This window comes from Providencia sp. PROV236 (assembly GCF_033676985.1).
Taxonomy (GTDB): domain Bacteria; phylum Pseudomonadota; class Gammaproteobacteria; order Enterobacterales; family Enterobacteriaceae; genus Providencia; species Providencia manganoxydans.
Genome location: NZ_CP096297.1, coordinates 2,821,860 through 2,879,530, shown reverse-complemented (window position 1 = coordinate 2,879,530; position 57,671 = coordinate 2,821,860). Strand labels below are relative to the sequence as shown.

At 40.9% G+C, this 57,671-nt stretch carries 56 protein-coding genes and 1 CRISPR repeat array (2 of these 57 cut by a window edge); of the genes, 26 read left to right on the top strand and 30 right to left on the bottom strand.

The features are described from left to right. A protein-coding gene (gene cas6f / locus M1E96_RS13170; protein ID WP_319068568.1) for a type I-F CRISPR-associated endoribonuclease Cas6/Csy4 crosses the window boundary here: on the top strand, positions 1-491 show its 3' portion. Its footprint begins 151 nt before the window's first position; only the last 491 of its 642 coding nucleotides appear in the window; its start codon lies beyond the left edge, outside the window; its stop codon occupies positions 489-491. Between the two features lie 130 nt (positions 492-621). Further along, positions 622-1,541: a CRISPR direct-repeat array (repeat unit 28 nt; unit sequence GTTCACTGCCGCACAGGCAGCTTAGAAA). A 252-nt stretch (positions 1,542-1,793) separates the two neighbouring features. Here cas6f and fliR read toward each other — a convergent pair. The 13 genes from fliR to fliF form a co-directional block, all read right to left on the bottom strand. After that, positions 1,794-2,576, bottom strand: coding sequence for a flagellar biosynthetic protein FliR (gene fliR / locus M1E96_RS13165; RefSeq protein WP_140181649.1), 783 nt, complete (start codon positions 2,574-2,576; stop codon positions 1,794-1,796). 2 nt (positions 2,577-2,578) lie between these two features. Beyond that, entirely contained in the window at positions 2,579-2,848 is a 270-nt protein-coding gene (gene fliQ / locus M1E96_RS13160; RefSeq protein WP_140181651.1) for a flagellar biosynthesis protein FliQ, read from the bottom strand. Between the two features lie 161 nt (positions 2,849-3,009). Further along, complete coding sequence (fliP, locus tag M1E96_RS13155) at positions 3,010-3,747, bottom strand: flagellar type III secretion system pore protein FliP (RefSeq protein WP_272579594.1); 738 nt, start codon at positions 3,745-3,747, stop codon at positions 3,010-3,012. A 12-nt stretch (positions 3,748-3,759) separates the two neighbouring features. Beyond that, positions 3,760-4,188, bottom strand: a complete 429-nt coding sequence (gene fliO, locus M1E96_RS13150) for a flagellar biosynthetic protein FliO (RefSeq protein ID WP_272579595.1) — start codon at positions 4,186-4,188, stop codon at positions 3,760-3,762. A gap of 16 nt (positions 4,189-4,204) precedes the next feature. Beyond that, a complete protein-coding gene (gene fliN / locus M1E96_RS13145) occupies positions 4,205-4,621 on the bottom strand; it encodes a flagellar motor switch protein FliN (RefSeq protein ID WP_369427103.1) in 417 nt (138 codons plus the stop codon). Beyond that, on the bottom strand, positions 4,614-5,621 hold the full coding sequence (gene fliM, locus M1E96_RS13140) for a flagellar motor switch protein FliM (RefSeq protein ID WP_369427102.1): 1,008 nt from the start codon (positions 5,619-5,621) through the stop codon (positions 4,614-4,616). Before fliM ends, fliN begins: the two co-directional genes overlap by 8 nt. Positions 5,622-5,626: 5 nt before the next feature. Continuing rightward, a complete protein-coding gene (gene fliL / locus M1E96_RS13135; RefSeq protein ID WP_070926089.1) occupies positions 5,627-6,109 on the bottom strand; it encodes a flagellar basal body-associated protein FliL in 483 nt (160 codons plus the stop codon). A 162-nt stretch (positions 6,110-6,271) separates the two neighbouring features. Then, a complete protein-coding gene (locus tag M1E96_RS13130; RefSeq protein ID WP_319068559.1) occupies positions 6,272-7,624 on the bottom strand; it encodes a flagellar hook-length control protein FliK in 1,353 nt (450 codons plus the stop codon). Next, positions 7,625-8,068: a flagellar export protein FliJ gene (gene fliJ / locus M1E96_RS13125; RefSeq protein ID WP_070926093.1), complete on the bottom strand. Its 444-nt coding sequence runs from the start codon at positions 8,066-8,068 to the stop codon at positions 7,625-7,627. It abuts the gene before it with no gap. Between the two features lie 11 nt (positions 8,069-8,079). After that, positions 8,080-9,444, bottom strand: a complete 1,365-nt coding sequence (gene fliI / locus M1E96_RS13120; protein WP_070926095.1) for a flagellar protein export ATPase FliI — start codon at positions 9,442-9,444, stop codon at positions 8,080-8,082. Continuing rightward, positions 9,441-10,172 (bottom strand): flagellar assembly protein FliH, encoded by a 732-nt coding sequence (gene fliH / locus M1E96_RS13115; protein ID WP_272579597.1) that lies wholly within the window; start codon positions 10,170-10,172, stop codon positions 9,441-9,443. Before fliH ends, fliI begins: the two co-directional genes overlap by 4 nt. Continuing rightward, a complete protein-coding gene (gene fliG, locus M1E96_RS13110; protein WP_070926099.1) occupies positions 10,165-11,157 on the bottom strand; it encodes a flagellar motor switch protein FliG in 993 nt (330 codons plus the stop codon). Before fliG ends, fliH begins: the two co-directional genes overlap by 8 nt. Continuing rightward, positions 11,154-12,839, bottom strand: coding sequence for a flagellar basal-body MS-ring/collar protein FliF (fliF, locus tag M1E96_RS13105; protein ID WP_319068555.1), 1,686 nt, complete (start codon positions 12,837-12,839; stop codon positions 11,154-11,156). Before fliF ends, fliG begins: the two co-directional genes overlap by 4 nt. Positions 12,840-13,079: 240 nt before the next feature. Between fliF and fliE the strand changes: the two genes are divergently transcribed. The 10 genes from fliE (at position 13,080) to M1E96_RS13055 (ending at position 22,455) form a co-directional block, all read left to right on the top strand. Further along, positions 13,080-13,391, top strand: coding sequence for a flagellar hook-basal body complex protein FliE (fliE, locus tag M1E96_RS13100; RefSeq protein WP_070926102.1), 312 nt, complete (start codon positions 13,080-13,082; stop codon positions 13,389-13,391). 1,206 nt (positions 13,392-14,597) lie between these two features. Next, positions 14,598-14,882 (top strand): helix-turn-helix domain-containing protein, encoded by a 285-nt coding sequence (locus M1E96_RS13095; protein WP_070926103.1) that lies wholly within the window; start codon positions 14,598-14,600, stop codon positions 14,880-14,882. Positions 14,883-15,107: 225 nt separating this feature from the next. Next, positions 15,108-15,659, top strand: coding sequence for a fimbrial protein (locus M1E96_RS13090; RefSeq protein ID WP_070926105.1), 552 nt, complete (start codon positions 15,108-15,110; stop codon positions 15,657-15,659). Positions 15,660-15,871: 212 nt separating this feature from the next. Beyond that, positions 15,872-16,450, top strand: a complete 579-nt coding sequence (locus M1E96_RS13085; RefSeq protein WP_140183160.1) for a fimbrial protein — start codon at positions 15,872-15,874, stop codon at positions 16,448-16,450. Between the two features lie 58 nt (positions 16,451-16,508). Beyond that, positions 16,509-19,046: a fimbria/pilus outer membrane usher protein gene (locus tag M1E96_RS13080; protein ID WP_272579600.1), complete on the top strand. Its 2,538-nt coding sequence runs from the start codon at positions 16,509-16,511 to the stop codon at positions 19,044-19,046. Positions 19,047-19,074: 28 nt separating this feature from the next. Then, the gene (locus M1E96_RS13075; RefSeq protein WP_070926109.1) at positions 19,075-19,806 is read left to right on the top strand and encodes a molecular chaperone; all 732 of its coding nucleotides are present in this window, start codon (positions 19,075-19,077) and stop codon (positions 19,804-19,806) included. A 27-nt stretch (positions 19,807-19,833) separates the two neighbouring features. Continuing rightward, complete coding sequence (locus M1E96_RS13070; protein WP_233445711.1) at positions 19,834-20,265, top strand: fimbrial protein; 432 nt, start codon at positions 19,834-19,836, stop codon at positions 20,263-20,265. After that, positions 20,258-20,791, top strand: a complete 534-nt coding sequence (locus M1E96_RS13065) for a fimbrial protein (RefSeq protein WP_140183162.1) — start codon at positions 20,258-20,260, stop codon at positions 20,789-20,791. The genes M1E96_RS13070 and M1E96_RS13065 overlap by 8 nt, the downstream gene beginning before the upstream one ends. Further along, the gene (locus M1E96_RS13060; protein ID WP_272579601.1) at positions 20,791-21,324 is read left to right on the top strand and encodes a fimbrial protein; all 534 of its coding nucleotides are present in this window, start codon (positions 20,791-20,793) and stop codon (positions 21,322-21,324) included. The genes M1E96_RS13065 and M1E96_RS13060 overlap by 1 nt, the downstream gene beginning before the upstream one ends. Positions 21,325-21,339: 15 nt before the next feature. Beyond that, a complete protein-coding gene (locus M1E96_RS13055; RefSeq protein WP_272579602.1) occupies positions 21,340-22,455 on the top strand; it encodes an adhesin in 1,116 nt (371 codons plus the stop codon). Positions 22,456-22,525: 70 nt separating this feature from the next. On the opposite strand, the gene M1E96_RS13050 is transcribed toward M1E96_RS13055, so the two are convergent. Beyond that, positions 22,526-23,284 carry a YadA C-terminal domain-containing protein gene (locus tag M1E96_RS13050; RefSeq protein ID WP_272579603.1) on the bottom strand — a complete coding sequence of 253 codons (759 nt, stop codon included), beginning with the start codon at positions 23,282-23,284 and terminating at the stop codon, positions 22,526-22,528. A 522-nt stretch (positions 23,285-23,806) separates the two neighbouring features. Here M1E96_RS13050 and def point away from each other — a divergent pair. After that, a complete protein-coding gene (gene def / locus M1E96_RS13045) occupies positions 23,807-24,310 on the top strand; it encodes a peptide deformylase (protein ID WP_070926119.1) in 504 nt (167 codons plus the stop codon). Between the two features lie 161 nt (positions 24,311-24,471). Here the strand turns inward: def and fliT are convergent, their stop codons facing one another. Genes fliT through fliD form a run of 3 tightly spaced genes read right to left on the bottom strand, consistent with a single transcriptional unit; the run spans position 24,472 to position 26,676 of the window. Further along, positions 24,472-24,861: a flagellar protein FliT gene (gene fliT / locus M1E96_RS13040; RefSeq protein ID WP_272579604.1), complete on the bottom strand. Its 390-nt coding sequence runs from the start codon at positions 24,859-24,861 to the stop codon at positions 24,472-24,474. After that, on the bottom strand, positions 24,851-25,249 hold the full coding sequence (gene fliS, locus M1E96_RS13035; RefSeq protein WP_070926123.1) for a flagellar export chaperone FliS: 399 nt from the start codon (positions 25,247-25,249) through the stop codon (positions 24,851-24,853). The genes fliT and fliS overlap by 11 nt, the downstream gene beginning before the upstream one ends. Positions 25,250-25,254: 5 nt before the next feature. Continuing rightward, positions 25,255-26,676: a flagellar filament capping protein FliD gene (fliD, locus tag M1E96_RS13030; protein ID WP_272579605.1), complete on the bottom strand. Its 1,422-nt coding sequence runs from the start codon at positions 26,674-26,676 to the stop codon at positions 25,255-25,257. A 325-nt stretch (positions 26,677-27,001) separates the two neighbouring features. On the opposite strand from fliD, the gene M1E96_RS13025 reads away from it, so the two are divergent. From M1E96_RS13025 to M1E96_RS13015, 3 genes are all read left to right on the top strand, one after another. Next, complete coding sequence (locus tag M1E96_RS13025) at positions 27,002-28,333, top strand: FliC/FljB family flagellin (protein WP_319068550.1); 1,332 nt, start codon at positions 27,002-27,004, stop codon at positions 28,331-28,333. 349 nt (positions 28,334-28,682) lie between these two features. Beyond that, positions 28,683-29,849 carry a FliC/FljB family flagellin gene (locus tag M1E96_RS13020; protein ID WP_272579607.1) on the top strand — a complete coding sequence of 389 codons (1,167 nt, stop codon included), beginning with the start codon at positions 28,683-28,685 and terminating at the stop codon, positions 29,847-29,849. Between the two features lie 214 nt (positions 29,850-30,063). Continuing rightward, entirely contained in the window at positions 30,064-30,789 is a 726-nt protein-coding gene (locus M1E96_RS13015; RefSeq protein WP_081335884.1) for an RNA polymerase sigma factor FliA, read from the top strand. Positions 30,790-31,053: 264 nt separating this feature from the next. Here the strand turns inward: M1E96_RS13015 and M1E96_RS13010 are convergent, their stop codons facing one another. Together M1E96_RS13010 and M1E96_RS13005 are read right to left on the bottom strand one after the other, a co-directional pair. Next, on the bottom strand, positions 31,054-31,671 hold the full coding sequence (locus M1E96_RS13010) for a bifunctional 4-hydroxy-2-oxoglutarate aldolase/2-dehydro-3-deoxy-phosphogluconate aldolase (protein WP_140182393.1): 618 nt from the start codon (positions 31,669-31,671) through the stop codon (positions 31,054-31,056). 2 nt (positions 31,672-31,673) lie between these two features. Further along, positions 31,674-32,627 (bottom strand): sugar kinase, encoded by a 954-nt coding sequence (locus M1E96_RS13005; RefSeq protein WP_369427101.1) that lies wholly within the window; start codon positions 32,625-32,627, stop codon positions 31,674-31,676. Between the two features lie 281 nt (positions 32,628-32,908). Here M1E96_RS13005 and kdgR point away from each other — a divergent pair, with 281 nt between their 5' ends. Continuing rightward, on the top strand, positions 32,909-33,694 hold the full coding sequence (kdgR, locus tag M1E96_RS13000; protein WP_319068549.1) for a DNA-binding transcriptional regulator KdgR: 786 nt from the start codon (positions 32,909-32,911) through the stop codon (positions 33,692-33,694). A 262-nt stretch (positions 33,695-33,956) separates the two neighbouring features. Beyond that, positions 33,957-34,313 (top strand): hypothetical protein, encoded by a 357-nt coding sequence (locus M1E96_RS12995; protein WP_369427100.1) that lies wholly within the window; start codon positions 33,957-33,959, stop codon positions 34,311-34,313. 55 nt (positions 34,314-34,368) lie between these two features. On the opposite strand, the gene M1E96_RS12990 is transcribed toward M1E96_RS12995, so the two are convergent. Together M1E96_RS12990 and M1E96_RS12985 are read right to left on the bottom strand one after the other, a co-directional pair. Continuing rightward, on the bottom strand, positions 34,369-35,286 hold the full coding sequence (locus M1E96_RS12990; protein WP_369427099.1) for a chitinase: 918 nt from the start codon (positions 35,284-35,286) through the stop codon (positions 34,369-34,371). 182 nt (positions 35,287-35,468) lie between these two features. Beyond that, complete coding sequence (locus M1E96_RS12985; protein WP_070926157.1) at positions 35,469-37,511, bottom strand: choline transporter; 2,043 nt, start codon at positions 37,509-37,511, stop codon at positions 35,469-35,471. Positions 37,512-37,720: 209 nt separating this feature from the next. On the opposite strand from M1E96_RS12985, the gene betI reads away from it, so the two are divergent. From betI to betA, 3 genes are read left to right on the top strand one after another with little or no spacing between them, the layout of a single operon-like run. Further along, complete coding sequence (betI, locus tag M1E96_RS12980; protein WP_272579614.1) at positions 37,721-38,317, top strand: transcriptional regulator BetI; 597 nt, start codon at positions 37,721-37,723, stop codon at positions 38,315-38,317. 27 nt (positions 38,318-38,344) lie between these two features. After that, entirely contained in the window at positions 38,345-39,820 is a 1,476-nt protein-coding gene (gene betB / locus M1E96_RS12975; protein WP_272579615.1) for a betaine-aldehyde dehydrogenase, read from the top strand. 39 nt (positions 39,821-39,859) lie between these two features. Further along, complete coding sequence (betA, locus tag M1E96_RS12970) at positions 39,860-41,527, top strand: choline dehydrogenase (RefSeq protein WP_272579616.1); 1,668 nt, start codon at positions 39,860-39,862, stop codon at positions 41,525-41,527. 150 nt (positions 41,528-41,677) lie between these two features. Here betA and cutA read toward each other — a convergent pair whose 3' ends face one another. Then, on the bottom strand, positions 41,678-42,025 hold the full coding sequence (gene cutA, locus M1E96_RS12965; RefSeq protein ID WP_070926163.1) for a divalent-cation tolerance protein CutA: 348 nt from the start codon (positions 42,023-42,025) through the stop codon (positions 41,678-41,680). 769 nt (positions 42,026-42,794) lie between these two features. Between cutA and M1E96_RS12960 the strand changes: the two genes are divergently transcribed. After that, positions 42,795-44,267 carry a DASS family sodium-coupled anion symporter gene (locus tag M1E96_RS12960; protein WP_318705825.1) on the top strand — a complete coding sequence of 491 codons (1,473 nt, stop codon included), beginning with the start codon at positions 42,795-42,797 and terminating at the stop codon, positions 44,265-44,267. Between the two features lie 59 nt (positions 44,268-44,326). Here M1E96_RS12960 and M1E96_RS12955 read toward each other — a convergent pair whose 3' ends face one another. Next, positions 44,327-44,521, bottom strand: coding sequence for a 3-oxoacyl-ACP synthase (locus M1E96_RS12955; RefSeq protein WP_337979409.1), 195 nt, complete (start codon positions 44,519-44,521; stop codon positions 44,327-44,329). A gap of 291 nt (positions 44,522-44,812) precedes the next feature. Here M1E96_RS12955 and M1E96_RS12950 point away from each other — a divergent pair, with 291 nt between their 5' ends. Next, positions 44,813-45,685 (top strand): DMT family transporter, encoded by an 873-nt coding sequence (locus M1E96_RS12950; protein ID WP_070926167.1) that lies wholly within the window; start codon positions 44,813-44,815, stop codon positions 45,683-45,685. A 136-nt stretch (positions 45,686-45,821) separates the two neighbouring features. After that, positions 45,822-46,142, top strand: coding sequence for a hypothetical protein (locus M1E96_RS12945; protein ID WP_070926170.1), 321 nt, complete (start codon positions 45,822-45,824; stop codon positions 46,140-46,142). 164 nt (positions 46,143-46,306) lie between these two features. On the opposite strand, the gene M1E96_RS12940 is transcribed toward M1E96_RS12945, so the two are convergent. After that, the gene (locus M1E96_RS12940; protein WP_319068544.1) at positions 46,307-47,401 is read right to left on the bottom strand and encodes an NADH:flavin oxidoreductase/NADH oxidase; all 1,095 of its coding nucleotides are present in this window, start codon (positions 47,399-47,401) and stop codon (positions 46,307-46,309) included. A 565-nt stretch (positions 47,402-47,966) separates the two neighbouring features. Between M1E96_RS12940 and M1E96_RS12935 the strand changes: the two genes are divergently transcribed. The 3 genes from M1E96_RS12935 (at position 47,967) to M1E96_RS12925 (ending at position 51,502) form a co-directional block, all read left to right on the top strand. After that, positions 47,967-49,283, top strand: a complete 1,317-nt coding sequence (locus M1E96_RS12935) for a CitMHS family transporter (protein WP_140182371.1) — start codon at positions 47,967-47,969, stop codon at positions 49,281-49,283. A gap of 390 nt (positions 49,284-49,673) precedes the next feature. Then, positions 49,674-50,384, top strand: a complete 711-nt coding sequence (locus M1E96_RS12930) for an RNA ligase family protein (RefSeq protein WP_319068615.1) — start codon at positions 49,674-49,676, stop codon at positions 50,382-50,384. Next, positions 50,381-51,502: an AAA family ATPase gene (locus M1E96_RS12925; protein ID WP_272579620.1), complete on the top strand. Its 1,122-nt coding sequence runs from the start codon at positions 50,381-50,383 to the stop codon at positions 51,500-51,502. The genes M1E96_RS12930 and M1E96_RS12925 overlap by 4 nt, the downstream gene beginning before the upstream one ends. A 100-nt stretch (positions 51,503-51,602) precedes the next feature. Here the strand turns inward: M1E96_RS12925 and M1E96_RS12920 are convergent, their stop codons facing one another. The 6 genes from M1E96_RS12920 to citE all read right to left on the bottom strand — a co-directional run. Beyond that, a complete protein-coding gene (locus M1E96_RS12920; RefSeq protein WP_272579622.1) occupies positions 51,603-52,658 on the bottom strand; it encodes a 4-oxalomesaconate tautomerase in 1,056 nt (351 codons plus the stop codon). A gap of 92 nt (positions 52,659-52,750) precedes the next feature. Then, positions 52,751-54,184, bottom strand: coding sequence for an anion permease (locus M1E96_RS12915; RefSeq protein ID WP_140182369.1), 1,434 nt, complete (start codon positions 54,182-54,184; stop codon positions 52,751-52,753). 205 nt (positions 54,185-54,389) lie between these two features. Next, on the bottom strand, positions 54,390-55,304 hold the full coding sequence (gene citG / locus M1E96_RS12910; protein WP_272579623.1) for a triphosphoribosyl-dephospho-CoA synthase CitG: 915 nt from the start codon (positions 55,302-55,304) through the stop codon (positions 54,390-54,392). Further along, positions 55,285-55,830 (bottom strand): citrate lyase holo-[acyl-carrier protein] synthase, encoded by a 546-nt coding sequence (gene citX, locus M1E96_RS12905; protein ID WP_070926186.1) that lies wholly within the window; start codon positions 55,828-55,830, stop codon positions 55,285-55,287. Before citX ends, citG begins: the two co-directional genes overlap by 20 nt. A 4-nt stretch (positions 55,831-55,834) precedes the next feature. Continuing rightward, a complete protein-coding gene (gene citF / locus M1E96_RS12900) occupies positions 55,835-57,361 on the bottom strand; it encodes a citrate lyase subunit alpha (protein ID WP_070926188.1) in 1,527 nt (508 codons plus the stop codon). 10 nt (positions 57,362-57,371) lie between these two features. Next, positions 57,372-57,671, bottom strand: partial view of a citrate (pro-3S)-lyase subunit beta gene (gene citE / locus M1E96_RS12895; protein ID WP_070926190.1) — the final stretch only. It continues 597 nt past the right edge of the window; only the last 300 of its 897 coding nucleotides appear in the window; the start codon falls outside the window, past its right edge; the stop codon is at positions 57,372-57,374.

Here is a 57,671-nt window from a genome sequence, read left to right as displayed (position 1 = left end):
ATGGTAGCGTTGGTTTTCGATTAGGTAAAAAAATGCGTTTATTGGCAAAAACTGAACAGGCACTGGTTCAGTTAAACATAAGCCGTTGGTTGGAGAGGTTATCTGATTATGTGCATATCAAATCAATTCAACTGGTGCCTGAATACGCTACAGCGGTTAGCTATGTACGCCAGCATGTAAAGGGTGAAAAACGGATCCAGTTGGATATGCAAAAAAAGGCGCGACTATATGCAACTAAATCCGGTTTGTCGGTTGAGGCTTGCTTGGCACAGCTGAAGGAGAAACAGCCGAAAGCACAGAGCCGTTTGCCGTTTTTATGGGTTGAAAGTCAGCAAACTAAATCACGGAATGAAGCAAGTGGGCACCGTCCGTTTCCACTGTTTATTAAATGCCTTTCAGCCGAAAAGCCCCAAACAGGTTTGTTTAATTGCTATGGATTAAGTCAAGCAGTTACTGGCGATATAAAATTAGCAACAGTTCCACATTTTTGACCTTGTTTTTTTGCTATTTTAAAATTTGATATTAAAACAATGGGTTACAATAAGTAGAGAAAAAGAAGGTATTTTTGTAGAAATACGCTTAACGACTTGTTGTAACTTATTTTTTATTTGATAAAGTCTAGTTCACTGCCGCACAGGCAGCTTAGAAATGCTCTTTTTTTGATAATTTTTTCGGGGCTACGTTCACTGCCGCACAGGCAGCTTAGAAATAAGAAACATTCATTCCCAAGCCATTTCCATAGTTCACTGCCGCACAGGCAGCTTAGAAAAAAACATTATTTTTGCCGTCGTGATCGAATGGGTTCACTGCCGCACAGGCAGCTTAGAAATAAAGTGGGCGTTGATACGCACTTAAAGCGAAGTTCACTGCCGCACAGGCAGCTTAGAAAGATAATAATAACCACCTTTGCACTCATTACCTGTTCACTGCCGCACAGGCAGCTTAGAAATCTAAATCCAGCCGAGATAAAGCCCGAATATTGTTCACTGCCGCACAGGCAGCTTAGAAAAAACTCACGCAATGGCTCGCGCTGATATGGCAGTTCACTGCCGCACAGGCAGCTTAGAAAATTTGTGCATCAGATAATTGCGGCTTGCCAATGTTCACTGCCGCACAGGCAGCTTAGAAATCTACAATTAATAGAGAATTAAATTTACTTATGTTCACTGCCGCACAGGCAGCTTAGAAAACAAAAAGCCCTGATCCAACTTTGGGATTAATGTTCACTGCCGCACAGGCAGCTTAGAAAAGTTCACGCACAAACAGACGTTGAAAACCATTGTTCACTGCCGCACAGGCAGCTTAGAAAAATGCCATTGACCAAGATTTAATACCAGAATCGTTCACTGCCGTACAGGCAGCTTAGAAATTTTTGGTGCATGGAAGGCAACCGCTCGGAGTGTTCACTGCCGTACAGGCAGCTTAGAAATACATATTGATACTGATACGGTCTTGTGGTGGATTCACTGCCGCACAGGCAGCTTAGAAAAGGTTATTTTATTGTTGATTAAGCATTTACTGCCATATAGGCAGCGTTTAAAACGTTATTTCTAATTAAAGTATTACAGATTTTCTGTGTTTTATCTCTATACATAATTTTTTGTGGATAATTGCCAGATTATTTTAGTGTTGTTTAAATGTGATTATATAAAGGAACAATTATATTGCTGATAATATTTTTACTCATCATTATAAGGATAGATATACAAATTGAATTTTTATTTGAACTACTGAAGTGATACTTAAAGATAAAATGAATGCATAGGTAGCTTTTGCTGTACTACCTAGTTTACCTAACCCACAAACAACCCAAACATCAGTGACAACTGCTCAAAGGCTTGATGAATCAAACGCTCACTATAACGTGGTAAGATCGAGATAATTAACCCTAACATACTGATACCAATGGTTAATGTCAGAGGGAAGCCAACGACAAACACCGAGAGTTGTGGAGTCATACGATTCAGAATACCAAGGGCTAAGTTAAGGATTAAAAACAAGGTAATAAAAGGTAGTGCTAACATTAACCCATTGATAAAAATACTATTGGCAAATTGGACTAATGACCAAAAACCGTCTCGATTAAGAGGAGAGACTTGAATTGGGATCAGTTCAAATGAATTGATCACGATGTAAATCAGCCACAAATGGCCATCGAAGGAAAGAAATAGTAGTAACATAATCAGATTTAGAATACGTCCTAAAATGGGCATATTCGGGCCGCCAGTTGGATCAAAAAAGGTGGCAAAAGAAAGTCCCATCTGTAATCCAATTACCTCACCTGCATGACGTACAGCGGCAAATGCCATCTGCATCGTGAGTCCGATAGCAATACCAATCACGATTTGCTGAACAATCACCCATAACCCCATTGCTGAAAATAAAGGAATATTGACGATAGGCAGTTGCGGCGAAACAATTAAAATCACAAAAAAAGCTAAGATGATACGTGCTTTGGTAATAGATTGTTTTTCATTGAAGAAGGGGGCGGTGCCAAATAGGGCTAATAGGCGAATAAAAGGATAGAAACCTTGGCTTAACCAAAGCGTTAGCGTTTCACTGGTAATGGTTAACATGGCTAGCCAATGATAAATGGCAGGTTACTAAATAACGCGCGCATGTAATCAAGCAGTAGATTGAGCATCCATGGACCGGCAATAATGATCACTGCAATCACGGAGAGGATTTTGGGAATAAATGACAGGGTCATTTCATTCACCTGTGTTGCGGCTTGCAATAGGCTAATAATTAGCCCCGCAGCAAGAGCCGCCAGCAATAATGGTGCGGCTAACATTAAAGCAATTTTCATGGCTTCTGTGCCCATTGCCATGATGGATTCAGGTGTCATCACTATTCCTCATTGATACTTGTCATACTTCAAGTCGCAGTGTTGTTGACTGCGTTCATTCGCTTCTCATCATCTACTTATGTATGCTCTTAGCGATTGGCTCACTTGTTGCCCATCAGCACTTCGAATGATTTTGAGCATAAACGACTCAATACTATTAGTTAAAAAAAACTCTGTGACAAAGAACCAAGTAGCAGCTGCCAGCCATCGACTAAAACAAATAGCATTAATTTAAAAGGCAAAGACACGGTTGCCGGCGGCACCATCATCATACCGAGCGCCATTAATACACTAGCGACCACGAGATCGATGATCAAAAACGGAATAAAAATGGTAAAGCCGATTTGAAAAGCGGTTTTAAGCTCACTTGTAATAAAAGCAGGGACTAAAATACGCATTGGCACGTCTTTGGCTTCTTGAATATCACCGACTTTGGCGATCCGTGCGAATAGCGCTAAATCTGATTCGCGAGTTTGTCCTAACATAAAAGTGCGAAATGGTGCCGTGCCTTTTTCTAAAGCAGTTTCTAAGCTAATTTTATCTTCACTAAATGGCTGATAGGCTTCGCGGTAAGCTTGATCGGCAACCGGTGACATCACAAAAAAGGTTAAAAATAGTGCCAGACCTAATAATACTTGGTTCGGTGGTGCAGAAGGGGTACCGAGTGCATTACGTAATAGACCTAATACAATGATAATGCGAGTAAAACTGGTCATCATTAACAGTAAGGCAGGGATAAAGCCCAATAAGGTTAAAAACAGTAATGTTTGTACTGGTAATGACCAACTTTGCCCACCATCAGGTAGTGTTTGGCTGATAATAGGCGGCAAGGAAGCGAAAGCTTGAGTGGGTAGTAATAATAATGAAGCGATCACCGTCGTCGTTTTCAAAGGGAACATGTGTGCTTCCAATTATTGGTAATTTGCTATTTTGGAGGCCACTTGTTCAACTGCATCTTGTTTTTTCTTGAACACAGATTGAAATGTCAGCGGCTCAGGGACCGATGTAAGTGGTTTTTTATTCACCGCTGGGCATTGATGCAGTAAATTCACAGATTGTGCAGTCACGCCTAGCACCAGCCATTCATTATTCATTTCTACCACAACTACACGTTCTTTGTTGCCAAGTGAACAGCTACTTTTCACTTTTAATAATTGGCTTTTACCTAATTGTTTAGGGGCGAGACCGAGTTTTTTCACTAACCATGAACCAGCCAGTATTAACAAGATGATCCCACCTAATGCCCCTGATATTTGCATTAAGCTATGACTATTACTGAGGGCGGGGATCGCCTGACCGCTTGGTTGTTCGGTTTGGCTAATAAATGGAGTCGTTTTCATATCAGTCTCTAACCTATTAACGGCTTAAACGGCGCATGCGTTCTGACGGTGTAATGATATCGGTAATACGGATACCATAGTTGTCAGAGACTACCACCACTTCACCTTGAGCAATCAAATAGCCATTAATCAAAATATCTAATGGCTCACCAGCAAGTCCATCAAGAGAAACCACTGAGCCTTGTGAAAGGCTTAATAGTTTTTTGATAGTCATTTTAGTGCGACCCAATTCGACAGATAGGCGAACTGGGATATCCATAATTAAATTAATATCAGAAAGCTGATCAAGCGTATTTTGCCCATCTAAACTTGCAAACGCCTGTGCACTGGCTGAGGAGGATCCCGCTTTCTTTTGTTGCTCCAATGCTTCAGCCCATAAATCTTCACCGTCGTGATTGGTTGATGCATCAGGAGAGTTATTCGCCTCACTCATTGGTACTTTCCTCATTTAGAGTGTTTAAAACAGGGTTAATCAAATGTTCTACACGCAATGCATATTGACCATTTTGAGTGCCATATTGGCTCGTCAATACGGGCACACCATCAACACTGACCATTAATCGGTCAGGTTTATCGATAGGGATCACATCCCCTTTTTGCAGTTGCAGTAAGCGAGATATCCGTAATGGGATATCGACAAAATTGGCGACAAGTTCTAACTCTGAGCGTTTAACTTGCGTGACTAAATTACTGACCCATGCTTCATTTTCTTGGTGGCCTTGTTCTACGGGGGGATTAATTAACCGCTCACGCAGTGGCTCAATCATAGCGATAGGGATACAAATACTGAATTCACCAATGGTATTGCCGATTTCCACTAAAAAAGGTGTGGTAACGACGATGTCATTTGGAGATGTGGTGATATTGGTGAATTTTACTTGCATTTCTGAGCGCACATATTCCACATCGATATCTGCTATTGGCTTCCAAGCTTCACGATAGGCACCCAAAGCGAGTTTCAACATCCTATTAATAATACGCTGTTCAGTATTGGTGAATTCTTTACCTTCAGAGCGAACAGGGAAGCGGCCATCGCCACCAAATAGGTTATCGACTGCGATATACACCAACGCGGGTTCAAATGTGAACAGCGCCGTGCCACGTAATGGTGGCATATGGATCAAGTTCAAGTTAGTTGGAACAGGTAAATTACGAGCAAATTCATGATAAGGCTCGATTTTAATGCCACCTACCGTAATGTCTGGGCTACGGCGCAGCATATTAAACAATCCCATACGAAACTGACGTGCAAATCGCTCATTGATGATTTCAAGTGATTGCATACGCTCGCGAATAACACGGCGCTGTGTATTCGGATCATAAGGACGAACGTGTTCTTTGTCTTTGGATGGTGTCGCTGATTGGTTCGATGATGGTGCATCATCATTGAGCAACGCATCGATTTCAGCCTGAGATAAAATATTATCGCTCATCTGAATTACCGCAAAATAAAGGTCGTGAATAATACGTCTGAAATATCTTGTCCTGACTCTCCCGGGATCAGCGTCGGTGAAAGAGTTTCTTTAATGGCTTGCATCAACTGTAGTTTCCCTTCATGGGTACTGAGTGTTTTCGGTTTTTGTTCAGACAACAGTAATAACAAGCGGCTGCGAACTTCAGGCAAGTATTCGTGAAGTTGCTTACGTGATTTTTCATTGGCGAGCCGTAAGGTCACATTGATATATAAAACGCGATCAGGTGATTCATTCAAGCCAGGTAGATTTACGGTGAAGGGCTCTAAATCCATAAAGATGGGTTGAGGCATATTGATGCGTTTTTCATCTTCATTGACTGGGTTTGCCGTCTGCTGTGTTGTCCACCATGTGTAACCGCCAAAACTTGCACCAGCGATGGCAAGAAGGGCAAAGAGTATCATTAGCCCTTTATTTGAATTTTTAGATGAATTGCTTGAAGACGGCATGTTAGCAAAATTCCTATTGATAAAAACCAAACCCAATTAGGGTTTTACTTTGTAATCTTTAGCATTATGGCTTGATTGAGCCAGTCTAAAGGGGGGAAAAACGAAACAAAAAGGGGGTAACTCGGCGCTTTAGTTACGAAATCACCACCTATTGTTTGAAAATTAAGCGAATGTATCAATGCCACCTCGTGCACGAGTCACTGGTTGAGCTGATGGAGTCAATGATGACTCACTGCTAGCGATACCGACTAAAGTTGCACTGGAGGAGGGTAAACTTTGTTGATGGTCGGTTTGCTTGTTTGAACCTGATTGGCCATTAGGGGTGTCTTGTCCTACAGAGCCCTGTGCTAGGTGAATGCCACTTTCTTGGAGTGCGTTACGCAATATTGGCATCATGCTTTCCATTGCTGCGCGAACATGGCTATGAGGTGAAACAAAATGCATTACCGCTTGGTTATCTTCTATGCGTAAATGGACATTTAGGGAACCAAGATCTTCAGGGTGTAAGCGAATTTGTGCCTGTGAAATACCTTGGCGTGAAAAAAATAGCATATGTTGATTAATTTGCTGCTGCCATGCTTCACTGCCGAGTGGTACTCCCGGTTGCATGGGTATCATCGGTGTATTGGTGCTGACAGTGTGTGTGGCGGTAGGTGTCGGCATCATACTGACTGTATGTGCAGAGGCCGATTGAGTTGACGTAGGTTGTAGTAGAGAGTTATCGACAGAAGAGGTGAAGGCACTCTTCAGATTGCCCGTATTTTCTCCATTGCTGATCGCTTGGGATACTGAGAATGTTTCCCTCTCTATGCTCTTTTTATTTAGTGGCATAAAGTCAGGAGATAAATCTTTCACGACAATTTTTTTGCTTTCATTCAACGGTAATAAAGGCTGATCTTTGCGCTCTTCTTTTTCATTTTTAATAAAAGCAGTTAAGTGTGCAGGTTGGTCTTTATTATCAAGATCGGTGAGTCGTATCGGTGCGCGCAGTTCACTATCTTCTTCAGATTGCACTGTAGCGGCAAATGAGGCATTAAGTTGTACTGATTTTTCAGCAAAAGGAATAAGGGCCATTTGTTTGCCATCAGCAAACTGCGTTGAAGCGGATATGAATGTTTTACTGTCGTCTGTCACTTTTAAATTATTTAGCCAAGTCTGCTCTAGGCTATCTGTTTGATTAAGTAGCTGTGTTTGTAATACGGGGTGTTCACCGTCATGACGTAAAGTTCGACTGTAATTCATCTGATCAATGGCATGCTCAGCTTGCTGCTTAGTTGTTGGTTGTGGCGAGTTTTCCGTTTGTACTGTGTCAGCAGCTGTATGGGATGTTTTGTTAGCAGTAAGATCATTGGTGTTTGTAGGTTTTTGAACCGGTTGCTGGTTATCAAGAACTGCTTGAAAGGGCAATACTGGCACTTGATCGGCATCTAAACGCGGATCATTTTGTTGATTATGACTGTTTTTTAGCCCCGTAGATGAAGAAATTGCGGGGGCGTTAGGCGTATTGACGTCCATTTATTGGTTTCTCCGTAACGTTGCACGTTGAGCAAATTCATCCATCTGTTTTTGCTCTAAACGGTTTAATCGCTGGTTTTTACTGTGTTCGGCACGTTGAATTAAGGTATCGAACGCATTCACTCTTTGTTGTTTTTCTTGCCAATGGCGATTAGCTTCACTCACGCGTTGTTCCCATAACGTTAGCTGTTGCTGTTGTTGCTCAATGGTGAGTTCTAATGTGACTAAAAATTGTTGATAGTTCTGCCATTTATCAGCATCGATTCCACTGTGTAATGTTTGATTGAGTTTTTGGCGATACTCAGTTTGATAATTTTCTAGCATGTTGAGTTGTTGAGACATTTGTACTTGCGTTTGTCTAACTTGAGCCAACACTTTTGCCGCTTCGTCGGAAGCTTCTACGGCTAAATTTAGTAATGTTGTTAACGCATTATTGTTACTCATCTCACCCCTCATTATTCATTGGGAATCGCATGAACTAATTGCTCACAAGCCGTTTGATAATCACAACGCTCATCAATGTCTTGCTGTAAAAATGTCGACATACGTGGGTAATATTGGATTGCCATATCTAACATGGGATCACTGCCTGCTGCATAAGCGCCGACATTAATCAAATCGCGGTTGCGTTGATAACTGGAGGTGAGTTGTTTAAACCGTTGGATCAAACGATAGTGTTGCTTATCAATGAGCTCAGTCATGGCACGGCTAATTGAAGCCTCAATATCGATAGCGGGGTAGTGGCCTGATTCGGCAAGCGCTCTCGATAACACAATATGACCATCTAAGATAGCGCGTGCAGAGTCGGCAATCGGATCTTGTTGGTCATCACCTTCTGTGAGTACGGTATAAAAAGCGGTGATCGAGCCTCCGTTTTTGCCATTACCGGCACGTTCAACCAATGCAGGCAATTTTGCAAATACAGAGGGGGGATAGCCTTTTGTTGCAGGTGGTTCGCCAATTGCGAGTGCGATTTCACGCTGTGCCATGCTGTAACGAGTGAGTGAGTCCATTATCAGCAGTACGTTTTTACCAAGATCGCGGAAGTATTCGGCGATACGTGTGGCATAAGAGGCCCCTTGCATACGTAGTAAGGGGGAAACGTCAGCAGGGGCGGCTACTACGACCGCACGTTGTAATCCTTCGGCACCTAAAATATTTTCAATAAAATCTTTAACTTCACGGCCTCGTTCACCAATTAGGCCAACCACAATGATGTCAGCTTGCGTGAAGCGAGCCATCATGCCAAGTAACACACTTTTACCCACCCCTGAGCCGGCAAAGAGCCCCATACGTTGGCCACGGCCTACGGTGAGAAGCGCATTAATAGCGCGAACGCCAACATCCAGTACGCTATTAATCGGTGTTCTTTCAAGTGGATTAATTGGTGGCGTGATTAATGGTGCGCGATGTTTAACATCTAATGGGCCTTTACCATCAAGTGGTGTGCCTTGTGCATCGAGGATCCTGCCCAGTAATTCATCACCGAGTGGTAACAGGCGGCTAGTTTGGCCGTCATCGCCGGTAGTTTGTGCATAAACACGAGCACCCGGTGCAATTCCTTCGAGATCAGCCAGTGGCATTAATAGCATACGTGCGCCATTAAAGCCGACGACTTCACATACTACTTCATCATGACGACCATTAATCGCACGTTCGATAAAACAGGTCGCTCCTAATGGCATTTTAATGCCTTCTGCTTCCATCACTAAACCGGTGATCTTAGTGAGGCGACCATAATGGCGTGTCATTGGGATCCCTTTCATCCGGGATTCCAAATCATCCAGTGTTGCTATCCAGCGACCCATTCTCACGGTCATGACAAAGTCTCCGGCGCATAAAGGCGGCACAATTCTTGCCAACGTGTCGCGACGGTCATATCGGTTTCGCCATCTTCAGCGACGACACGGCAACCACCGAGGTGTAGCTTAGGATCGGCAACTAAACGCCAACCATTAAGGCTTAATAATGAACCTAAATGTTGCTCAATCAGCTCTATGTGAGCAGGGTTGACATGTAGCTCAGGCTGGCCTGAGAAAATGGGTTTTTGTTGTAATAAATGGCTGATTTCTTCTAGTAGCGCTGTGCCATCACAAATAGTTGATTGACCTAATACTTGTTTAGCGGCAGTTAAGGCAATTTGCAGCAACTTAGTGGTGATGACGGTATCGAAACTATCAATTGAATAATTAAACTCGGACAGTAATTTTTGCCAAGTTTCAATGATTGGCTGTTCTTGCGCGAGAGCTTGTTGGCGACCTTGTTCTTCACCTGCACGTAACCCTTGCTCAAAACCTGCTTGATAACCTTCTTTTTGTCCAAGTTCATGGCCTTGTTGGTAACCTGAACGTTGGGCTTCTTCTTTTAAGTTATCCAATAGATTGATTTGCTCAAGTACCTCTTGCGGCTCAAGACAGGGAACTTTCGGTTTATCAGGCTCTGGTAGGTCATCCAATGAAGGAATAGCTGGGGAATTGAGATCCCATTGATTCAATTCACGCAGTTGCCAAGGTTTCCATGATTGTTGATCGATTGGTGATTTAGACATAGACATCGTCTCCACCACCAATGCTGATTTCGCCTTTTTCTGCTAAACGACGCACTATCATCAAGATCGCTTTTTGCTCGGTTTCTACTTGTGACATACGGACAGGTGAACGGGACTCCAAATCATCGCGAACGATTTCAGCAGCACGTACCGCCATATTGTTAAGGAAGTGGTCGCGTAGTGCTTGATTACTGCCTTTAAGGGCAATAACCAACGAATCGTTGGCAACTTCTTGTAGAATACGTTGAATGCTGCGATTGTCGACCTCAATAAGATTTTCGAATAGAAACATTTCGTCGATAATGCGTTGTGCCAATTCGCCATCGTAGTCACGCATTGCATCAATCACGCTTTCTTCTTGTTGATTTTTCATTAGATTGATGATTTCAGCCGCGGTTCTTACGCCACCCATTTTGCTGCGTTTGAGGTTTTGGCCATCCAATAAGTTATTAAGAACTTCGGTAAGCTCGGCCAAGGCTGCGGGTTGTACACCACCAAAGGTCGCGATACGTAGCATGATGTCATTACGTTGGCGCTCGTCAAACAGCTCTAAAACATCGGCAGCAAGGTTGCGTTTTAAGTGAACCAATATCGTGGCGATAATTTGTGGATGTTCATCACGAATAATATCGGCCACGGTTTGCGGTTCCATGTAATTGAGACTTTCAATACCGGATGTACTTTCTTGTTTATCAAAGATATCTTCTAACAAGCTAGCCGCACGCTCTTCACCTAATGCTTTGATCAGCACTGAACGTAGATAATCATTGGTATTAATATTGAGTGCTGCAAATTGAATGGCGGATTCTTCAAACTCAGTGAGTACCTCAGCCAGTTCATTATTTGAGATTTGGCGCATGTTAGAAACCGCCATACTCAGTTGTTGAACTTCTTTGGGATTCAGGTGTTTAAAGACCTCTGCGGCTTGATCTTCGCCGAGTGTCATTAGCATCACGGCACTTTTTTCGGTTCCTGTTAATATCATTGTGCTTTTCCTAACCACTGACGAATGACCATGGCAACCACTTGTGGGTCTTTCTCTGCCATTTCACGAATACGTTGACTTTGAATTTCAGCACTGACACGTTGGCGAGTCAGGCGACGACGTGTTTGTTCGTCCATATCTTCATTAATTTCTTCATCAACCACGAGCGGGGTTTTAGGTTGAGTCGTAACAAAGGTTTCGGCGGTCACTTGCGCTTGCTGTGATTGGCGGTATTTCACCCATTGTGGCTTGATACCGAAACGCCACATAAACCAAGCGATAATGGCGATTAAGAGGATCTTACCGTAATCCAATATTTGGGCGATAAGCTGTGGGTTTTCCAGCATCGAAGGTTGTTCTTCAACAACGGTTTCGTTGGTAAATAATGAGTTAGTGATGTTTAAAGAGTCTCCACGATCAACTGAATACCCCATTGCCTCACGGGTTAGCGCATCAATTTGCTTCATCATTTCTGGTGGTAATGGTTTCATTTGGACGCCATTTTCACCTTCTTGGGGTAAGTAATTGATGATCACTGCGACTGATAATCTATCAACAACACCTATCTGACGCTGAGTGTGACTAATTTTACGGTCGACCTCGTAATTAGTGGTTTCATCACTCTGTGAGTGGCTTGAACCATTACCCGACATATTATTTTTTTGGCTAGTTTGGTTGTTTTTATCCGTCGAAACAGGTGCTGATGGGGCGTTTGGTGGTTGGTTGGATAATGCTCCCGGCACACCACCTGTTCCACCATTGTTGTTTTGCATACTCTGGCTGTTTTGTCGTGAGCGAATTGCCGCACTTTCAGGTGTTTGATTCGGCTTATATTCTTCAGAGGTTTGCTCAACTTTAGAGAAATCCATTTGCGCTGTGACTTGTGCATGCACGTTGGCGCGACCGACTAATGGTGACAGGATATCTTCAATCCGTTGTTTGAGATGGGATTCCATCTCTTTAGTCATTTTTATTTGTGCGCTATTAGCCGATTGTTGACTGTTATCATTGTTAGTCAGTAAACGACCTGTTTGATCGACAATCGTCACATTTGCAGCGGTTAAACCTGAAACGCTACTGGAGACCATATGGACAATTGCTGTGATTTGACTTTCATCTAACATGCGTCCCGGTAGTAATCCTACGGTGACTGAGGCTGTCGGGAGCTTTTGTTCACGAACAAATAAAGTGGGTTTTGGGATGGCCAAATGAACACGTGCGTTTTGGACAGGGCTCAGCGATTCAATGGTGCGTGATAATTCACCTTCCAATGCACGTTGGTAGTTAACTTGTTCGCTAAATTGGCTGATACCAAACTGTTCTTTATCTAACAGTTCGAAACCCGTATTGCCTCCTTTAGGCAATCCAGATTGCGCTAATTTAAGACGTAGTTCATGAACTTTATCCGCGGGTACCAAAATTGCACTACCATTATCAGCGATTTGATAAGGTACGTTCATTTGTGTTAATTGGCTGACTATATCACCACCGTCTTTGGCACTGAGGTTACTAAGAAGTACTCGATAGTCAGGACTGCGTAGCCAAAGAAGTAGGGCGACAACAACCGCAATCGCCGCAGCACCAGCAATCATTAGTGGAATTTTTGGGGATGATTTGAGGCGCGTAGCAATAGATGCAAACCCTTTTGAAACCTCTCCCGTTTCTTTAGATGCGGCACTCATAGATATTCCTTGCCTTGCAAAATCAACAGATGAAAACACTTTTGGCGAAACAATGTTATTCCCTCTTCGTCACGTCACTTTTTTACGTTGCTATTATTGATGACTCTAATAAATCTAATGACGGAATCAGCCTATAAATTTGGTGTTATTTATCGGCTTCAAGTTAAAAAGCCTGTGCTAGGGTAAGTATGCCTAACTAGAATGCGATGACCGTTCGCCTATGAAATTGAAGAGAAATACATGACTATTCAAGCTATTGAAGGGGTGCTATCACAGCTGCAAGCGACTGCTACCCAAGCCGCCAATCACAGCAAACCTATTATTGAGCCTGTAGGATTTGCGGATCATCTTGTGTCAGCTGTGGAGCAAATTAATGACGTCAGAAACCACTCGGCGAAACAGATCGAAGATTTTACCTTGGGGAAAGAGAATGTATCGCTCAATGATGTCATGGTGGATATGCAAAAGGCCAGCTTGAGCTTGCAGATGGGGATCCAAGTACGTAATAAGTTGGTGGCGGCATATCAAGAGGTGATGTCTATACCTGTGTAATTGGTTTACCCATTTGAATATAATGAATTAATTGCCTTATTATTGCTTTCTTGGAGCAGTGATAGGGCATTATTCATTTAAAATATCAGTTTAGCTAACATCGTTTTCGGCTATCCACTTACTATATACATTGTGAACCATTTTTGATGAGATCTTATCCGTTCATCATTAGCAGATTTGAGCGATAGTATTGGGTTTTAATAAAATAAACGTTCACGAAGGTTCGCGGGTTGTTGTTGCTCAATTTCAATATCAATAATCGGTTTACTGGGTCTTTTGGTCGTTCTGCTAGATTGTGCATATTGGCTAAATTTATGAAAGAACAAAATCAGTAATGAGAGATTATTAATATAGAACAAGGTGTTAATTAAAGTTAATTTTTTCTAGACGTTTTTTATTAATCAAAGTAGGGGATTAGACTTTGATTGAGAGGGGCGGTTTTTAGTTAGAGTTCTGCACTTTTAACTGAAATGAAAAATAGAGGAGGAATGCAATTAATAGAATCTGTATATGAAATGAATGATGGTGAGGCTAAAGAGAGAGATGATAATAGCATTTTTTGTTGTATAGCTTAAGACATTAAATTTAACAGTAAAGAGTTAATACTCATTAAATGGAATTTTTATTTACCTACGTTATAGTTAAGATGAATTATCTATTTTTTCTCTAATACTTCTTGTTCAATACGTTACGCATGCCTCTCAATTACTAATTAATTGATTTTTAATTAATAATATTTTTGGTTGCTCATATGTTTAAATTAACAGTGATTATGTTTTTTTAAAAAAGGAAATGTATTTTCAAAGTAAACTATATCAAAAAAATTAAATTTGTAACAAAATGAAAATATCGTTAATTATATTAACATACACCAAATATGAATAACCCATAATAAGAGTATTTCAAATACCCATATTATGGGTTATTTTCTCAATGTTTTGATATTATTGGCTTAAATTAAACGATATATTGCATATAACGATCAATAATTTATTTTTGATAGTTATTTTCTATTAAAATTTTAAGATCGATCGTTATAAACGTATTTACTCTCTAGGTGGTTAATCCTATATTCAACTCCAGTTAGGTGTTTTTTCGGTTTTAAAGTAACAGTTTTTTTAATTTTTATCTTATTACAGAGTCATTTTTTAAGAGTAATAAGATACTAAGATAAATTGAGTAAATTATTTATTGTTGGTTTATATTATGACAAAAAATAAAGAGTTATTACGAAAGGAGATTGGAAGCTTTTTAAAAAAAGCAAGAAAGAATCAATCTCTCACAGGACATCAATTGGGCAGATTAATGCAGGTTAGTCAGCAACAAATTTCGCGCTATGAACGAGGCGAATCCGGCATTAATATTGAAACTCTCGATGTTATGCTCGATATTTTAGGGAAAAGCTGGTCAGAATTTTTTTTCTCCGTCATGATTAATTATTCAGATGATATGATGGAAATGAGAATACAGGAAAGAAAGCACTTTCTATAGAAGTTTACTTTTCTATTTAATAATGAGTATGAAAAAATATTCTATAGGCTATTTATAGCCTATAGGATCGACTATCTCGCTTAGCGATAAATAAGGGACTTAAATAGCAACAGGATGATGCTGTTATTAATGATGTAACTTTTACGTTTCAAAAAAAATGAAATTAACACCTTTATTTAAAAGGTGAATGGTTTCTATTGTCTTTTTACTAGAAAGGAAAAATAAATGAAATTAACTAAATTAGCGATTGCAACTGTATTTGCGGCATCTGTTGTTCCATTCAGCTCAATGGCCGATAACACAGGGACAATTAACTTTGTGGGCTCTGTTGTTAACACACCTTGTAATATTGAGCAGTCTTCTCTGAAACAAACTGTTGATTTTGGGCAGCTGTCACGTAAGGCTCTGGAAAGTGGTAAAGCGGCGGAAGCGGATTTCGATATCAAATTTACAGGCTGTGATTTTGCTAACTTTGGCAAAGATACTGAAGGTAAACCTGTAGCAGTGAAATCAATGGAATTGGTATTTACTGGCCAAACTTATGCAGATAAAGACAATACATTGTTGGCAACTTCAGCAGGAAATGCAAACAACCTTGGTATTTTGATCGACGGTTTCGAGTTCGGTAAAGCGACCGACGTATTACCTCGTATTGCAAACCAAACTGGTGATAACACATTAACTTTCAAGGCACTAGCTAAAGCAGTTGATACAACTAAAGATGTGGCTGAAGGTAAATTCAGTGCTATCTCTAACTTCCGTATCACATATCAATAAGTCGATAAATTGACCGCCAGCGAACACTGGCGGCCAATCTTGCTCACGAAGAGGGGCAAACGGTAATTTCTCCCTCTTCGTATTTCAATTGAAAATCAATAAATTGATTTTCTTCGAATATTTAACAACCTCTAGTGACTGCCGTCAAACAGTTTTTGTTTGTTAACAGTCAGATTACGGGCGGATTTTTGATGCCTGTTAGGGAGAGATGGGTGGCTGTTTATCAACATGTTGGTCTGCAAATAACAGGGATCTTATTTTCGCTTATCTTTGGTGGTACACCAGTTTTTGCCGCGAAAGAGGTGGGTATGCGCCATGAAGGGGTGACTCAACTTGTTGGCAGTGTGATCTCGACGCCATGTTCGATTGTGATGTCAAATCGTTATCAAACGGTCGATTTTTCATCTTTAACGATGACCAAGCTTTCAACGGCGGTAGAACGAGAACAACAAACTCGGCCATTTGATATTGAGCTTCGTGATTGTGGCAGTGTGTATAGCACTATTGATAGCAAAACATGGACGATACGTTTTGATGGGCAAGGAGCTGACAATATCCATGCATTTGTCTTACAAGGGCCTTCCCAAGGTTTGGGAGTCTCTGTGCTTGATAACACGAAAAATATCTTGATACCTGGAGAAAGCTACCCTTTGTTTAAGAGTGTGTTACGGCAAGGTAAATCAGGGCAAACCCTCTTTTTACGTTATTTTTTACGGCTAGAACTGACCGGGAAACCGTTACAAGCAGGAAGTTATCAGGGGTTAGTTCGTTTTTTTATCGATTATCAATAAAGCATAGAAACACTTCTTCAATAATAACATTGAGGACGGCATTTTTGTTGTCTTTGGGATGGTACAGAGCATGATGTTCAAACTTAGCAAAATAAGGCTGGCCGTTTTATTGGCGGTGAGCGTCAGTGCATGCACGGCGTATGCAACAGAATTCAATACGGATGTATTGGATGCAGAAGATATGCAAAACGTGGATATGAGCCAATTTTCTGTTGCCGGTTATGTGCCTCCCGGAAACTATGTATTAACTGTTTTTGTTAACGGGCAGCGCTTAGGCGCACCTCGTGATATTGCGGTTCTTGAACAAAATGACCAGCACCAAGCAATTTGTATACCGGCTAATTTATTGGATCTGATTGGTTTGAAAGATTCGGCAAAAGAAAAAGTCACGACTTACGATGATGGCCAGTGCCTTGATCTTTCCGCATTAAAAGGTATGCAATCGATAATTGAATTGCCTACGCTATCACTGAAAATTACTATTCCACAATTATGGATGGAATACCGTGATCCTAACTGGGTCCCGCCTGCATTATGGGAAGAAGGGATTAATGGGGCTTTTGTTGATTACAACGCGAATGTTTCGGTGACCGAAGAGAACAAAGGCAACAAGCGTACTTATTTATCTGCTAATGGTACGGCGGGTATTAACCTCGGTGCTTGGCGTTTACGTGGCGACTATAACGCAACCTATCAAAAGCAGCACGGCGGCAGCAACCCACAAGAAACGCATAATTTTGATTTTAGCCGATTGTATGCGTTTACGTCCTTGAAGAAACTTGCCTCCATTTTAACCATTGGTGAAAACTACTTCTATTCCGATGTATTTGAGTCATGGCAATACACAGGCCTTTCCTTAGAAAGTGACGACCGTATGTTACCGCCTAAATTGGTAGGTTATGCACCAGAAATTATTGGTGTGGCAAATACCAATGCTACGGTCATTGTGCGTAGCCAAGATCGAATTATTTTAGAAACTACGGTACCACCGGGCCCATTCCGTATTCAGACGTTAGACAGTGGTGTACGTGGTGTACTTGATGTGACGGTGCGTGAAGAAAATGGTGAAGAGAAAAAATTTAGCCTCAGTACGGCCTCGCTGCCTTATTTAACCCGTCCCGGACGCATTATTTATAAGTTAGTTGCTGGTAAAACGCGCTATGACGGCCATAACCTGACTGGTAAACCTGTGGTTGGTGGTGAATTGTCGTATGGTTTATCCAATGCATGGTCACTGTATGGGGGCTCGCAACTTAATGGTGATTACCAAACTGCGGCGATTGGTATTGGTCGAGACTTGTTTGCTTTCGGTGCTTTGTCATTCGATATTACACAGTCTTTTGCCCATTTTACCAACCAAACTCTGCAAGGACGCTCATTTCGCCTCAACTATGCAAAGTCGTTTGATGCATTACGTACGGATATTACCTTCGCAGGCTACCGATTTGCGGATAGAAATTACCGCACACTCACTCAGTTTATGGATCAAGAACGCACAGGGTACGTGGTGCGAGCACCAAAAGAAAACTATCAAATTTATTTGAATAAGTATTTTGATAATTTCAATTTATCGCTGAATTATCAATACAGTACTTATTGGCAAGATAAGCCACAGACACAGTATGGATTATATGCCAGCACGAATATCAGTATTCCTGTGCTATCGCAACAAGATGCCAATATTTCATTATCGGCAACGCGTACTGAGCGTGATAACGGCTATAAAGATGATGCGATCAACCTGTATTTAACGATCCCTTTGTATAGCGGGCACAATATTACCTTTTCCGAGCTGTATTCGCGCGCCGGAGGTAATAACCAATATAACCATAGTGTTGGGTATAGCGGCTATAGCGACCGTGATAATTACAGCCTGAATGTTGGCTATAACCATGGACAAAATATGGAAAGTCAATCGAGTATCAGTGGCTATTATTCACGTGACTTATCGCAAGCTAACTTATCGGCGAACGCCAGTTATGTGCCGCAACAATACCGTAGTTTTGGGGCTTCAATTAACAGTGGGATCACTGCGACGGCTCACGGGGTCGCTTTACACCGTAGCGCGAATGGCGATACGCGTCTAATGATTGAAACACCGGGGGTGGGTGATGTGCCTCTAGATAGCGGTGTGATCAAAACTAACCGTTTTGGGCTTGCGGTTATTCCTAACGTGAATAGTTATCGTAAATCGACAGCATCGATTAACACCAGCCAGCTACCGGAGAATTTAGAAACATTGGAGTCAACGACGGATATCACCTTAACCAAAGGCGCGATTGGTTATCGCAGCTTATCGGTGATGAAAGGTGAAAAGCTATTTGCCATTTTATCGTTGAATAATGGTAAAAATCCGCCGTTTGGTGCCAGTGTACGTAATACCGATAATCGTGAATTAGGCATTGTTGGAGAGGATGGGGTGACGTGGTTGGTTGGTATTTCCCCTCAAGAGACACTCTCTGTTTATTGGGCCGGAGAAAAGCAATGTGAATTACGAATACCTGACAATATCACATCATTATCAAGCATGTTATTGCTGCCATGCTCTCCAGTCAGTCCTGCATTATCAACGGTTAATGCAACGCCAGCAAAATAATTTTTTAGTTCGTTTTATGAGGTCAATTATGTTGAATTTAGGTCATGGGTTATATCGTGTACTCGCAGGGGTTGCAGCATTAGTTTCAATCAGTGCTTACAGCGCCGTTACATTAGATAGAACTCGTATTATTTTTCCGGGCTCTGAAAAGTCAATTAACGTGACTATTTCGAATGATAATCCAGAAGAAGCTTACTTAGCGCAAAGTTGGATTGAGGACTTACAGGGTAATAAACTGACTAAAGGCGCAATTTTGGCAACTCCTCCATTACAGCGTGTTGAGCCTAATAGTACCAGTTTAGTGCGTTTAAGTACGACGCCTGAATTGAGCAAACTGCCACAAGACCGAGAGTCAGTGTTTTACTTCAATTTGCGTGAAGTACCGCCAAAATCTACCGATGGCAATACATTACAAATCGCGTTGCAATCACGAGTAAAACTGTTTTATCGCCCAAGTGCTATTTTGGCTGAGTCGGAAACAAAGTGGGCACATAAGGTCACATTAACCAAAACCGCAAAAGGTTATCGCATCAACAATAACACCCCCTTTAATTTAACCGTAATTGGGTTAGGAAATAGTAAAGCGGCCTCCGAACAAAATTCATTTGATGTCGTCATGGTGCCACCTAAGTCAGTACAAGATGTAGTGTCGCCAGCGTTATCCACACCGTATCTCACGTACATTAATGATTATGGCGGCAAGCCGACGCTGGCGTTTCGTTGCCAAGGTGATACATGCGCTGTTACGGGTGAACAGTAATTTCAAGGGTTTGGCTAACGGGGAAAGATGATGCGCAAACACAATATTTTCATGAGATTAACATGGTACAAAGCGGCATTACTCATTGCGTGCAGTGTATTCGGTCAATTGGCCAACGCTGAGCTCCCTGTGGCGAATACACCAGTAAATCAATCGGACTATGAACCGTTGCATCAAGGCCGAATACAAGTGAGTGCCACACTATTTAATGCTCCATGTAATTTAAGTCTAGATAAAACGTGGCGTTTAACAGGGTGTGGCGCGGGAAATGATTACCGAGAAATGAAATTATTTGATGCCACTGCTAATACGCCAGCAAGTATGCGATTTTATGATGTGCAACGCGATGTGTTTTCAGTGCGTTATCCGCTTTCATTGCTTAATGGGGATAATCCAATTCACCTGCCAATATTGATGAATGATCGGCATACATTGCGTTTAGAGGTGAGCTATGAATAAGGCTACGATGCATTTTTGGCTGCTTCCTGTGGTACTTCTAAGTTGTCCGCCTCAGACATGGGCAGCGAATAGCTTGGATGTTGAGTTTAGTGGCGAATTGGTCAGTACTGCATGCCAAGTAGCAGCGGAATCCATCAATAAAAAGATCACACTGTACAACTTACGTTGGCAATTTATTAATGAAAATACAACCAGTGCAGTGACGCCTTTTTCCATTGCCATTGATAAATGCAGTGAAACGGATTTGCAAAAAAGTATCAAACTGACTTGGAAAAGTCAGGAATTAGTCAACATTGGTGGTGATAGTTTTTTAACTACCAAAGGTGACAGTGGGGTGGTGCTAGGGATCATTGATCAAGATGAAAAACCTATTGTATGGAATCAACCCATGACTATTGGTGATGTCAATGTTGTTGAAGGTTTACAGCAATTCGACTTTGGTGTTTTTGTTCGCAAGCCAGCTACGGGTGAAGCCAAGATTGGCGATTTTTCCAGTATCGTGACCTTTAATGTGGAGTACGAATAGTGAATATACTCAAACAAATAAAAAAAACACTAGGGTTACTGTTATTGTTCGTCACATTAGAGAGTTCAGCTGACGTTTTAGTGGATGTTACCGCCACTATGGTCGATCCAGCTTGTAATATTCGTAGTGAGAACAGCAGTTCCCCCATGAAAATTGGTTTTGGCACACTTAACCCTGAAGCGCTGAGTAAGTCTGCGGTGGTGAAGGAGTTTTCACTTTATATTTCTGGTTGTAATTTCAATAACGCGTTAGCGATCGTGCTAAATCCTAAAGGAGGAAGCACCTTGTTATATAACGGAAAAAATATTCTCGCCACCAGTACCGATGGCTTAGGGATTGATTTTAAAGAAGTGACGGGTGGAACGGTGCGTGCGCTGGAAATGAGTAAAAAGCAACGAATCTATCCCGAACGGGTGGATGCGACATTATACCGTATGGATTTACAGGCGCAGTTAGTCAATGCGGTGCCAATCAATCAGTTGGTGCTGGGGAAATTTACTTCAACTGTCACCCTTGCTGTGACTTATAACTAGTAGGATCATTTTATTATGTTGGATTTAAAAGGTACTATTCCTACACACTGGTTGCAGTCTTTTCATAAAAAGAAAATTTGGTGTAGTTTAATTTCATTGGGTAGTTTATTGCTTCCATCAATTGCATTAGCAAACTACGCCCCGATGATCCAAGACCCAAATGATGGATATTTAATTCAGCTCGCTAGCAATAGTTCCATAGCTTCTACCCCTGTGGTTGGTTCTGATGGTAAAAACTATTATCGTGTGGGTAGCCCGATAGTGATTAATGGTAGCGGTCCTTCTGTTAGCGTAACAGGCACAGCAAGGTGTATTGGTAGAACATGGGGGGGAATGAGCACAAATATTGGTAGTGATAGTGCTTACCATAGGCTATTTATATATGCACCTTCAGCGGGGACGACGGTCGATGGTAAAACAGGTTATCGCGTTAATAGTAATGTCGTGATGACAGTTGATAGTAAAATGCTCAATTGGTTGAATATTACAGGTGCTACTGCTTGTGCTAATGCTTCGAGTGGATCGACACAGTCAGCCTCTGGTTTTGCAGTACAATTTCCAATTACAGTGACATTTTATATTAATGAAAGAATTATTGATGGTCAGGTAGTTATTGCTTCTATGCCACTTGGGGGCTATGTACGTGCATTTATGAGCCCTAAAACGCCTCCAACATACACATCTTGGCCATTAGGTGAAACCACAGTACCAATGCGATTACTTTCTTCAACATTAAATGTAGGTTCTTCTTGTACAACCATGACCAGCACGGGACTAGCGGGCACAGTTAACTTACGTCATGGGCAGTTAAATACGCTAAATTATGACAGTGTAGTCACAGAGAAAGTCACCTATAACTGTAAATTTTCCATGTCAACAAAAGTTAGATTACGTCTCGATTATGCTACCGACGGCGACCCACAGAAACGTTTGCCGATGACCAGTAGTCAAAATAATAAAATTTATAGCGATTTGAGCATGACCGATGAAATAACCGGTCAAACGGGAAAAGATTTTAAAGTTGATATTAAAGATTTAAGAACCATTAAGATAACCAGTCATATTCAAGGCAGTAATGCTGTAGCAGGTGACTATAAAGGCTCCGCTTGGCTGATAGCGACATTTGATTAAGTTGTCTTTTATTTATAAATAGTGCCAGTCAAGGCACTATTTTTACTTACGAATAACTAGAAATAATGGATTACCAGCCAATCGCAACGCCAGCACCAACAACTGCACTGTCTGAATTATTCCAAGAGACAGAACTACGTAAGTTAACGTTTTCTTTGATTTGATATTGCGCCCCGACAGCGACAGCATTGCCATTACGGTAGTTACCTAAACCAGCACCAAGGCTAAAGCGTGTATTCATAGCATAAGGAATATTCGACATCGCAGCGACGGAAGCGATGCCTGAATTCGCTTGTTTAGTCGTTTTGCTGATTTTTTTCTCCATTTGAGAAAAATGAGCCGTATTTTCACTTTGAGCTTTATTAAAGTCTTCACGAAGAACGGTAAGTTTTTTTACATTTTCAGAATGCTTTTTATGATATTTTTTATCAGCTAAATCAATTTTATCATAAATATGAAGGTTGTTATGAGAAATAGCCTGTTGAGTATTTTTATCGATTTCTGACATCTTGGGCTCTAGCTCACGATATATATCTTCCATATCTTGATTGATTATTTTATAGATGTGGTCTTCTAAAGTAGATGGTGGATCGGTAATCAGTTTATTATGGTTGCCAAAAAGAGTTCGCAGACGATGCTCTTCATATTTTTTCATCACTGCTTTTTTATGTTCTATAGACGGTTTTTCAGTTGGTATTTCCGATAATGTTTCTGAGATAGCAACAATTGGCTCGATGAGAATAGAAGAAAGAGGTAACGCGAACGAGGTAGTTGATAACGAAGAGGTTAGTATCAATGTAAGTGAACTAACAATAAATCCTTTTTTCATTATATATCCTATATAAATTAATCAAATCTACTTTGCATTCTTTGCCGTAGATTCATTATGTTATACTGGATTTCACCAAGCAAAAACTCAGTAATAACGCATCATTAAATCGTGAATAGTGATTATTTCTTATTAAGCCAAATAATAAGGGAAATATATTCATCTAATTAATTGCTTCAATGTCTAATTATTGCGTTTTAAAGTTATTAAATAGTTAATCAACGACGACGTGGATCTGCGGTGATAAATTACCTGACGTTGGCTAAAGCACGAATACAATGAAATTCATTGTAGGAAGGGTAATAAACAGAAGTTGTCATATATAAGCTAATTTATTTAGCCCCCATTAATTGTTTTTTAGCGTGTTTTTTTTACGATAACATGTTATTTTTCTGTGAAATTTTATTTCGCTGTGTTTTTGATATTGGCAACAATGCCATTTTTTGCATCTTATCGTAAATTTAAACAGACGATAATGAGTTATAGCTTAAGTCAAGAGTGTGATTGAAGGATCTTTGAATTATGGCAGTAAGAGAGATTATTGAGATACCGGATGAAAGGCTGCGAGTACACTGTCACCCTGTGACTGATGTTGCTGCGGTACAAGGTTTGATCGATGATTTATTGGATACTATGTATAGCACCGATAATGGTATTGGTTTGGCGGCGACTCAGATAGGTGCATCGCAATCGGTGATGGTGATTGATATTTCTGAAAACCGTGACCAACCGATGGTGTTTGTTAATCCTGAAATTATTGAAAGTGAAGGGGAAACTAGCTATCAAGAGGGTTGTCTATCTGTCCCTGAAATTTACGCAGATGTTCCACGTTTTCAACGTGTTAAGGTCAAAGCATTAGATAGAGACGGCAATGAATTTATCGTCGATTCCGATGAGTTTTTAGCTATCGTGATGCAACATGAGATTGATCATCTACACGGTAAAGTGTTTCTTGATCATTTATCAACATTGAAACGTAATATGTTATTGAAAAAGCTAAAAAAACAGCAACGATTAAAGCAATAATTGAGTAGGCTCCATTGTTTCTACCCTAAATAATTCGAGATGTAATCAATAAGTGTATGTGACTAGTGCGGGAGAGCAACGTCACCATGCCTTAATCTAAACGGCTACAGCTTGATGTGAAGTGGTTATGAAGTGTCAGGTAGGGCGCCTGACACACATAACTACTCAAGAGGCTTTATTGTTTTTGGCGTGTCTGGCTGATTAAATTGGCCATAGCTGTTATTCAGTGCCCGAGTTTGATCTAATTGTTTAATTTCTTTACTTAAAAAATCTAGATGCTGCTGTAAATAGGTTTTGGTTACGCGTTCATTTTCAATGATTTGCTGCAACATTATCACTAATTCATTTGTGATGGGGTGTTGCGCTCCGAGCTCATGTGACAATTGCGTCAAATTTTCGACAGCATGGACATACTCTGTTTCGCGGGCGATTAACTGTTCCCACTCTTTTGCTTGTGCCAGTGCGACTAAATTTTCACTTAATACTAAAACATCACGGTAGATTTCATGTAAATCGATAGATTTATGACTATTCACCTGTTTATATTTCATCCACATTTGCTCCGATTTGCTGCCAAGTTGACGCAAGATCGGAGAGTAATTGGTAAACTTCTTGTATATAGGCCACATTATTTTCAAGGTTAGCCTTGAGTAAGCGGATCACCATGTAGTCATAAAGGCTCGCTAAATTATCCGCAATTTCACCACCTGCATCATGATTTAGCGCATGTTTTAAACCAGTATCAATGATATCAATTGCTTTGGAAAGTTCTTTACCTTTCGCGGCAATCTCATTTTGCTGCATAAAAATCTCAGCGCGTTTCAGGGCGCTTAATGCGCCCTTATATAAAATACTGATGAGTTGATAGGGGGTAGCGTTGATAATTTCACTTTCTATATCAACTTGTTGATAAGCTTGTTTTGCTTTTTGTTGGTACATATTAATTAACCTAAGAGTCTACCTAAAGAATTACTGGTACTAGTGAGCGAGTTCATCATTTTATCGAGATTTTGGAACTGACGGCGGTAGCCGTCCATAGTGCTTTCGATTTGTTTATTGGTTTGTTCAATACGTTTATCGAGGCTTTTCTTTTTCTTTTGCAGGCCATCAGTGGCGTTATGTATTGTTCCTTCTTTGTTATCAAGGGTCTTTTTCAAATATTCGAAGTTCTCAGTACCAAAACCCGTTTCTTTGCCATCGCCCATAAAGAAGGTTTTGACGCTAGCAGCGTTTTCTTTTAATGCTTCTTCAAACTTTTTATTATCGATCTCTAATGTACCGTCTAATTTTTGTTTGATCCCCAGTTTATTCAGAGTATCAATTTCACCACTTTGTTGTGCCGCTCGAACATGGGTACGCAGTTGGCTTTGGATCCCACGCAATGTAGAGTCACCAATGAGCGGGCCATTGGTTTTATCAGGTTCAGAGCCTTTATCTGTCGGTGTATATTTGGTTAGCTCAGTCGCTAGAGTTTGAAATTCATTATAGGCATCGACCCACGCTTTGATTTTAGCTTTAGCGGGTTCGATGTCGGAGGAAATAATTAAATGATCAGTTTTTGATGCTTCAGTTTCTTGTTTAAGCGTTAAGGTGAGACCAGGAAACAGGTCTTTCGCTTCATTGGTCTGTGATTCAAGTTCAAAGCCGTCGATGATTAATTGCGCATTTTGCGGTGCAACTTTTTGCTCCATATCAGGTGCGCCATTGATGATGACTTTATTATCTGCACCTAATTCTGATTTAACATTCATTAGGTTAGCTAGGTCATCATCACCGTCCACCTTGATATTGATACGGTGATCGGTACCTTCTTTTTTGGAGGTAAAGACAAGGTGATAATTATTGGTTTTATCTTTAATGATTGCCGCACTCACATTACTGTCTGTTTTATTAATTGCATCAGCAATTTCAATTAATGAAGTGTGTTCATTATCTAACTTAATAACGATGGGTTTTTTTTCAGCGGGTTGAGTAATGGTGATAGTCCGTTCTGCATTACCATTACCGAGTAGTTTTTTATTATCACTCAAACCCTTAGTAGCTATAGTTTGTGCTTTAGCTAAATTTTTAACCACAACATCGTGTACACCTGCAACCGCTTTTCCATCTGTTTTAACATCAAAGCTTTTATAGTCACCATTAACTTTAGTGGTACTGATATCACCATATTTTTTTAGATCTTCAGCGGCTTTTTTTAATTTCTCCAGTGATGATTGCATTTTGCCATAGGCACTGATTTGCGCATCATAGCTGGCTTTCTGTGTGGTTAATGGTTCCAAACGGCGCTTTTCAACCGCTTCAATTTGGCTCATTTGATTATTTAAATCTAAGTTAGCCCCGATACCGAGTGTCGCTATACCAGCCATGAATATCTCCTAAAAAATGTTCTCGTTCAGAGGTTATCGGCGAGAAGCGCGGAAATCTTAGACTATATACACAAATAGTGATGGCACGAGTTAGCGACAGAAAGCAGCGTATTTATTTCTATTGGTGATAAATAAGTGGGTTTTAGCACTCATTTTGCCGTGTAAATCATTATATAAATTAAAGATATATGCATTTAGATTAAAATATTGAAATTAATGACTAAAGACATTTTTAATCCTGTCGATAAATATTTTGACGAATTAATCATTAAGAATAGGTGGTTAATTCAATATATAATATATATGAATAGAAAGGGTTTATATAATGTCACAAGTTATCAATACCAATATTTTGTCTCTGAATACTCAGAATAATTTGAATAAGTCACAAAGTGTGTTGGGAACCGCGATTGAGCGCCTATCTTCTGGCATGCGTATCAATAGCGCAAAAGATGATGCAGCAGGTCAAGCGATCGTTAACCGTTTTACGGCTAATGTTCGTGGTTTAACTCAAGCTGCACGTAATGCCAATGACGGTATTTCAATGGCGCAAACCGCTGAAGGTGCGGTTAACGAAATTAATAATAACTTACAACGCATTCGTGAGCTGACGGTACAGGCGAAAAACGGTTCAAACTCTGAATCGGATATTAAATCACTGCAAGAAGAGGTGTCTCAACGTTTAGCAGAAATTGATCGTATCTCTGCTCAAACCGATTTTAATGGTAATAAAGTGCTGAGCAAAGAGGGTGAGATGAAAATCCAAATCGGTGCACTGGATAATCAAACCATTTCATTAGATTTTAAAAAGATTGATAGTTCAGTACTAAAAATCGATAAGGTGGATTTATCGAAGAAAGGGCAAATTGGTAATGAAATCAAAAAACTCAATGAAACTGCTACGGCGGATATAGCCGCAGTAAAATATAAAGCAGGCACTGATGAAAAACTTTATAACGTCAAAGGTACGACTAATGAGTTTTATGTTGAAATTGATAAAACGGCAAGTGGTGGCGGTAAAGAATATTATAAAATTGATAAATCTAAAATTGATACAACTTCAGGGAGCGTTGATATATCGGGAGTTACCCAAGAAGCAACGGCTCCGACAACAGCAACAACTTTAGGTACCGAAATCGCTGATGGGGCTGTAGCTATTGCCGCAGTACCAGCCAAAGCCGCCATTAAACTAGATGCTGGACAAGAACTGTTCCAAAAATTAGAAACTGATGGCAGTGTAGCTACTGATAAATTCTTAATTAAAAAAGATGATCAGTATTTTGAAGTTAGCAGAAGCGACTTTGATGCCACTTCAGGTAAGCTGAGTTCAGCTATTGTTGCTACTAAGCTTGACCCAACGAAGGCGATTACGACCGATATCCATGATGAGCCATTAAAAGCATTAGATGAAGCGCTGAAAACCGTGGATAGCATGCGCTCTACATTAGGTGCGGTACAAAACCGTATGGAATCAACCGTCACAAACCTTCAAAATACCGTTGTTAGCTTGAGTGCTGCACGTAGTCGCATTCAAGATGCGGATTTTGCTACTGAAGTGTCCAATATGACCAAAGGGCAAACTTTACAACAAGCCGGTATGGCGGTGTTAGCACAAGCTAACCAAACGACTCAAAGTGTTCTAAGCCTATTACGTTAATTTAAGTCTCTGGTTATCTCAGGTTAGGCACTCTGACTTGAGGTAACTTTTATTTTATTGATTACACCAATGCACTTCTCATACCGACATTTCTTGCTATAAAAAGACCTTATCTTTATCACCTTTGCTAAAACACCCACCAATTAAACGATAAATCTAAAGCATTCGGAAAATAAATATCTTATTGTTATTCATGGTAATTATTATTTGCTTTGTTTTATTTCGGAAATTATTTGTTGAAAACCCTAAAGGCCTTTTTGCTGCCGCCGATAATCATATTCGTGGCAACAATGGAATGGCTTAATAAATCAGCCTTCCTTATTATTATCGAATAACAAGGACTTATATCATGGCACAGGTCATCAACACTAATGTTCTGTCTCTGACAACACAAAATAACTTAAACCGTTCACAAGGTGTACTGGGTACCGCAATTGAGCGTTTGTCTTCCGGTTCACGTATCAACAGCGCAAAAGATGATGCTGCGGGTCAAGCGATTGCTAACCGTTTTACATCTAATGTTAGAGGTCTAACTCAGGCATCTCGTAACGCTAACGACGGTATTTCAATGGCGCAAACCACGGAAGGCGCATTGAACGAAATCAACTCTAACTTACAACGTATTCGTGAGCTGACTGTTCAAGCAAAAACCGGTTCTAACTCTGAATCAGATATTAAATCGATTCAGGAAGAAGTCGATCAACGTTTAAAAGAAATCGACCGTATTTCTGAACAAACTCAATTTAACGGTGTTAAAGTTCTGAGCGGCGAAAAGCCAACTATGACTGTGCAAGTGGGGACTAACGATAAAGAAAAAATCAGCTTTGATCTGAAAAAAGTCGATAGCTCAACTTTAAATGTTAAAGGTTTTAAAGTGGGAGCTGAGTCTTCTGCTATTAGAGAAAGTGATTTAACAGAGAAAAAAGCTGCTGATATTGCAGCAGCAGACTCAGATGGTAAGGTTGCAGCTGACTTAGGAAAAGTCACTGTTAACTATGCAGGTAAAGAACAAAAAGATGTTGCTGTAACTAAAGCTTTTACAGATAAAGACGGTAATTATTATGTAACTGCAACCGTTAAAGACGATAAAGGTGCAGATCAGTCAGTGACCTTTAAAGCAGATGAACCTGTTGTGACTAACCCTGCTGATCCTGCTAATGCGAAAACTATTCAATTTAAAGCAGGTGCTGAAGTTGAAATTCTAGCAAAAGGCTCAGCTGAAGAAAAAGCAGCAGAGAAAGCAGAACAACAACTGAAAGATCTCGATGACGCAATCAATTCAGTTGACGGTATGCGCTCTTCACTGGGTGCGATCCAAAACCGTTTCCAATCAACAATCAACAACCTGAACAACTCAGTCAACAACCTGAGTGCTGCACGTAGCCGTATCGAAGATGCTGATTTTGCTACCGAAGTATCTAACATGAGCCGCGGTCAAATTCTGCAACAAGCAGGTACCGCAGTGCTGGCACAGGCAAACCAAGTTCCACAAGGTGTGCTGAGCCTGTTGCGTTAATTTTTACTCCCTTTCTATTCTATTCTACCCAAGGCCAGACATTTCTGGCCTTTTTTATCTTGTTTAGAATGTAATTAAGAAGGTGGATCTTTATACGGTTTTTATTTGGGTTAGGTAAAATAGAGCCAATTTACCCCATTACTCTACGGATTGAATTATTAAGCAACTAGCATAATAAATACCTTTGTATAAGTCTTAAAGGGTGATGCCGGTTGTGAGTGATTTATATACTGCCGAAGGTGTAATTAATAAAAATAGCCTGTGGGAGCGTTATTATCCGCTAATACGACATGAGGCCCTTAAACTGCAAGTAAGACTCCCTGCGAGTGTTGATATTGATGACTTGATCCAAGCTGGCGGCATTGGTTTATTGCATGCATTAGAGCGTTTTGATGTCACGCAAGGTGCGTCATTTGCGACTTATGCAGTACAGCGTATCCGTGGTTCAATGCTCGATGAGTTACGTAGCCGAGACTGGGCGCCGCGCAGCGTACGCCGCCAAGCACGCGAAATGGCGAAAGCGATTGGGGAATTGGAGCAATCCCTAGGCCGTACAGCCACAGAAAGTGAAATTGCAGATGCATTGCAAATCGATATTGTGGAATACCGCCAAGCGTTACTTGATACCAATAATAGCCAACTATTTTCCTATGATGAGTGGCATGAAATTCACGGAGAAAGTTGTGAACCCACCATGGATGAAAACGAGGGGGGCAATCCATTCAATCTATTAATGGAAGCCAATATACGCTCACAAGTAATTGAAGCAATTGAACAATTACCCGAGCGCGAAAAATTGGTACTCACCCTTTATTATCAAGAAGAGCTAAATTTAAAAGAGATTGGGGCTGTACTGGAAGTGGGGGAGTCGCGCGTTAGTCAATTACATAGCCAAGCAATAAAACGACTGCGCGGCCGTTTAAAATCGCTCACGGAATAAACAAGAATGCGGCAATCTGCCGCAGATAATTTAATATCCAGTTAAATCGCTTTTACACCGATATAGTTAACGGACCAAATGACGTTAAAGCTTAATTGGTTAACTTACTTCTATAGGGTAATGACCAATTTTCCTGCTGAGAGGGATCATTTTTGATGGAATGGATTAATGTGTCATTAAAGCGATAGCAAACGAGGTGATTGAATAGACAGAGGGCAAATAATGGCTTCCTACTGTTTTATTTGCAGAAAGCCATTATCATCGTTATAAATTGGCGGCTTCAGCAATAAGTTTACCGAGCTCATCCCAGCTTTCACTGTCTATTAAGTGATTAGGCACCATCCATGAACCACCACAAACCAATACAGATGGTAAGGCAGTATAATCTTTAATATTTTTAGGGCCGATCCCACCAGTAGGCATAAAGCTCACTGGATAAACTGCGCTTAATGCTTTTAACATCGCAACACCGCCTGAAGCTTCTGCGGGGAAGAATTTAACGGTAGTTAAATTAAATTCTAATGCTTGTTCAACAAGACTCGGGTTGTTCAGACCAGGAATGATAATGACATTTTTTTGTTGGCAGTAAGCAACGATTTTAGGGTTAAAACCTGGACTCACAATAAAATCAACCCCAGCTTCAATAGCCTGATCGACTTGCTGAGTTGTTAATACGGTGCCTGCACCGATTAAGATTTCAGGGTAAGCTGCACGCATGTTTTTAATCGCTTGAACCGCCGCTGAGGTACGAAACGTCACTTCAGCACAAGGTAAGCCATTTTCGACTAATGTTTTAGCAAGCGCTGCGCCATGCTGTGCATTATTAATAGTAATAACGGGAACAACACTGATTTTTTTTAATTTCTCAATTAATCGATTCATGATTACGCCTTTTGGGATTGATTTAATGTCATTTGGGGCATGGCATCGTTAGGGATAATGGCACCGCGATGTTGGATCACTGTCCCAGCAAGAAGATGACCTGTACTGGCAGCTTCGGCAGGTGTTCCTCCTAAAATGCGACAAGCCAGATAGCCTGCACTGAAAGAGTCACCCGCAGCAGTGGTATCAACAACATTGCTCACTTGATCCGCAGGGATCTCTTGTTGTTGATTATCGATAACGATATAGCAGGGTTTTTCGCCTCGTTTAATGATGATTTCATTGACGCCATATTGTTGAGCACGAGCGATAGACTGATTTTCATGCTGATCGCCATATAACAGTTGCTCATCATCAAAGGTCAAGAAAGCCATATCTGTCAGCGCAAGCATATGTTGATAAGCCGCTTGGGCAGCTTCAATAGACGGCCATAATGCAGGACGATAATTATTATCAAAGATAATTTTCGCACCAGATTGGCGCGCCGTCTCAAGTAAAGTAAACAATAAATTGCGCGTGGGTTCAGGTAAAATGGCTAAGCTAACACCGCTTAGGTAGATGAATTGTTGTTGGTTGAGTAATTGCTGAGTGTCAGATGCGGTTTGTTCATTCAACCAATATTTAGCTGCTGAATTATCGCGCCAGTAGAAAAAACGACGCTCGCCATCAGCTGAGGTTTCAATCAAATATATGCCGGGCAGGTGTCTATCTGAGATAACAACGTGATCGGTATTGATGCCTTCTTTTTGCCAGCTGGTTAACATTTGCTGGCTAAAAGGATCTTGACCAAGTCCGGTTAAATAGCGTGTCATCACACCGAAAGAAGCGGTGATGCGAGCAAGGTAGAGTGCAGTATTGAGCGTATCCCCTCCAAAGGTTTGTTTAAATAATTCCCCTGATTTCTGTAACTCAACCATGCATTCACCGATAATGGCAACTTGTAGAGTTTTAGCCATGTTTGTTTACCACCTGCATTTTATTGTCATTCTAAAAATCATCATTGAATGGTTGTCATTAAAGCCCATTTTTTAGGTAACTTCAATAAAAATGAAACGGTGTTTTAAAAAATTAGAATCGCTGTTCTTGTTTTTTATAAGGGGGTTCTCTATGCTGTGTAGCAGTCAATAAAATGGCATATACTCGTCGTGCTTCAAGTCGCGGGGTTTTTCGTTAAAGGGTGGTGATTGTCACCTATCTGCAACTTGAATTATTTTGAGTCTATAAGGAATGGTTAATAATGACGGATAATGTCACGCAAACAGACGCGGTATCTTCTGTAGTGAAAGTATTCAGTATCCTGAGCGCATTAGGAGAGCAAAAAGAGATCGGGGTATCTGAACTCTCCCAACGCTTATTCATGTCAAAAGCGACAACTTATCGCTTTTTACAGACCATGAAACAACTGGGATATGTGGTACAAGAAGGGGAAGCGGATAAATATTCTCTGACACTTAAATTATTTGAATTAGGTGCTAAATCGCTAGAGTATGTTGATTTAATTGAAATTGCTGATAAAGAAATGCGCCATATTGGTCAATTAACTCATGAGGCATTACATCTTGGTGCATTTGATGATAATGCGATTATTTATATTCATAAAATTGATTCTAGCTATAATTTACGCATGTATTCGCGAGTTGGACGACGTAATCCTTTGTATTGTACCGCTATTGGTAAAGTGCTGTTAGCTTGGCAAGATGAAGAGATTGTCAAAGGAATATTAGAACAGATTGAATTTGTTAGAAAAACAGAGACGACATTATTGAATGCAAATCAGCTAACGGTTGAATTAGCGATGGTGCGAGAACAAGGTTACGCAGAGGATAGAGAAGAACAAGAGCTAGGGCTACGTTGTGTTGCCGTGCCTATTTATGATCGTTTAGGGCAAGTTATTGCAGGATTATCAATATCTTTCCCAACTATTCGTTTTGATGAACAACAACTAGACGATTATGTGAGTTTATTAAAGGTGGCGGGACGTAATATTTCTGAGAAAATGGGGTATCATAATTACCCATTATAGTTGCGGTGTTGTTGAGTATGCTCACTTGCCGGCTCACTGTATTTTGAATGATTTAAAGCCTCGAAGGCTATTATCCATTAAACTTTGTGTGGTTAACAATTTAGTCATAAAAAAACAAATAAAATCAATCGATTGAAATTTGATGAAAATATCATTCATCTGTTGATAAATCGTCCATTAATGCGAGTTTTTTTAAGATAAAACTCGCCATTTCATTCGTCATATCTATAATTTTTGATAATTTTATTATCAAGATATGATTATGTTTAAAAGCTTATTAATATTCAGCATATTTATTATTTCCGTTCCAAGTATGGCAACGGATTATACCTTCAAAGAAAAGTCTCCCGCAGATCGCGTATATAGTGAAAACTATCAAGGTATTGATACTGTCAAACAGCAACAACGTTTCGTTTTTGATCCTAAAAAGAAGATCCCTGAAGCGGAGCGTCATTATGAAGATTTACTGGCTGAAAAGCAGCAACAAGGTAATACTTGGGGAAATTGGAATAATGATCTCTGTCATCGCTCTGTTGTCACCAAGGGATGTACTGGTGAACTTACATGGCTGCATGATCCTGAACAGCTCAAACAGATGATTGAACAAGCAAGGAAATAAGGAAAGGCGCGATAGTGCCTTTCCTTAGGTTTTCATAACTCATCATTTAAATTGATTATTTAAGAGCATTGACAAAGCGTTCCGTATATTCAAAATCCTTGGTTTGTGCTGAGTTTCCTGAGTAGGACGCTGATGCTGATTCACCAACGCCAACTCTATCGCGGGTTAAACTCCATATTGAAATTAAGTTCACTCCATTGGTTTTTGCAAAACTACTTAGGGTATTAATATCATCAAAGTTAAACATAGATTTATCATCATTAAGGCCGATCATTGGTGTGACTTGTACTAAATCATATAGCTCCGTATCTGTCAGTGTTGGGTAGTAAATTTTTAATTGGTTTTTTAGACTGCTTGCTACATCAACCGCTGCTTGTCCCATATTTTTATCAGTTCCTTGACCATAATCCATTGCCATACCATTAACTTTCATTTTTAAACCCGCATTAACGGATTTTTGTACTAAGGCTAACCCTTTTGTAACAAGGCCATATGGCATGACCGGTAATGTGAGACTTAAAACGATATCAGGGTTATTTTTCATGATGGTGACTAATGCGCTAAAAGCTTTATCGGCATCGTATAAATCATTTTCGAAATCAAAGTCCAGTTGTGAAGCGCCAAGCGTATCAATCACGTCTTGGTAGGTGGCAATAAGTTGCTCAACGGTTTGTCTAACTGAAATATCATAGTTAGCAGCCCCTCCAAAGGACACTATCACTTTGATATTGGCATCAATCAAGGCATCACAAAATGGTTTAGCCCAAGAGATAGGCATACTTGAGTATGCTCCCCATGCAGCATTATTATTCGCATCCGCAGTTAAAAAAGCTAAGTAAACACCATCAACGCCTTTACTGATCGCAGCTTGGCTATCTTTAGGGTTTGGTTTACCGTTGGGGGAAAGTGGATCATTCCAAATCGCATCAACAGTCACATCAAAATAAGGTGAAAACAGTGTTTTTTTCATCATCATTTCTCTTTCAATAGCGGAAATTTTTCCTGCTTACATTGGGTCGTTAACGATAAAATTACGCCATATTCATTGGTTAAATGATGAAGACATTAATGACTTGTCATGAAATTTATTGGAAAAACGTGCAGGCCGTTGCAAGCCTAAAAAGGACTCAAACGAGTCCTTTTTAGGTAGTACGGTTAGTTAGTTTCAGGGAAAGTTAGTGTTGAACCGGGGGCTTCACGGCTTAAGTGAATAAAGTTAAGGTGTTTTTCATATTGATCTAAGATATCACTGATCACTTGTTCTTTAGTAAAGTCCATTAAATCATTACCTTGAGTTCCTTCCCATAAAAAGGTTTCTAATCGGTAATAGTGTGATTTCCCTGAGCGTGCTCGATAGGTGAAACCCGGTACTGAATAGCGTTGAGGCCAAATTTGATAAATAAAGTTTTGCTCTTCAACTAAATCGACAACCAGCTCTAAATGGTTTAATCGCTCATCTGCAACCGGTGGAAGGCTATTAAATTCAACCTTTGCACCCCGCAGTGATAGCTCTTTTGCCACTTCTTGCATGGCCGGTACGCACACAAGATCGAGCATCCTTTGGGTATAAGTGGTTCCAGGGAAATTCATCACTCGACCAAGGCGCTGTTTCCAGTTTAATTTGCCATTGCCATATAAAGGCGCAGGTGCGCTGGTCGTTAATGAACTGACACGTCTAAAATCTTCAACTTTTAATGACTTATATAGACCCGCCATGATAAAGAAAATCACAAAACTAAATGGTAAACCCATGATCACGGTCGTGTTCTGTAAAGCAGAAACACCATCGGTCATCAACATACCAAGGGTTAATAAACCGATGGCGATTGACCAAAAAATACGCAACCAGTTTGGCGCATCATTGTTAATATCGCTTAAATTAGAGGTGAAATTACCAAGTACTAAGGAGCCTGAGTCAGCAGATGTCACGTAAAATAACAAGCCAGTGATGGTGGCGACAGAAGCGGTTAAGCCAAAACCCGGGTAAAGCTCAAGTAGTGAGTAAAAGCCCTTCTCGGGAGCGGCAAGAACGGTTTCGGCGAGCGCTTTATTACCATGAATGATTTCATAGAGTGCGCTATTACCAAAAATGGATAGCCAAAGCAGGGTGAATACAAATGGAATGATCAAGGTGCCAATAACGAATTGGCGTATAGTGCGTCCGCGGGAAATACGTGCAAGAAAGAGCCCTACAAATGGTGACCATGCAACCCACCACGCCCAGAAAAAGAGCGTCCAGCTATTCATCCAATCCGTTGGTCTATCAAAAGCGAAGCTGTTAAGGGTCATACCCATAAAGCGGTTAATATAGTCGCCGACATTCAGTACTAAGGCATTGAGTAAGAATTCAGTATCACCAACAAAGAGAATAAATAAGATCAAACCAAAAGCCAGTAACACATTTAGCTCAGATAAAACGCGGATCCCTTTATTAACCCCTGAAGTTGCTGAAATTACAGCCATAATAACGGAAAGTAGGATCAATCCACCTTGAGCGGCCAGCCCCTGTGGGATATCGAATAGGACTTTCAACCCATAGTTAAGCTGTACAACACCGATGCCTAATGTGGTTGCAATTCCAAAGATGGTACCAATAACGGCGGCAATATCGACGGTGTGGCCAATTGGCCCGTAAATTCGTTTACCAAATATAGGATATAGCGCGGAGCGAATGGTTAAAGGTAAATTATATCGATAACTAAAATACCCCAGAGCGATCCCCATCAATGCGTACATAGACCAGCCCGTCAGGCCATAGTGGAATAGGGTCCACACCATCGACTGACGGGCTGCTTCTAATGTTTGCCCTTCGCCAGTTGGCGGTAGCATATACTGTGTCACAGGCTCTGCTACAGAGAAGAACATCAGGTCAATACCGATCCCTGCTGCAAATAACATTGCAGACCAACTGAGCACACTGAATTCAGGCTTAGATTGCTCGGGCCCTAACTTGATATTACCAAACCGTGAGGTGGCGATAAAAATCACAAACACGATATACAAGGTTGCTGCTAATAAATAATACCAACCAAATGTTTTGGATACCCAGCCTAGCGTGGCAACGATCCATTGATTGGCGGTTTCGGTCATGAGTATGGTGAAAAATGAAAACGCTAGGATTAACCCAGCGGAATAGAAAAAAACCACAGAATTCAGTTTGTCTTTCTGCTGATTTTTTGGACTGTTTTGAGTTGTCATCGGCAGTTCCACAATTTTATTTGTTTAAAAGTTAAAAGTTGCATTCTTTACTAACTGTTTGAATTTTTAGCAAAGATTCAAATTTTCACGGCTATCCTCTCCTTACGTTTGTAAAATCTTTGTGATAAAATATAGTTAATATTGATTGAATGTTCAATTAAAAAAAAGTTTAATAATAGTGTTCACTGTATTTTTTAGGTTTAGAGATCATGCCGAAGATAGGAATGCAATCGATACGTAAGCAGCAGCTAATTCAAGCCACACTTGAAGTGATTAATGAGGTTGGAATGCAGGAAGCTAGCATCGCATTAATTGCTCGCAAAGCGGGAGTATCAACAGGAATTATTAGCCATTACTTCCGCGATAAAAATGGTTTATTAGAGGCCACAATGCGCCATATTCAGTACCAGCTCGGTTTTGCTGTTGCAATGCGTTTAAGGATGTTGAGCCATGCCGAGCCTAAGCAACGCATTCAAGCTATTGTGGAAGGTAACTTTGATCCTTCACAGATCAGTGAAGCGGCAATGAAAACATGGTTAGCGTTTTGGGCAAGCAGTATGCATCAACGCAATTTAAATCGCTTACAACAGGTCAATGATAGACGGTTATATTCAAACTTAAGTTATGAGTTTGCGCGTGTGCTGGATAAGCAATCGGCACGTATGGCTGCAAAAGGCCTAGCAGCGTTGATTGATGGGATTTGGTTACGTAGCGCGTTAAGCAACGAAACATTTCCACTACAGGATGCATTAACCATTACCAACGAATACATCGATATGCAATTTGAACGACATGGTCAGAGCTAAGCCTTAGCTTTAATCGAAGGAGATATTATGCACCAATCCCAATTACATAAACTCTATATCCACGGTGGATATGTGGATAGTTCACAACCTGAGTGTGAGCAGTTTGATGCAATTAACCCAGCAAATGGTGAAGTGATCGCACGTTTACAATCAGCTAGCCATGAAGATATTAATTGGGCGGTGGAAAGTGCTCATCAAGGGCAAAAAATTTGGGCGGCAATGACGGCAATGGAACGTTCACGTATTTTGCGTCGAGCCGTTGATTTATTGCGTGAACGTAACGAAGAACTCGCTCAACTTGAAACATTGGATACAGGTAAACCGATATCAGAAACCCGTTATGTCGACATTGTAACAGGTGCAGATGTGTTGGAGTATTACGCAGGTCTGATCCCCGCTTTAGAAGGGGAGCAGATACCTTTGCGTGATAGCTCATTCGTTTATACACGCCGTGAACCACTGGGGGTTGTTGCTGCGATTGGCGCATGGAATTACCCTATTCAAATTGCTCTGTGGAAATCGGCTCCCGCCTTAGCTGCTGGTAATGCAATGGTGTTCAAACCCAGTGAGGTCACCTCATTAACTGCACTTAAATTAGCTGAAATTTATACCGAAGCAGGCCTACCCGCTGGCGTATTTAATGTTGTTACTGGTGGCGCCGAAATTGGGCAATGGCTATCAGAACATTCAGGTATCGCTAAGGTTTCGTTTACAGGTGGTGTTGCGACAGGCAAAAAAGTCATGGCAAATGCATCTGGCTCGACACTTAAAGAAGTGACAATGGAGCTAGGTGGTAAATCACCCTTGATCATTTTTGATGATGCCGATCTCGATATCGCCGCAGATATTGCCATGATGGCTAATTTTTACAGCTCAGGGCAAGTCTGTACTAATGGGACGCGAGTGTTTGTGCCTGAAGCATTAAAACAGAAATTTGAAGCTAAAATCCAACAACGTGTAGGGCGTATTCGAATTGGTTCGCCGGTTGATCCTGATACCAATTTTGGACCACTTGTCAGTTTCTCTCATATGGAAAATGTCTTGCGCTACATTGAGATAGGTAAACAGCAAGGCGCTACATTACTGTGTGGGGGGGAACGTTTCATTGAAGATGAGTTTGCTCAGGGAGCTTACATATTGCCTACTGTCTTTACCAACTGTACAGATGATATGCGGATCGCCCAAGAGGAAATTTTTGGCCCTGTGATGAGCATTCTCAGTTATCAATCGGAAGATGAAGTGATTGAGCGAGCGAATAATACATTATATGGACTAGCAGCAGGGGTGGTTACCCGTGATATATCACGTGCTCACCGAGTCATTCATCAATTGGAAGCGGGTATTTGTTGGGTTAATACATGGGGCGAATCACCGGCTCAAATGCCTGTTGGCGGTTACAAGCACTCAGGGGTTGGGCGTGAAAATGGCTTAGTCACATTACAAAATTACACTCAAATCAAATCCATTCAAGTTGAGCTCGAGGAATTTTCATCCGTATTTTAATCACTTATTTTTAATTTGACTGAAACAGAGGAGATAACAATGGTCTATGATTACATTATTATCGGTGCTGGTTCAGCCGGTAACGTTCTCGCTACTCGCCTGACAGAAGATCCTGATGTTACTGTGCTGCTCCTTGAAGCTGGAGGACCGGACTATAGGTTCGATTTTCGCACTCAAATGCCGGCGGCATTAGCATATCCGTTACAGGGTCGCCGTTATAACTGGGCTTATGAAACGGAGCCTGAACCTCACATGAATAACCGCCGTATGGAATGCGGCCGAGGCAAGGGGTTAGGCGGCTCTTCGTTAATCAACGGTATGTGTTATATCCGTGGTAATGCATTAGATTTCGATGAATGGGCTAAGGCGCCTGGGTTAGAGGATTGGAACTATCTCAATTGCTTACCGTATTTCCGTAAAGCGGAAACGCGAGATATCGGTGAAAATAGCTATCATGGCGGTGATGGCCCCGTCAGTGTGACGACGCCAAAGCAAGGTAACAATGTGTTATTTCATGCGATGGTTGAGGCTGGTGTACAGGCGGGTTATCCGAGAACCGATGATCTTAATGGTTACCAACAAGAGGGTTTCGGCCCGATGGATAGAACGGTTACCCCGAAAGGCCGTCGTTCTAGTACTGCGAGAGGCTATCTTGATCAGGCTAAGGCACGTAAAAACTTAACTATTATCACCCATGCGACCACTGATTTGATTGAGTTTGAGTCGAAAAAAGCGACGGGGGTGCGTTTTTATCAAGGAAACAGTAAAAACGCGGTTCAAGTTAAGGCGCGTAAAGAGGTGTTATTATGCGCTGGTGCGATTGCTTCACCACAGATATTACAGCGTTCTGGTGTGGGGCCTGAAGAGGTTCTAAAACAGTTCAATATCCCTATCGTACATTCGCTTCCTGGTGTTGGCGAAAATTTACAGGATCACTTGGAGATGTATTTGCAATATGAATGTACGCAACCCGTATCGCTATACCCTGCATTAAAATGGTATAACCAACCCGGTATTGGGGCAGAATGGTTATTTAAAGGCACTGGTATAGGGGCGAGTAATCAGTTTGAAGCTGGCGGTTTTATTCGTACGAGCAAAAAGTTTGCTTGGCCAAATATTCAATTCCATTTCTTGCCAGTCGCAATCAACTACAATGGCAGTAATGCCGTTAACGTACATGGTTTTCAAGCTCATGTTGGCTCCATGCGCTCCCCTAGTCGTGGACGTGTAAGGTTAAAATCAACGGATCCTTATCAACATCCAAGTATCTTGTTTAATTACATGTCATGTGAACAGGATTGGGAGGAGTTTCGTGCAGCAATTCGTATCACGCGTGAAATTATGTCTCAGCCTGCATTAGCACCTTATCGAGGTGAAGAAATTAGTCCTGGTAAGTACGTTCAAACGGATGAGGAATTGGATGCTTTTGTGCGTGAGCGCGCAGAAACCGCATTTCACCCTTGTGGGACGTGTAAAATGGGAAATGATGAGATGGCGGTTGTTGATGGTGCAGGCAAAGTGCATGGCCTTGAAAATTTAAGGGTAATTGATGCATCGATTATGCCGTTGATTATTACAGGCAATTTGAATGCAACAACCATTATGATCGCAGAAAAAATAGCGGATAAAATCCGTGGACGGGCGCCTCTTCCCACAAGCCAAGCAGATTATTATGTTGCTGGTGATGCCGAAACACGCCAAATCTGATGAGTTTACGAAAAAAGCCCTCTATAAAAGAGGGCAAATAAATCGAAAACGAGAACATCTGTATAACATTTATTTTTTACCTACCAGAGCAGACCAGTACACTAGCACTTAGGTAAGATAAAATATTGGGAGCTTGCTCACTATCTAGGTTCACTTAACCGATTTTATTAACCATTCTAAATAGCTGCCATCTACTTGATCTAAATCCAGACAAATCAGTTCAGGTGTTTCATAAGGGTGAATTTCTTTGATTGTCGCAAATAATTTAGATTGGTTTTTGTAGGTAGATTTGATGAATAACATAATTTCTTTGTCTTGGGCTATCCCATCCTCCCATCGATAAAGTGACGTTAGCTCAGGAAGCAGTGACACGCAGGCTGCTAAGTGTTTATCTAATAACAATTGAGCAATTTTTATCGCATTACTTTGGCTGTTTGTCGTGCATAAAATAATACAAGGTTGTAGTTCATTTTTGTAGCTGACATCATTTTTAGTCATTTAAATTCCCTCAGAATAATTGCTTTATTTAGTGTGCATCCATGGTTAAAGGTAGATTAAATAGCCATACTGTGTATGAAGATTAATCAATTGCTAATTGTAATGCAGGGGAAAATAGTTTGATACCTGACGTTTAGAGAGAATTTTAAGGTGATTGTCGTTAATGATTAAGCGAAGGTGAGTTTATTATTTGTACATTATTATTCGTGAAGTGTGAAGGTCATAATTTAGTCGCTTGTAGTGAGTAATAAGATAGAAAATGAATAATTCGATTCAGCCTTCATTTTTACTAGCTGTAATATAAATTATCTAAGTTTTTTTGTATATTGCATACGCCAAAAAGTGATGGTTCTGGAAAATAAATTAGATTTTTCACTTATTTACCCATTCACCGAGTGAAGTGGTGTTTTTTTGATTATAAATTGATGTGTTTATTATTTTAATAATAACAAGGTAAATGAAATGATACCTGTTAGTTAAATTTTTAAGAATGTTTGTTGAATTGATTAATTACCTTTTGTTACTAAATTAAAGTCGTTTTTTATATGTAAAGATGTATAACTCAATGATAACGATCAAAGTCTTTCAACGATATTTAGCTAACATAACTGTAAAGATAAAAATATATTATTAGTACTCGTTATTCTTCCAGCTACAGCGTTTTACATTAAGGTATGTTGTTCATGATTTATTTACTGCCTAGCTGAACTGCGAATTATTTAGAGTACAGTTTTTTGTTTCCATCTTAAAACGTGTATGGATGCCTGACATGAATAAACTGACCCCGTTAAAACCGATACCTACATTGATTGCTGTTGCTATTACCCTCATTATTTGGTTCGTGATCCCTGTTCCCGAAGGTGTTAATCCTGATGCTTGGCATTTATTGGCGCTCTTTGTTGGAACTATTGCGGCGATTATTGGTAAGGCACTTCCTATTGGTGGTGTTTCTATCATTGCTATTGCATTAGTCGCCGTGACGGGGGTGACTAACCCTAATTCGACGAAAGCGGCAATTGCAGATGCATTAAGTGGTTTTTCAAATGATCTTATTTGGCTGATTGGTATTTCTATCATGGTCTCAATGAGTTTAAATAAGACCGGATTAGGGGCTCGAATTGGTTATTATGTGATATCTTTATTTGGTAAAAAAACACTCGGGATCGCTTATTCATTAGCCATTGCAGAAACAGTGCTTGCTCCTGTTACCCCGAGCAATACTGCACGTGGTGGGGGGATCATTCACCCCATAATGCGTTCAATTGCCGATAGTTTTGGCTCTAAAGCCGATGATGGCACCGCAGGAAAAATAGGCCGTTATCTTTCTTTGGTTAACTATAATATTAACCCAATTACTTCTGCGATGTTCATTACTGCAACAGCACCAAACCCGCTTATTGTGAGTCTGATCGTCAGTGAAGCGGGGGGCACACATGAATTGACTTGGTCAATGTGGGCGATTGCTGCTTTTGCTCCAGCTCTGGTTTCACTGATACTGATGCCGCTGGTGATTTATTTCATGTATAAGCCCGAAATAACTTCAACGCCAGATGCGCCAAATTTCGCCAGAGAACGTTTACAGCAGTTAGGGCCAATTTCATTACCTGAAGTGATCACGTTAGGCGTCTTCCTGTTATTGCTATTAATGTGGGCAGGAGTACCTGCGATGCTATTTGGCTCTAGTTATACTATTAACGCGACGACTGCGGCATTTATTGGTCTTGGGATCTTATTGGCCACAGGGGTGATTAATTGGGATGATGTGCTAAAAAATAAAGGTGCGTGGGATACGGTTGTATGGTTTGCTGCGTTAGTGATGATGGCAAGTTTTTTAGGCAAACTCGGCTTAATTAAATGGATGTCGCTCTCAGTGGGCACTTCGATTGATAATATGGGGCTTAGCTGGGTTTGGGGAGCACTTATTTTAGTGCTAATTTATGTCTACTCACATTATTTCTTCGCTAGTACCACCGCACATATTACGGCTATGTTTGGGGCATTTTTTGCAGCAGGCTTGGCGTTAGGTGCGCCACCTATGTTGTTAGGTTTAACATTAGCATTCTCATCATCACTGATGATGTCATTAACGCATTACGGAACAGGTACGGCACCGATTATCTTTGGGTCTGGTTATGCGACTTTAGGGGAGTGGTGGAAAGCGGGATTTGTGATGAGCGTTGTTAACCTAATTATTTGGATAGGTTTAGGTAGTATTTGGTGGAAATTCCTCGGTTATTGGTGATTAATTAGCCCATAAAACCCAGATAGCAATAGCCATCTGGGTTTTATATTTTAAATCGCCTAGCTTATTAACAGGATCAATAGAAAACTGCCAACACAAGCAATCAGCATTATTTGCAGCCAACTCGCTTTTGATGAATTCTTCCATAATAAATTGATTTCGTCTGGATGAGCATATTTACGCGCACGGATGGCATTTTTGGTATTTTTAATTAATTCAAACTGGCTGAGCGAATCTTTGTGTGTACAGTTCATCATGTCCACCTTGATTTATGTGTTTTACTATATGGCTATTATCTCACTCGGCAGAATGAGAAAAATTGACCAATCTGTTACAAGATTTCCTCATTTAATGAGTCGAAAAATGAAAATGTTTTAGTCAAACAGACAATAGACCGTGTCAGCCGTATTTAAGAGGAAGAATTTGAGCTGTGAACGTCATATTTAGAGAGCGAATTCGCGAGCGACGATAAAATATCCATTGGCATTTAGCCGATAGTTAGTATGATTATCGCTAACACATCGTATTAACTGGTATCAATGCCAATGCATTCCCAAAGAAAAGCTGAATTATTTTTAGTCTTAACCACATTTATTGCCGCGTGGGGATGGGTTTTTTCACGAGAGGCAGTGCAGGGAATGCCCATATTTGCTTTTCTCGGCAGTCGTTTCTTATTGGCTGCAATCATCTTATTGCCATTCTGTGGTGGCAAGCGTAATCAATTTCGCTTACGACAACTGCCTAGCGCTTTAATGACCGGTGGTTGGATGGCGCTAAACCTCGCACTATGGATATACGCTGTTGCGACGACAGATTCTATTGGCGAGGGAGCATTTATCATGAGCTTGGCAATGTTATTTGTCCCTTTAGTTGGATGGATTATTTTAAAAATTCGTCCCTCACGCTATTTTTGGCAAGCTCTGCCTATCGCGGTACTCGGACTCGCTTGTTTGACGTTATTTAAAGGACAAATCCAGTTTAAAAGCAGCCAACTGTGGTTTTTAGCCGCGGCAATCGTTCAGGCTATCTATTTTTGTTATACCAGCCTATATGCACGCAGCTTGCCAGTATTGCCATTAACAGCGATTCAATTGGCTTGCACAGGCGTTATTGGTTTGGTGTTATCCTTATTATTGGAACAATGGCCAACAACGATTTCAGCATCGACATTAGCGTGGTTTGCCGCTAGCGCGATCATTGCTACCAGTTTGCGTTTTATATTGCAATTAGTGGGGCAAAAAAATACAACAGCAGCCAACGCAGCCATTATTATGATTTTAGAGCCAGTGATGACGGTGTTTGTTGCAGCTTTTTGGTATCACGAAAGGATGCCTGCGATCCAAATTATCGGCTGTGTGCTTATTTTAAGCGCATTATTTTATTATCGCTGGCGCTCTTTCCGCGCCTTATCCAATTAAGATTTTTATTAAAACGTTACTTATGATAGAGATTTTTTATATTAAAGCAGCTATGATTATTTACATAAGAACGGTGTGGGGGATTAATCTAAATAAGATTAATATCAATACAATCCAAATAGATAATAGGCTTAGAATGAAAAAGATCGCTTTAGTTTTGGGTATGGCTGGTGTGATGACGTTATTGGCGGCATGTTCAGATGATAAAGCTGAAATTGCTGAGTATAAAGCAAGTTTTGTAAGCGACTGTGTTAAGGCATCAGGTAGCCCAGCGGGTGAAACTGCGGATGCAATTAGTGCAATTTGTGGTTGCGCATACGATAAAACAATAGAAAAATACGGTTTAAAAGAATTTAAACGTATTGAAGGTGAATTAGCCAAATCTGCAACAGCGGAGCCTGATTTTCAGAAATCAATGATTGAATTCGTCAATCAATGTACTAAGAACGACCGTTAATTTAACCGCAATGAAAACCACAACATCAGTCCAAATAATGTGTTGTGGTTTTTTATTTATTTAAATATATTTGCCATCTTTTCAGTTACAATATTTTTCATTGAATACTGATAATTTCGCCCATATTTTATTCAATTGTTGCTTAGAATATCTCTAATTATGAATTATTTTGAGTATAACGATTTAAATTGATGTGGTGCACTGCGTAAATACTGTGGTGCGACGCGAATGTTTTCAGATAATTGTGCCGCAGCATGCCATGGCCAGCGTGGGTCATACAGCATCCCTCTACCTATCGCGATAAAATCTGCTTGCCCCGTTGCAATAATCGCCTCTGCTTGAGCTGGCTCAGTGATCAAACCCACGGCAATAACGGGCATCATGGTATGTTCATTGATTGCTTGTGCAAAGGGAACTTGATAGTTTGGACCAACTGGGATCTGCTGTTTATCTGATAACCCACCTGATGACACATGCATGTAATCGCAACCGAGCTCTTCAAGCTGTTCAGTTAATTCAATTGCTTCAGGTAAATCCCAACCGCCATCAACCCAGTCTGTTGCTGAAATACGAATACCCACCGCGATTTCAGAGGTAACTGCTTGGCGAACTGCACGGAACACTTCGATCAGCAATCGGCTGCGATTTTCAAAACTACCGCCATATTCATCTTGTCGTTGATTGGATAAAGGTGAGAGAAATTGATGCAATAAATAACCGTGTGCAGCGTGAATTTCAATGACATCAAATCCTGCATATTCCGCGCGCTTAGCGGCATCAACAAATTGTTGTACCGTTTCCGCGATTTGCGCTTGGCTTAATTCGCAAGGTGGATAAGATTGCCCAAATGCTATATTTGAGGCTGATACAGTTTGCCAGCCATGTGGCTCTGTACTGGATAAACTTTTACCACCGACCCAAGGTAAATCAGTGGATGCCTTTCTACCTGCATGAGCAATTTGAATACCAAGACGTGCATCGGCAAATTGCCTAATGTCGTTTAGCATTTTTTTCAGCGCATTAGCTTGTTCATCATTCCAGATACCTAAATCTTGGTAGGTGATCCGTCCGACAGGTGTTATCGCACTCGCTTCAACAATAACTAGAGCCGCACCTGAAAGCGCTAAATTCATATAATGTGCGTTATGCCACGCAGTTGGCATGCCATCAATAGCTGAGTATTGGCACATTGGTGGAACAATAATCCTATTGTTTAAAGAGATTTGCCCCAAAGAGGAAGGTGAAAATAGGAAGCTCATTATTGTATTCCTTAATTAATAACCTTAATCAAACAGATCTTAAAAGAATACAAATAAATACATCATGATGCTGTGCGATAGATGTGATTTTGCTATTAAATTTTTTACCGTGGAGCCACAACAGAATGCAAGCAGGGAAGTAAAAATTTGAGTGCTAAGCAAAAAAGTATAAATTTCTGCCGCTACCAATTAATTTAAGGGATGAAATATCAAAAAAAAGTAGAAAAGATAAAATCGCTTAATAATTGCAAATAAATATTCCCATATAATCGCTAAGTTAGTGATTAAACAAATAAAACACAAATTGCTTTGGTCTTAATTTGCGCTAATGGTTTTAATGGTGTTAAAAGAGTTTTAACCTGTGTTTTTATTTTAAATAGCGATTTTAGTTACTGATTTGCGGATGTTTTCCTCGCAAAAAAATATATTCGTACTTGCTAAATTTAGGTCGCTTTATATAAGGTCTAAAAACGAATCCTATTTAATCAAAGATAAATAATATTCAGATAAATATTTTAGCGTTTCATTATTCACCTGAAAAAATAATTCTAATAAGGAACTCAATGTGCTTACGATTATTGGTATCTTGATCATTCTTTCTATTGTGACCTTACTGATGATGGGAAAAGTTAGCCCAATCATTGCAATGTCGTGTATTCCTTTTATTGGTGCCCTAATCGCAGGTTACTCAATACCTGAAATTTCTACTTTTTTCGAAAGTGGTATCAATAAAGTCTCCAAAGTGGCAGCGATGTTTTTGTTTGCCATTCTATTTTTTAGCTTAATGAAAGACTTACATATTTTTGACCCGATTATTCGTTTGATGGTCAAAATGACTCGTGGCAATGTGATCATCGTCTGTGTGATGACTACGTTAATTGCGGGTGTTGTACACTTAGATGGTTCTGGTGCTGCTACCTTTTTAATTATTATTCCTGCATTACTGCCACTTTATCGTCAATTAGGCATGAGCCCTTATTTGATGTTGCTACTCATGTGTACCAGTATGGGGATCATGAACATGGTTCCATGGGGAGGACCACTCGGTCGTGCATCAGCAGTGACAGGCATTGACGCATCAACTTTATGGCAAGGTCTGATCCCTGTACAGATTATTGGTATGGTTGGAGCTGCTATTTTCGCCGCATTAATGGGGGTACGTGAAAAACGTCGTATTGCAGCCGCGGCACAAAAGGGCACAACACCTTATTTAGCGGACTCATTGTTACCTGCAAATGAGCAATTCTCAGATGTGGAGCAACAAATTAATAAACCGCAAAAACCATGGATTAATGGTGGATTGATTATTGCCTCAATTATTTGTTTGGCCTTTGGTTTATTATCAGCGCCTTATGTATTTATGATTGCGTTGTCGATAGCCTTATTGGTGAACTTCCCGAATCCAAAAGACCAAATGAAAGTCTTGTCTCAACATGCGCCACAAGCGCTGGGTATGGTCGCGATTATATTGGCCGCAGGGGCTTTCCTTGGAATTTTATCTGATGGTGGCATGTTAAAATCAATCGCTGAAGATTTAACCGCTATCTTACCAACCGAGTGGGTGTCGAAAATTCATATTTTCGTGGGGATCCTCGGTGTACCAATGGATATTTTCACCAGTACAGATGCATACTATTTCGCTTTACTCCCTATTATTCAACAAATAGCTGAAACAGCTGGCGTCGACCCATCCGCAGTGGTTTATGCGATGGCGATTGGTAACAATGCAGGAACCTTTGTTAGCCCATTCTCTCCTGCTGCATGGTTAGCGATGGGGCTGGCTGGGATCGATATGGGACGCCATTTACGTTATTCGTTTGGATGGATTTGGTTATTTAGCTTCTTTACATTAGGTATTGGTGCATTACTTGGCCTATATTAATTTAATCTCCTTTATTTAATTCGTTGAGACCGCAGTGATAACGCTGCGGTTTTTCATTTATATGCTCTAAATAATGTGAGATCCAGCGAGATGACAAGTTGATGAGAGGCTAGGAGCCTACTTCAGCATGTGGCTGCGTGCGTGAACATAACCACTATATCTCAATATAATGCGTGGCCACTTAAAGTGTAACGCGTATAGATTCAGATTAAATTGATAGCTTCAGGCTTGACAATTAAGTTAAGATCTCCTCGTTTTAATCCATTTTCCCTAACATGAGGCCGTTTCGCGGAAAAAATATGTAATACCTACTCTTGATTTCTCAAACAACACAGAGGCAAATCTGGCTAAAAGATTTGTTATTTTTTCTATTTCTGTAGAGAAAGCATGATGAATATGCAATCAAGAAAGTATGGTAGAACGTATCACTATCCGTTCTCCCCCGGCACCACCAGTGATGATCGTATTAATCGCGATTGGTGGTCGCACATCCAGAACATTGAACAACTGGTACATACTGAAAAACTCGATGGTGAAAATAATTGCTTGAATCGGCACGGTGTATTTGCACGCTCTCATGCAGCACCGACTCAATCAGCATGGAGTCAGCAGATCCGTCAACGTTGGCAGCTCATTAAAAATGATTTAGGCGATATTGAGCTGTTTGGTGAAAATCTTTATGCCGTACATTCTATTGAATACCAACATATTGAAGAGTATTTCTATGTATTTGCGGTCAGGCAGGGTAATTACTGGTTAAGTTGGGAGGAGGTCAAATTTTATGCCTCACTGTTTGATTTCCCAACAGTACCTGAATTATCGCTGAATATTGATAAGCAGCTCGACTCACAAGTCTATACTCAGCAGCTGATCACGGCGGCAGAGCAAGATAGTCAATTTATTGCCTATGATACTCATAGCCAACAACCTTGTAGTATGGAAGGGATTGTTACGCGTGATAGCCAACGTTTTAGTCTTGATGACTTTAAGTGCCATGTTTTTAAATATGTCCGTAAAAATCATGTTAAAACGGATATTCACTGGAAACGCCATTGGCAGCGAGCAAAATTAGCCTTTGAGTACCAAGGAGGGCAGTCATGAATTGGCAACTCAGCGATACACGTGAATGGTCACAGTTAGAAGAACGGTTTGATTTTGTGCGTGATATGCGAGGTGTTCCACAGGATCAACAGCACCATGCCGAAGGTGATGTGGCGACACATACCCAAATGGTGTTAAATGCCTTAGAAAGTTTACCTGAATATCAGCAGCTACCGGCATTGCAGCAAAATATTGTTTGGGCGGCAGCGTTATTACATGATGTGGAAAAGCGTTCGACAACGCGTGAACAAGATGGGCGAATTCGTTCACCGGGTCATGCGAAAAAAGGTGAACTATCGGTTCGCCATATCCTATTTCGCGAGGTGGAGACTCCTTTTGTTATCCGTGAACAGATAGCCGGATTGGTCAGATACCACGGTTTGCCATTATGGGTTATGGAAAAGGCAGATCCTGAACGTGCTTTATTTGCTGCTTCATTACGTGTGGCAATGCCGTTGCTTTGCCTATTAGCAAAAGCGGATGTATTAGGACGTATTTGCGCTGATCAGGCTGAACTGCTATCACGTATTGAACTGTTTGAGCTGTTTTGTCGTGAGCAAGGTTGTTGGGAACAGCCAAAGGCGTTTGCATCAATGGCAGGTCGCTTTCATTATTTTCATCAACAGCGTGGTTCACCTGACTATCAACCATTTGAAGAGTTTGGCAGCGAAGTGATTATGCTATGTGGCCTACCGGGGATGGGGAAAGATCATTTTATTGCTCAGTACTATCCACATAGAGAGGTGATTTGCCTTGATGAGATCCGCAGAGAGCATAAAATCAGCCCAGCAGATAGAAATGCTCAAGGTTGGGTCGCTCAGTATGCAAAAGAGCAAGCTAAAGTACGATTACGCGCAAAAACGGATTTTATTTGGAATGCCACATCGCTCAGCGCTTCTTTAAGAGAAAGTATGATCAGCTTGTTTGCTCGCTATCAAGCCAAAATACATTTAATTTATTTGGAAGTCCCGTATAAACAGTGGCAACAACAGAATCGCCAACGTAAATACGCGGTACCTGAAAATGTGATGGAACGGATGGCAAACAAATTAGAGTTGCCAACCCCAGATGAGGCACACCAAGTTTCTTATTTCATTAATGGTGAATTTCAATTCTAATAACACGAAGCGGGAAAAAACGCGTTTATCCCGCTTCGTCAACAACGTCATGACGTCTAATTAGTCGGCGTCATGGATTTGTGCAAGCCAATATGCGGTATCAAGGAACATACACATCTCCAGAAAATAGTTTTCTAGCAGTGCGTATAATCGAGGCTTGTAACCCTAAAGGAAACTCACCTTGCTGGCTCAATGAGACATCAAAATTACCACTGAGGTGCTCAATCGAAATATGCTGCATATCAACATGTTTAGTGAGATAACGTTTGACTACTGAGTTATTGATGAGTGTGCCAGTTGCAATAGCAATGGCCCCCGTCACCGCCAATGCACCGTGGCATTTATGTGGCATAAAATAGCGCACATTCACAGTCCCACCATGAATGGCTGGGGAAACCAATACCGGTTTGGGGATCACTTTTTGGCTGACATCGCCCAATCCCATTGCGAGCCCTGCTTGGCAACGAATACTTTCCAAGCGCTGCATAAATTCTTTATCTGATTCAAGCTGAGCTGCGGTTTCATAACCGGTTTTATTTAATTGCGGAGCATCAATCAAGACAACTGGCATTGCCATATCAATACAGCTCACTTCTACCCCATCAAATATATCAATGGCACGCCCTGTTGGCAGTAATTTGCCGGTTTTTGTACCACATGCATTTAGAAAGGTAAGCGAAATAGGTGCTGCATGGCCAGGAACACTCGCAATTGTAGTATCCCCCTCATAGCGTACTTGCCCATTTGGTGTTTGTATTGTGGAGTTAACAAAAGTATCAGTATTGATGTTGCGAATACGTACTACAGTTGTTTCACCAGTAATGGGCATTAAACCTTTTTCAATCGCATAAGAACCGACAGCACATAAAATATTACCGCAATTGGGTGCGGTATCGACAATACGATCAGTGATAGAAACTTGAGCAAAAAGGTAATCAATATCGGCATCAGGGTGAGGGGAGCGGCTAATAATGGCAACTTTGCTGGTTTGTGGGCTACCACCACCGATACCATCGATTTGTAAAGCGTGTCCTGAACCCATAATAGCTAAGATTAATTCATCACGCTCTTGAATATTTTGGGGTAAGTCATCTGCTAATAAAAATACGCCTTTCGATGTGCCACCGCGCATCAACATACAAGGTATTTTTTTCATATGCTTTCCTATTAAAGTATTGCTCATTAATTAATTTGCAATGAAAGGAATCCAATCATTAATTGGATCCCTTATTTCGTTTTAATTATTTTTTAAATTAAGCCTGAACTGATTAATATTTCCCACCAGCCTAAACCAATCGTCATATGAACCAATAAACTTAAGAATGCGACAATACCACCTATGATCCACCATGAACGTATATCGTTGTAGCCAGCACCAAAAACGATAGGAGCTGCCGCGCCTCCGTAATGGGTTAAGCTGCCGCCGTATGCGTTGGAAAATAGTAAGCCCAGTGCTAATAACATTGGTGGTGCACCAGCGACCATACCAACAGTTGCAAAAACAGGTACCATTGCGGCGACATAAGCGCCACCGGAAGCAAATAAGTAACGTATTGCCACACTAATAAACATAATGACGAAGAAAGCTAACATGGTTTGATCACCAAAGGAGAGGTGTTGCCCCATGACATCAGCTAACCATTTAAAGAAACCTGCTTTTGTGAGTACGCCAGACATACCGATGATACCGCCGTACCAAATCAAGGTATTCCATCCACCTTTATTTTTTAGCACATCATCCCAAGTTACTACGCCTAGAATTAATGTTAAAGCCATAACACATATTGCAACGGTAGAGGCAGTGACACCAATTTGCCCGGCAAAAATCCATCCTGCTAAAGCTAATACAAAGATAATAGCCAGTAACTTCTCTCTTACTGTCATTGGGCCTAAATCTTCTAATCCTTTAGCCGCAATCTCTTTATTATTCACTTTCTTTAATTCAGGTGGATAAAGTTTGTAGATAATCAGTGGTGTTAAAACCAACATAATTAAGCCAGGAACGGCGGCGGCTAGTGCCCATCCGCCCCAACTTAAATGGATCCCCATAATGTCGGTCATCATGGCTAAGGCTAATGCATTGGGTGCCATCGCGGTTAAGAACATATAGCTGGTGGTTTTTGTCACCATGTACACGTTTACTAACAGATAATGCCCTGCTTTGCGTGGGCTTTTTTCAGGATCGGAGCCAAGCGCCACAGCAACACTGTTAATAATCGGAAAGACAATTCCCCCTGCGCGAGCTGTGTTTGAAGGGGTTGCAGGCGCGATGATCAGGTCAAGAATTGCGGTGACATAACCGAGTCCTAATGTTGTGCCGCCGAGTTTTCCAATCAAAATATAAGAGAGTCGTTTACCTAGTCCTGTTATGACAAAAGCAGCACTGAGTGTAAACGCAGCGAAAACCAACCACGTGGTACCTGAAGCATAACCATTTAACACTTCACCCACTTTGACATCTTTTGTCCCCGTGATACCAATAACGGCAGCACTGGCGGCAATAGTGGCAAGTAATATTACTGGCTCAGAATAGGGTTTTAAAACTAACCCGATAATGGCTGATAAATACAAACCAAATAGCAACCAAGCAATATGGGGTAATCCCTCTGGTGTGGGTATAAGCGAGATGATTATGGGGATGGCTATTAGAAGTAATAGCTTCCATATTTTATCTTTTTGCATAGGCCATTTCCTTAATTAATACTAAATTTAATTAATATTAAATTGAATGAACTTTAATATTGTGAATTTGTTAATTAACGTATTTTTTATATAACTGTTTCTTGAATATGTTTAATTAGTTAATATTTTTATTCTTAATAGGTTATAAATTCGTTAACGTAATAAAGATGTTTGGATAATTAAATTTTCCTGTGTGAGTTAATACTTAATTATTATTAATAGATGATATTAAGTTTCCGGTTGAATAAGGTAAGCGTGCTAAAAACCACGTCAGAATTAATAAGTCTGCGCTGCCTCCAGGGCTCAGATTATTAATAATACATGCCTTATCAAATTGCTGAATTTTGCTTAAATCGGCTAATTTAGTTAATCCTCCATGATTAAGTAAATCTTGAGCTTGTTTTTTTAGCCATGATAAACCTTGCAAACCACCGCGATTGGCAACATTGGTATCATCATTGTTTGCCATTAATAACAGTAATGTTTGTAATAATGCGAGTTCTTGAGGTTTACCTTCAATGAGTTGTTTTAAATAGTAAGGAAGAGAAAGGTTGATCACTAATTGATAACCACTTTCTGCTTCACCTCGGGCTCCCGTTAAGCCAAACATTTGATATAACTTCTGCCCCGCGGTTGGGTGAACACTAACCTGCTTTAACTCAGCGGTAATACCTTGGCACATGTGTGAAACAATCACACTAATGGCAGGGGCAGAAACCGGTTTATTGAGCGCCAGTAAACGCCCGATAGCCGTGAGTATCAACCCTAATGAAAAAATTGAGCCTTTATGTGTATTCACGCCTTTGGTTGCTTGGAACATCGATTGTTCACAGGCGATCCCAATTGGGCGTATCATTTTTAGCAACTGATGAAGTGGTAATTCTTTGTATTGTGCGCCTGCATGTAAGAAAGCAGGGAAGTGCTGTGCGATGGCATTTGCGCTCAAATGGAAATCGGTTAATGCCATATCTTTATGAGCGCCGGTATTGTATTTATCAACTAAGCCTGGTTTTGGGGTTAAGTTGACCTCAGCCATCATAGCTTGCCAAGCCAGTTGACTGTAATACTGCACGTTATTCAGTGTCAGTTGTGATGTATGTTCAATTATCGACAGACGCATTGGCTAGCACCTCGATTTTATTGATAATTTCATTCAGTGGGTGAATGCGTTCACGAGCACAAACTTTGGCTTCTTTATCACAAATCAAACAGCGCCGTGGTGAAAGAGTGAGCGTGTTGCGCGAGTATTGCTGCCCGTTAGCATCAAAGACATCAAAATCCCATAGACGACCAACTGGCGATAACTCTTCCGCTTCGATTAAGGCGGTTTTAACGGCGATTGCATCGGCATCAACAGCAACGAAGCATTCGGGGCCTGTTGGAAATGCAAAAGATTGTTGTGCTAAAAGTACCCACTGCCTGCATTGAGCAACCTGTTTAAGCGCATTTAACCCCTGATTAAAGACTTGCCTAACAAGATGATTGTCTTTGACAGGTCCAGGAAAAACGACAGTAAACGAAATCAGGGTTACTTGATGGAGACCAATCCATTGCTGTTGTCGAGTCTGACGATTGTCACGGCTATTCAGCAGCTCAAGTAAAGAAATTTCAGGTTGCTCTATCGTATCAGGCAGTGGGTAAAACATCGTGTTACTCCTTAACCTGATGGACGATATCAATGACAGAGCCATCGCGATAGCGAACAACTGCAACGACTTTATCTGTAAATTCAATCGGATTAGGTTTACCTGTTAACAGTTCCGCACGTTCACGTAACCAATCAATAGAGACCGTTTTGATCCCCTGAGTTTCCAATTGTTGTTTTAATTCTGGACGTGCAGGGTTGACGGCAATGCCATGATCGGTCACTAAAATATCAACGCTAGAACCGGGGGTAACACAAGTGATCACTTCATCCACTAAGGTAGGAATGCGACCACGAACTAACGGTGCAACAATGATGGATAGTTTTGACGCGACGGCAGTATCACTGTGGCCACCCGATGCACCACGGATCACGCCATCTGAACCCGTCAATACGTTAACGTTAAAGCGCGTATCTATTTCCAGCGCACTTAATACCACCACATCAAGCATATCGACAGACGCACCTTTTGAGTCGAAACAAGCGTATTGATTGGCACTAATTTCAATGTGGTTTGGATTGCGAGCTAATGACATCGCGGCGGCACGGTCAAAACTCTGTACATCAATCAGTTTGCGAATAAAGCCTTTTTCATGTAAATCAACAATCGTCGAGGTGATGCCACCGAGGGCAAACCCTGCACAAATATTGTGACGACGCATTTTGTCTTCTAAGAAGCGGGTTACTGCCAATGAAGCGCCACCTGTACCTGTTTGCAATGAAAAACCTTCTTTGAAGTAACCTGATTTTTCAATCACATCTGCGGCAGTTCGGGCAATTAATAGTTCTCTAGGGTTAGAGGTCATCCGTGTAGCATCAGCCCCAATTTTATCGGCATCGCCTACACGTTGAACTTTAACAATATAATCCACTTCATCTTGTTTGATACTGGCTGGATTATGTGGATAAGGCAGTAACTCTTCGGTCAACATCACCACTTTTTGCGCTGTTTCGGCATCAATTTTTGCATAACCTAACGAGCCACAGCAGGCTTCGCCGGTATAGCCATTCGCGTTGCCATATTCATCACAAGATGGCACGCCAATGAAAGCGACATCGATCTTCAGTTCACCGCTATGAATCAGATTAGCTCGTCCGCCATGTGAGTGAATTTGTACTGGTTCGGCTAATTCACCACGAGATATTGCTTCAGCCAAGGGCCCACGAAGACCGGAAGTATAAATTTTACAAACTACCCCATGACGAATATGTTCAACGAGTGGTGAATGGCAAGCACTGAGCGAACTAGAGGCTAAGGTAAGGTTCCTAAAACCCATTTCTGCAATCACTTGCATGACTAAATTAATGGTTAAATCACCGCCACGAAACGCGTGATGGAAAGAAATTGTCATGCCATCTTTTAGACCTGAACGGCGGATGGCAACTTGCAGATCTTCACACAGTTTGCGATTACGTGGTTTCTGCACTTGCTGCTGAACTTTCCCAATATCTTTAAATTGACGCAGTGGTTGCTCAGTCATTGGATCTAGGTAGGCTGATACGCGCGCCTGACGCTGTGTTGTATTTGTCATTTTCAATGCCTCACTCTTCCCGAATACCTGATAATGCAGCGCGTGACAGCACGAGACGTGCCCTATCAATCACTGGACCATCCACCATTTTCCCATTGAGTGAGACGACACCACGGCCTTCTTGCGCAGCAGCATCTGCCGCATCAACGACGCGTTGTGCGTGATCCACTTCTTTTTGGGTCGGGGCGTAGAGGTTATGAAGCAGTTCGATTTGGCGAGGATTAATTAAAGATTTGCCATCAAAACCAAGCTGTTTAATATGGGCGGCTTCTTTTAAGAATCCTTCCTCATTATTTGCATCTGAATAGAC

What these genes read in the sequence shown, in the direction of transcription:
- M1E96_RS12925 (WP_272579620.1), top strand. Translation starts at nt 50,381, where the DNA reads ATGAATTGGCAACTCAGCGATACACGTGAATGGTCACAGTTAGAAGAA.
- def (WP_070926119.1), top strand. Translation starts at nt 23,807, where the DNA reads ATGGCAGTAAGAGAGATTATTGAGATACCGGATGAAAGGCTGCGAGTA.
- betI (WP_272579614.1), top strand. Translation starts at nt 37,721, where the DNA reads ATGCCGAAGATAGGAATGCAATCGATACGTAAGCAGCAGCTAATTCAA.
- fliP (WP_272579594.1), bottom strand. Translation starts at nt 3,747, where the DNA reads ATGTTCCCTTTGAAAACGACGACGGTGATCGCTTCATTATTATTACTA.
- M1E96_RS13070 (WP_233445711.1), top strand. Translation starts at nt 19,834, where the DNA reads ATGATGCGCAAACACAATATTTTCATGAGATTAACATGGTACAAAGCG.
- M1E96_RS12920 (WP_272579622.1), bottom strand. Translation starts at nt 52,658, where the DNA reads ATGAAAAAAATACCTTGTATGTTGATGCGCGGTGGCACATCGAAAGGC.
- M1E96_RS13020 (WP_272579607.1), top strand. Translation starts at nt 28,683, where the DNA reads ATGGCACAGGTCATCAACACTAATGTTCTGTCTCTGACAACACAAAAT.
- M1E96_RS13130 (WP_319068559.1), bottom strand. Translation starts at nt 7,624, where the DNA reads ATGGACGTCAATACGCCTAACGCCCCCGCAATTTCTTCATCTACGGGG.
- M1E96_RS12930 (WP_319068615.1), top strand. Translation starts at nt 49,674, where the DNA reads ATGAATATGCAATCAAGAAAGTATGGTAGAACGTATCACTATCCGTTC.
- citX (WP_070926186.1), bottom strand. Translation starts at nt 55,830, where the DNA reads ATGTTTTACCCACTGCCTGATACGATAGAGCAACCTGAAATTTCTTTA.
- fliD (WP_272579605.1), bottom strand. Translation starts at nt 26,676, where the DNA reads ATGGCTGGTATAGCGACACTCGGTATCGGGGCTAACTTAGATTTAAAT.
- fliJ (WP_070926093.1), bottom strand. Translation starts at nt 8,068, where the DNA reads ATGAGTAACAATAATGCGTTAACAACATTACTAAATTTAGCCGTAGAA.
- citG (WP_272579623.1), bottom strand. Translation starts at nt 55,304, where the DNA reads ATGCGTCTGTCGATAATTGAACATACATCACAACTGACACTGAATAAC.
- fliQ (WP_140181651.1), bottom strand. Translation starts at nt 2,848, where the DNA reads ATGACACCTGAATCCATCATGGCAATGGGCACAGAAGCCATGAAAATT.
- M1E96_RS12960 (WP_318705825.1), top strand. Translation starts at nt 42,795, where the DNA reads ATGAATAAACTGACCCCGTTAAAACCGATACCTACATTGATTGCTGTT.
- M1E96_RS13095 (WP_070926103.1), top strand. Translation starts at nt 14,598, where the DNA reads ATGACAAAAAATAAAGAGTTATTACGAAAGGAGATTGGAAGCTTTTTA.
- M1E96_RS13075 (WP_070926109.1), top strand. Translation starts at nt 19,075, where the DNA reads ATGTTGAATTTAGGTCATGGGTTATATCGTGTACTCGCAGGGGTTGCA.
- M1E96_RS13050 (WP_272579603.1), bottom strand. Translation starts at nt 23,284, where the DNA reads ATGAAAAAAGGATTTATTGTTAGTTCACTTACATTGATACTAACCTCT.
- fliM (WP_369427102.1), bottom strand. Translation starts at nt 5,621, where the DNA reads ATGAGCGATAATATTTTATCTCAGGCTGAAATCGATGCGTTGCTCAAT.
- fliF (WP_319068555.1), bottom strand. Translation starts at nt 12,839, where the DNA reads ATGAGTGCCGCATCTAAAGAAACGGGAGAGGTTTCAAAAGGGTTTGCA.
- kdgR (WP_319068549.1), top strand. Translation starts at nt 32,909, where the DNA reads ATGACGGATAATGTCACGCAAACAGACGCGGTATCTTCTGTAGTGAAA.
- fliT (WP_272579604.1), bottom strand. Translation starts at nt 24,861, where the DNA reads ATGAAATATAAACAGGTGAATAGTCATAAATCTATCGATTTACATGAA.
- M1E96_RS12995 (WP_369427100.1), top strand. Translation starts at nt 33,957, where the DNA reads ATGTTTAAAAGCTTATTAATATTCAGCATATTTATTATTTCCGTTCCA.
- fliL (WP_070926089.1), bottom strand. Translation starts at nt 6,109, where the DNA reads ATGCCGTCTTCAAGCAATTCATCTAAAAATTCAAATAAAGGGCTAATG.
- M1E96_RS13065 (WP_140183162.1), top strand. Translation starts at nt 20,258, where the DNA reads ATGAATAAGGCTACGATGCATTTTTGGCTGCTTCCTGTGGTACTTCTA.
- fliR (WP_140181649.1), bottom strand. Translation starts at nt 2,576, where the DNA reads ATGTTAACCATTACCAGTGAAACGCTAACGCTTTGGTTAAGCCAAGGT.
- M1E96_RS12955 (WP_337979409.1), bottom strand. Translation starts at nt 44,521, where the DNA reads ATGAACTGTACACACAAAGATTCGCTCAGCCAGTTTGAATTAATTAAA.
- M1E96_RS12990 (WP_369427099.1), bottom strand. Translation starts at nt 35,286, where the DNA reads ATGATGAAAAAAACACTGTTTTCACCTTATTTTGATGTGACTGTTGAT.
- cutA (WP_070926163.1), bottom strand. Translation starts at nt 42,025, where the DNA reads ATGACTAAAAATGATGTCAGCTACAAAAATGAACTACAACCTTGTATT.
- fliO (WP_272579595.1), bottom strand. Translation starts at nt 4,188, where the DNA reads ATGAAAACGACTCCATTTATTAGCCAAACCGAACAACCAAGCGGTCAG.
- fliG (WP_070926099.1), bottom strand. Translation starts at nt 11,157, where the DNA reads ATGATATTAACAGGAACCGAAAAAAGTGCCGTGATGCTAATGACACTC.
- M1E96_RS13090 (WP_070926105.1), top strand. Translation starts at nt 15,108, where the DNA reads ATGAAATTAACTAAATTAGCGATTGCAACTGTATTTGCGGCATCTGTT.
- M1E96_RS13080 (WP_272579600.1), top strand. Translation starts at nt 16,509, where the DNA reads ATGGTACAGAGCATGATGTTCAAACTTAGCAAAATAAGGCTGGCCGTT.
- citF (WP_070926188.1), bottom strand. Translation starts at nt 57,361, where the DNA reads ATGACAAATACAACACAGCGTCAGGCGCGCGTATCAGCCTACCTAGAT.
- fliH (WP_272579597.1), bottom strand. Translation starts at nt 10,172, where the DNA reads ATGTCTAAATCACCAATCGATCAACAATCATGGAAACCTTGGCAACTG.
- betA (WP_272579616.1), top strand. Translation starts at nt 39,860, where the DNA reads ATGGTCTATGATTACATTATTATCGGTGCTGGTTCAGCCGGTAACGTT.
- M1E96_RS12940 (WP_319068544.1), bottom strand. Translation starts at nt 47,401, where the DNA reads ATGAGCTTCCTATTTTCACCTTCCTCTTTGGGGCAAATCTCTTTAAAC.
- fliE (WP_070926102.1), top strand. Translation starts at nt 13,080, where the DNA reads ATGACTATTCAAGCTATTGAAGGGGTGCTATCACAGCTGCAAGCGACT.
- M1E96_RS12985 (WP_070926157.1), bottom strand. Translation starts at nt 37,511, where the DNA reads ATGACAACTCAAAACAGTCCAAAAAATCAGCAGAAAGACAAACTGAAT.
- M1E96_RS13010 (WP_140182393.1), bottom strand. Translation starts at nt 31,671, where the DNA reads ATGAATCGATTAATTGAGAAATTAAAAAAAATCAGTGTTGTTCCCGTT.
- fliN (WP_369427103.1), bottom strand. Translation starts at nt 4,621, where the DNA reads ATGAGTGAGGCGAATAACTCTCCTGATGCATCAACCAATCACGACGGT.
- betB (WP_272579615.1), top strand. Translation starts at nt 38,345, where the DNA reads ATGCACCAATCCCAATTACATAAACTCTATATCCACGGTGGATATGTG.
- M1E96_RS13025 (WP_319068550.1), top strand. Translation starts at nt 27,002, where the DNA reads ATGTCACAAGTTATCAATACCAATATTTTGTCTCTGAATACTCAGAAT.
- M1E96_RS12915 (WP_140182369.1), bottom strand. Translation starts at nt 54,184, where the DNA reads ATGCAAAAAGATAAAATATGGAAGCTATTACTTCTAATAGCCATCCCC.
- M1E96_RS12945 (WP_070926170.1), top strand. Translation starts at nt 45,822, where the DNA reads ATGAAAAAGATCGCTTTAGTTTTGGGTATGGCTGGTGTGATGACGTTA.
- M1E96_RS12950 (WP_070926167.1), top strand. Translation starts at nt 44,813, where the DNA reads ATGCATTCCCAAAGAAAAGCTGAATTATTTTTAGTCTTAACCACATTT.
- fliS (WP_070926123.1), bottom strand. Translation starts at nt 25,249, where the DNA reads ATGTACCAACAAAAAGCAAAACAAGCTTATCAACAAGTTGATATAGAA.
- M1E96_RS13005 (WP_369427101.1), bottom strand. Translation starts at nt 32,627, where the DNA reads ATGGCTAAAACTCTACAAGTTGCCATTATCGGTGAATGCATGGTTGAG.
- M1E96_RS13055 (WP_272579602.1), top strand. Translation starts at nt 21,340, where the DNA reads ATGTTGGATTTAAAAGGTACTATTCCTACACACTGGTTGCAGTCTTTT.
- fliI (WP_070926095.1), bottom strand. Translation starts at nt 9,444, where the DNA reads ATGACCGTGAGAATGGGTCGCTGGATAGCAACACTGGATGATTTGGAA.